56 protein-coding genes and 2 tRNA genes (1 of these 58 only partly in view) are annotated in these 54,428 nt (G+C 67.5%); 24 read left to right on the forward strand and 34 right to left on the reverse strand.

Annotation, left to right across the window (positions count from 1 at the left end; all coding sequences use genetic code 11):
* Positions 1 to 5: 5 nt before the first annotated feature.
* From FOZ76_RS19995 to FOZ76_RS20045, 11 genes are all read right to left on the reverse strand, one after another.
* Positions 6 to 281 (reverse strand): hypothetical protein, encoded by a 276-nt coding sequence (locus FOZ76_RS19995; protein WP_143950042.1) that lies wholly within the window; start codon positions 279 to 281, stop codon positions 6 to 8.
* A 168-nt stretch (positions 282 to 449) separates the two neighbouring features.
* Entirely contained in the window at positions 450 to 944 is a 495-nt protein-coding gene (locus FOZ76_RS20000; protein WP_143950043.1) for a YciE/YciF ferroxidase family protein, read from the reverse strand.
* Between the two features lie 459 nt (positions 945 to 1,403).
* Positions 1,404 to 1,479, reverse strand: a tRNA-Asn gene (locus FOZ76_RS20005).
* Between the two features lie 180 nt (positions 1,480 to 1,659).
* Positions 1,660 to 2,610: an HPr(Ser) kinase/phosphatase gene (gene hprK / locus FOZ76_RS20010; protein ID WP_143950044.1), complete on the reverse strand. Its 951-nt coding sequence runs from the start codon at positions 2,608 to 2,610 to the stop codon at positions 1,660 to 1,662.
* Entirely contained in the window at positions 2,607 to 3,080 is a 474-nt protein-coding gene (locus FOZ76_RS20015) for a PTS sugar transporter subunit IIA (protein WP_143950045.1), read from the reverse strand. The genes hprK and FOZ76_RS20015 overlap by 4 nt, the downstream gene beginning before the upstream one ends.
* A gap of 252 nt (positions 3,081 to 3,332) precedes the next feature.
* On the reverse strand, positions 3,333 to 3,674 hold the full coding sequence (gene hpf / locus FOZ76_RS20020; protein WP_143950046.1) for a ribosome hibernation-promoting factor, HPF/YfiA family: 342 nt from the start codon (positions 3,672 to 3,674) through the stop codon (positions 3,333 to 3,335).
* A 103-nt stretch (positions 3,675 to 3,777) separates the two neighbouring features.
* The gene (lptB, locus tag FOZ76_RS20025; protein WP_246129663.1) at positions 3,778 to 4,527 is read right to left on the reverse strand and encodes an LPS export ABC transporter ATP-binding protein; all 750 of its coding nucleotides are present in this window, start codon (positions 4,525 to 4,527) and stop codon (positions 3,778 to 3,780) included.
* Entirely contained in the window at positions 4,524 to 5,138 is a 615-nt protein-coding gene (lptA, locus tag FOZ76_RS20030) for a lipopolysaccharide transport periplasmic protein LptA (RefSeq protein ID WP_170235547.1), read from the reverse strand. The genes lptB and lptA overlap by 4 nt, the downstream gene beginning before the upstream one ends.
* Before the next feature lie 77 nt (positions 5,139 to 5,215).
* Complete coding sequence (lptC, locus tag FOZ76_RS20035; protein WP_143950049.1) at positions 5,216 to 5,809, reverse strand: LPS export ABC transporter periplasmic protein LptC; 594 nt, start codon at positions 5,807 to 5,809, stop codon at positions 5,216 to 5,218.
* Between the two features lie 3 nt (positions 5,810 to 5,812).
* On the reverse strand, positions 5,813 to 6,421 hold the full coding sequence (locus FOZ76_RS20040) for a KdsC family phosphatase (protein WP_143950050.1): 609 nt from the start codon (positions 6,419 to 6,421) through the stop codon (positions 5,813 to 5,815).
* 8 nt (positions 6,422 to 6,429) lie between these two features.
* Complete coding sequence (locus FOZ76_RS20045; RefSeq protein WP_143950051.1) at positions 6,430 to 7,425, reverse strand: KpsF/GutQ family sugar-phosphate isomerase; 996 nt, start codon at positions 7,423 to 7,425, stop codon at positions 6,430 to 6,432.
* A gap of 104 nt (positions 7,426 to 7,529) precedes the next feature.
* Between FOZ76_RS20045 and FOZ76_RS20050 the strand changes: the two genes are divergently transcribed.
* From FOZ76_RS20050 to FOZ76_RS20100, 11 genes are all read left to right on the forward strand, one after another.
* Entirely contained in the window at positions 7,530 to 8,162 is a 633-nt protein-coding gene (locus FOZ76_RS20050) for a TetR/AcrR family transcriptional regulator (protein WP_170235548.1), read from the forward strand.
* 142 nt (positions 8,163 to 8,304) lie between these two features.
* Positions 8,305 to 8,850: an adenine phosphoribosyltransferase gene (locus tag FOZ76_RS20055; protein ID WP_143950053.1), complete on the forward strand. Its 546-nt coding sequence runs from the start codon at positions 8,305 to 8,307 to the stop codon at positions 8,848 to 8,850.
* 503 nt (positions 8,851 to 9,353) lie between these two features.
* Positions 9,354 to 10,688, forward strand: a complete 1,335-nt coding sequence (locus FOZ76_RS20060) for an aromatic ring-hydroxylating dioxygenase subunit alpha (RefSeq protein WP_143950054.1) — start codon at positions 9,354 to 9,356, stop codon at positions 10,686 to 10,688.
* Entirely contained in the window at positions 10,682 to 11,611 is a 930-nt protein-coding gene (locus FOZ76_RS20065) for an SMP-30/gluconolactonase/LRE family protein (protein WP_143950055.1), read from the forward strand. Before FOZ76_RS20060 ends, FOZ76_RS20065 begins: the two co-directional genes overlap by 7 nt.
* Entirely contained in the window at positions 11,608 to 13,194 is a 1,587-nt protein-coding gene (locus FOZ76_RS20070; RefSeq protein ID WP_143950056.1) for an ABC transporter substrate-binding protein, read from the forward strand. The genes FOZ76_RS20065 and FOZ76_RS20070 overlap by 4 nt, the downstream gene beginning before the upstream one ends.
* Positions 13,195 to 13,224: 30 nt before the next feature.
* Positions 13,225 to 14,202 (forward strand): ABC transporter permease, encoded by a 978-nt coding sequence (locus tag FOZ76_RS20075; RefSeq protein WP_143950057.1) that lies wholly within the window; start codon positions 13,225 to 13,227, stop codon positions 14,200 to 14,202.
* The gene (locus tag FOZ76_RS20080) at positions 14,199 to 15,020 is read left to right on the forward strand and encodes an ABC transporter permease (RefSeq protein WP_143950058.1); all 822 of its coding nucleotides are present in this window, start codon (positions 14,199 to 14,201) and stop codon (positions 15,018 to 15,020) included. The genes FOZ76_RS20075 and FOZ76_RS20080 overlap by 4 nt, the downstream gene beginning before the upstream one ends.
* Positions 15,021 to 15,175: 155 nt before the next feature.
* Positions 15,176 to 16,147, forward strand: coding sequence for an ABC transporter ATP-binding protein (locus FOZ76_RS20085; protein ID WP_143950059.1), 972 nt, complete (start codon positions 15,176 to 15,178; stop codon positions 16,145 to 16,147).
* A 29-nt stretch (positions 16,148 to 16,176) separates the two neighbouring features.
* A complete protein-coding gene (locus FOZ76_RS20090) occupies positions 16,177 to 17,067 on the forward strand; it encodes an ATP-binding cassette domain-containing protein (RefSeq protein WP_170235549.1) in 891 nt (296 codons plus the stop codon).
* A gap of 10 nt (positions 17,068 to 17,077) precedes the next feature.
* Positions 17,078 to 18,049: an IclR family transcriptional regulator gene (locus tag FOZ76_RS20095; protein ID WP_170235550.1), complete on the forward strand. Its 972-nt coding sequence runs from the start codon at positions 17,078 to 17,080 to the stop codon at positions 18,047 to 18,049.
* Between the two features lie 32 nt (positions 18,050 to 18,081).
* On the forward strand, positions 18,082 to 18,693 hold the full coding sequence (locus FOZ76_RS20100; protein WP_143950062.1) for a DUF1989 domain-containing protein: 612 nt from the start codon (positions 18,082 to 18,084) through the stop codon (positions 18,691 to 18,693).
* Between the two features lie 69 nt (positions 18,694 to 18,762).
* Here FOZ76_RS20100 and uvrA read toward each other — a convergent pair whose 3' ends face one another.
* A complete protein-coding gene (gene uvrA, locus FOZ76_RS20105; protein WP_143950063.1) occupies positions 18,763 to 21,660 on the reverse strand; it encodes an excinuclease ABC subunit UvrA in 2,898 nt (965 codons plus the stop codon).
* Positions 21,661 to 21,940: 280 nt separating this feature from the next.
* On the opposite strand from uvrA, the gene FOZ76_RS20110 reads away from it, so the two are divergent.
* Positions 21,941 to 23,170 carry an MFS transporter gene (locus tag FOZ76_RS20110; protein ID WP_143950064.1) on the forward strand — a complete coding sequence of 410 codons (1,230 nt, stop codon included), beginning with the start codon at positions 21,941 to 21,943 and terminating at the stop codon, positions 23,168 to 23,170.
* Positions 23,171 to 23,281: 111 nt separating this feature from the next.
* Positions 23,282 to 23,824, forward strand: coding sequence for a single-stranded DNA-binding protein (gene ssb, locus FOZ76_RS20115; RefSeq protein ID WP_143950065.1), 543 nt, complete (start codon positions 23,282 to 23,284; stop codon positions 23,822 to 23,824).
* 60 nt (positions 23,825 to 23,884) lie between these two features.
* On the opposite strand, the gene FOZ76_RS20120 is transcribed toward ssb, so the two are convergent.
* The 6 genes from FOZ76_RS20120 to FOZ76_RS20145 all read right to left on the reverse strand — a co-directional run bounded on the left by FOZ76_RS20120 (position 23,885) and on the right by FOZ76_RS20145 (position 30,325).
* Positions 23,885 to 24,127, reverse strand: coding sequence for a hypothetical protein (locus FOZ76_RS20120; protein WP_342781881.1), 243 nt, complete (start codon positions 24,125 to 24,127; stop codon positions 23,885 to 23,887).
* Positions 24,128 to 24,216: 89 nt separating this feature from the next.
* Complete coding sequence (locus FOZ76_RS20125) at positions 24,217 to 25,191, reverse strand: Bug family tripartite tricarboxylate transporter substrate binding protein (RefSeq protein ID WP_143950674.1); 975 nt, start codon at positions 25,189 to 25,191, stop codon at positions 24,217 to 24,219.
* 70 nt (positions 25,192 to 25,261) lie between these two features.
* Positions 25,262 to 26,146, reverse strand: a complete 885-nt coding sequence (gene nadC / locus FOZ76_RS20130; RefSeq protein ID WP_143950066.1) for a carboxylating nicotinate-nucleotide diphosphorylase — start codon at positions 26,144 to 26,146, stop codon at positions 25,262 to 25,264.
* Positions 26,147 to 26,278: 132 nt separating this feature from the next.
* A complete protein-coding gene (locus FOZ76_RS20135; RefSeq protein ID WP_143950067.1) occupies positions 26,279 to 28,078 on the reverse strand; it encodes an acyclic terpene utilization AtuA family protein in 1,800 nt (599 codons plus the stop codon).
* 75 nt (positions 28,079 to 28,153) lie between these two features.
* A complete protein-coding gene (locus tag FOZ76_RS20140) occupies positions 28,154 to 29,131 on the reverse strand; it encodes a Bug family tripartite tricarboxylate transporter substrate binding protein (protein ID WP_425473322.1) in 978 nt (325 codons plus the stop codon).
* 39 nt (positions 29,132 to 29,170) lie between these two features.
* On the reverse strand, positions 29,171 to 30,325 hold the full coding sequence (locus FOZ76_RS20145) for a CaiB/BaiF CoA transferase family protein (RefSeq protein ID WP_143950068.1): 1,155 nt from the start codon (positions 30,323 to 30,325) through the stop codon (positions 29,171 to 29,173).
* Between the two features lie 154 nt (positions 30,326 to 30,479).
* On the opposite strand from FOZ76_RS20145, the gene FOZ76_RS20150 reads away from it, so the two are divergent.
* A complete protein-coding gene (locus FOZ76_RS20150; protein ID WP_170235551.1) occupies positions 30,480 to 31,403 on the forward strand; it encodes a LysR family transcriptional regulator in 924 nt (307 codons plus the stop codon).
* 48 nt (positions 31,404 to 31,451) lie between these two features.
* Here FOZ76_RS20150 and FOZ76_RS20155 read toward each other — a convergent pair whose 3' ends face one another.
* A complete protein-coding gene (locus tag FOZ76_RS20155) occupies positions 31,452 to 32,549 on the reverse strand; it encodes a TRAP transporter substrate-binding protein (RefSeq protein ID WP_143950070.1) in 1,098 nt (365 codons plus the stop codon).
* A gap of 173 nt (positions 32,550 to 32,722) precedes the next feature.
* Entirely contained in the window at positions 32,723 to 33,667 is a 945-nt protein-coding gene (locus tag FOZ76_RS20160) for an SAM-dependent methyltransferase (protein WP_170235552.1), read from the reverse strand.
* 207 nt (positions 33,668 to 33,874) lie between these two features.
* Between FOZ76_RS20160 and pap the strand changes: the two genes are divergently transcribed.
* Positions 33,875 to 35,356 (forward strand): polyphosphate:AMP phosphotransferase, encoded by a 1,482-nt coding sequence (pap, locus tag FOZ76_RS20165; RefSeq protein WP_143950072.1) that lies wholly within the window; start codon positions 33,875 to 33,877, stop codon positions 35,354 to 35,356.
* 26 nt (positions 35,357 to 35,382) lie between these two features.
* Here the strand turns inward: pap and FOZ76_RS20170 are convergent, their stop codons facing one another.
* The gene (locus FOZ76_RS20170; protein WP_143950073.1) at positions 35,383 to 35,808 is read right to left on the reverse strand and encodes an RcnB family protein; all 426 of its coding nucleotides are present in this window, start codon (positions 35,806 to 35,808) and stop codon (positions 35,383 to 35,385) included.
* A 188-nt stretch (positions 35,809 to 35,996) separates the two neighbouring features.
* Between FOZ76_RS20170 and FOZ76_RS20175 the strand changes: the two genes are divergently transcribed.
* Together FOZ76_RS20175 and FOZ76_RS20180 are read left to right on the forward strand one after the other, a co-directional pair.
* Positions 35,997 to 36,332 carry a DUF1488 family protein gene (locus tag FOZ76_RS20175; protein ID WP_170235553.1) on the forward strand — a complete coding sequence of 112 codons (336 nt, stop codon included), beginning with the start codon at positions 35,997 to 35,999 and terminating at the stop codon, positions 36,330 to 36,332.
* Positions 36,333 to 36,341: 9 nt separating this feature from the next.
* Positions 36,342 to 37,061: a hypothetical protein gene (locus tag FOZ76_RS20180; protein WP_143950075.1), complete on the forward strand. Its 720-nt coding sequence runs from the start codon at positions 36,342 to 36,344 to the stop codon at positions 37,059 to 37,061.
* 58 nt (positions 37,062 to 37,119) lie between these two features.
* Here the strand turns inward: FOZ76_RS20180 and FOZ76_RS20185 are convergent, their stop codons facing one another.
* Positions 37,120 to 37,539 (reverse strand): VOC family protein, encoded by a 420-nt coding sequence (locus FOZ76_RS20185; RefSeq protein ID WP_211366338.1) that lies wholly within the window; start codon positions 37,537 to 37,539, stop codon positions 37,120 to 37,122.
* 85 nt (positions 37,540 to 37,624) lie between these two features.
* On the opposite strand from FOZ76_RS20185, the gene FOZ76_RS20190 reads away from it, so the two are divergent.
* The gene (locus FOZ76_RS20190; protein WP_425473344.1) at positions 37,625 to 38,170 is read left to right on the forward strand and encodes a GNAT family N-acetyltransferase; all 546 of its coding nucleotides are present in this window, start codon (positions 37,625 to 37,627) and stop codon (positions 38,168 to 38,170) included.
* Between the two features lie 135 nt (positions 38,171 to 38,305).
* Here the strand turns inward: FOZ76_RS20190 and FOZ76_RS20195 are convergent, their stop codons facing one another.
* The gene (locus FOZ76_RS20195; protein WP_143950078.1) at positions 38,306 to 39,064 is read right to left on the reverse strand and encodes a TSUP family transporter; all 759 of its coding nucleotides are present in this window, start codon (positions 39,062 to 39,064) and stop codon (positions 38,306 to 38,308) included.
* A gap of 98 nt (positions 39,065 to 39,162) precedes the next feature.
* Positions 39,163 to 40,053 carry an alpha/beta fold hydrolase gene (locus FOZ76_RS20200; RefSeq protein WP_211366340.1) on the reverse strand — a complete coding sequence of 297 codons (891 nt, stop codon included), beginning with the start codon at positions 40,051 to 40,053 and terminating at the stop codon, positions 39,163 to 39,165.
* Between the two features lie 145 nt (positions 40,054 to 40,198).
* Here FOZ76_RS20200 and FOZ76_RS20205 point away from each other — a divergent pair, with 145 nt between their 5' ends.
* From FOZ76_RS20205 to FOZ76_RS20215, 3 genes are all read left to right on the forward strand, one after another.
* The gene (locus FOZ76_RS20205) at positions 40,199 to 41,704 is read left to right on the forward strand and encodes a flavin-containing monooxygenase (RefSeq protein WP_143950080.1); all 1,506 of its coding nucleotides are present in this window, start codon (positions 40,199 to 40,201) and stop codon (positions 41,702 to 41,704) included.
* Positions 41,701 to 41,976, forward strand: coding sequence for a putative hemolysin (locus FOZ76_RS20210; protein WP_143950081.1), 276 nt, complete (start codon positions 41,701 to 41,703; stop codon positions 41,974 to 41,976). Before FOZ76_RS20205 ends, FOZ76_RS20210 begins: the two co-directional genes overlap by 4 nt.
* A gap of 117 nt (positions 41,977 to 42,093) precedes the next feature.
* Positions 42,094 to 42,169: transfer RNA gene (locus FOZ76_RS20215), tRNA-Lys, on the forward strand.
* A 43-nt stretch (positions 42,170 to 42,212) separates the two neighbouring features.
* Here the strand turns inward: FOZ76_RS20215 and FOZ76_RS27735 are convergent.
* Positions 42,213 to 42,545 (reverse strand): hypothetical protein, encoded by a 333-nt coding sequence (locus FOZ76_RS27735; protein WP_211366343.1) that lies wholly within the window; start codon positions 42,543 to 42,545, stop codon positions 42,213 to 42,215.
* On the opposite strand from FOZ76_RS27735, the gene FOZ76_RS20225 reads away from it, so the two are divergent.
* Entirely contained in the window at positions 42,544 to 44,706 is a 2,163-nt protein-coding gene (locus FOZ76_RS20225; protein ID WP_143950082.1) for a putative bifunctional diguanylate cyclase/phosphodiesterase, read from the forward strand. The two genes, FOZ76_RS27735 and FOZ76_RS20225, sit on opposite strands and share 2 nt — an antisense overlap.
* A 141-nt stretch (positions 44,707 to 44,847) precedes the next feature.
* On the opposite strand, the gene FOZ76_RS20230 is transcribed toward FOZ76_RS20225, so the two are convergent.
* A complete protein-coding gene (locus tag FOZ76_RS20230) occupies positions 44,848 to 45,555 on the reverse strand; it encodes a YncE family protein (RefSeq protein WP_143950083.1) in 708 nt (235 codons plus the stop codon).
* A gap of 63 nt (positions 45,556 to 45,618) precedes the next feature.
* Here FOZ76_RS20230 and FOZ76_RS20235 point away from each other — a divergent pair, with 63 nt between their 5' ends.
* The gene (locus FOZ76_RS20235; protein WP_143950084.1) at positions 45,619 to 46,005 is read left to right on the forward strand and encodes a helix-turn-helix domain-containing protein; all 387 of its coding nucleotides are present in this window, start codon (positions 45,619 to 45,621) and stop codon (positions 46,003 to 46,005) included.
* 105 nt (positions 46,006 to 46,110) lie between these two features.
* Here FOZ76_RS20235 and FOZ76_RS20240 read toward each other — a convergent pair whose 3' ends face one another.
* The 8 genes from FOZ76_RS20240 to FOZ76_RS20275 all read right to left on the reverse strand — a co-directional run bounded on the left by FOZ76_RS20240 (position 46,111) and on the right by FOZ76_RS20275 (position 54,096).
* Positions 46,111 to 46,362 carry a ParD-like family protein gene (locus tag FOZ76_RS20240; RefSeq protein WP_143950085.1) on the reverse strand — a complete coding sequence of 84 codons (252 nt, stop codon included), beginning with the start codon at positions 46,360 to 46,362 and terminating at the stop codon, positions 46,111 to 46,113.
* Between the two features lie 79 nt (positions 46,363 to 46,441).
* On the reverse strand, positions 46,442 to 47,278 hold the full coding sequence (locus FOZ76_RS20245) for a metal ABC transporter permease (RefSeq protein WP_143950086.1): 837 nt from the start codon (positions 47,276 to 47,278) through the stop codon (positions 46,442 to 46,444).
* A 67-nt stretch (positions 47,279 to 47,345) separates the two neighbouring features.
* Positions 47,346 to 48,203, reverse strand: coding sequence for a metal ABC transporter permease (locus tag FOZ76_RS20250; protein WP_143950087.1), 858 nt, complete (start codon positions 48,201 to 48,203; stop codon positions 47,346 to 47,348).
* Positions 48,200 to 49,090, reverse strand: coding sequence for a manganese/iron ABC transporter ATP-binding protein (locus tag FOZ76_RS20255; protein ID WP_170235596.1), 891 nt, complete (start codon positions 49,088 to 49,090; stop codon positions 48,200 to 48,202). The genes FOZ76_RS20250 and FOZ76_RS20255 overlap by 4 nt, the downstream gene beginning before the upstream one ends.
* Positions 49,091 to 49,104: 14 nt before the next feature.
* Positions 49,105 to 50,034, reverse strand: a complete 930-nt coding sequence (locus FOZ76_RS20260) for a metal ABC transporter substrate-binding protein (RefSeq protein ID WP_143950089.1) — start codon at positions 50,032 to 50,034, stop codon at positions 49,105 to 49,107.
* 367 nt (positions 50,035 to 50,401) lie between these two features.
* A complete protein-coding gene (locus FOZ76_RS20265; RefSeq protein WP_143950090.1) occupies positions 50,402 to 52,333 on the reverse strand; it encodes an AMP-binding protein in 1,932 nt (643 codons plus the stop codon).
* Positions 52,330 to 53,226, reverse strand: a complete 897-nt coding sequence (locus tag FOZ76_RS20270) for an HpcH/HpaI aldolase/citrate lyase family protein (RefSeq protein WP_143950091.1) — start codon at positions 53,224 to 53,226, stop codon at positions 52,330 to 52,332. The genes FOZ76_RS20265 and FOZ76_RS20270 overlap by 4 nt, the downstream gene beginning before the upstream one ends.
* 78 nt (positions 53,227 to 53,304) lie before the next feature.
* A complete protein-coding gene (locus tag FOZ76_RS20275) occupies positions 53,305 to 54,096 on the reverse strand; it encodes an enoyl-CoA hydratase/isomerase family protein (RefSeq protein ID WP_170235554.1) in 792 nt (263 codons plus the stop codon).
* A gap of 246 nt (positions 54,097 to 54,342) precedes the next feature.
* Here FOZ76_RS20275 and FOZ76_RS20280 point away from each other — a divergent pair, with 246 nt between their 5' ends.
* Positions 54,343 to 54,428, forward strand: partial view of a TetR/AcrR family transcriptional regulator gene (locus FOZ76_RS20280; protein ID WP_143950093.1) — the 5' end (the start) only. Its footprint extends 565 nt past the window's final position; 86 of the gene's 651 nt are visible here — the first part of the coding sequence; it begins with the start codon at positions 54,343 to 54,345; the stop codon falls past the right edge of the window.

A 54,428-nucleotide genomic window follows, 5' to 3' on the forward strand; every position in this document is an offset into this window, starting at 1 on the left:
CTTGCTCAAGCGCGCGTTTCCCGCTCGGGTCGGGAAACGCCGTCGCGATGCCGTGGCAGCGGCACATGGCTGGGTTGGGGTGGCTGGATTTCCTCGCCGGGCCTCGGTGGGGTGGCTTCGTCGCGCCGGCGCAGCGCAGGGAACTCGTCGGGACGGTCTCCGAGATCGTCATCCGGCTTCACGCCGAAGCGCACCGCGGGCTCGGCCCGGCGCACTGCCGCCAGCCGGTGATGAAAGCGATTGAGCGTATGCGTGGCGAGGTGGGACGGCGAGCGGAACATGCGGTACTCCTGATGGGTCATGCCTGAGGCTTTGCGCGCTCTTGAGCAAGTACCGTGCCGGGTCGCGCAGGCCGATTTGCGCGTCGGAAGGAGCCGGGCGCCGACGCCAAAGACCGGCATCGCCAAGCGATGCCGCGCCCGCGCCAAGGCGGGCGCGAGCCAAACCGCTTATGCCGCCGCTGCCTGCGCGTTGGTCCCGCTTTCGGCGAGCATGGTGAGCTTCTGGTCGGTCGCCTTTTCCTCGGCGAGGGTTTCCTTGAGCAGCGTCACCGCCTGGTTATGGCCAAGCTGCTTGGCCATGACACACAACGTACCGTAGCTGGCGATTTCGTAGTGCTCGACCTTTTGGGCGCCACCGATCAGCGCAGCATCGCGCACCGGGCCCTTGTCGACTTCCTCGATCACTTCCTTGCCTTCCTCGACCAGGCCTTCCATCGCCGCGCACTTGATCCGCTTGAGCTTGATATCGAGCGCTTCGACGACCTGGTCGATGCGCTCGATCTGCCCTTGCGTTTCCTCGAGATGGGTCTCGAATGCCGCCTTGAGATCCGGGTTCTCCGCCGCCCGCGCCAGGCGGGGCAGCGCCTTGGTGAGTTGCTTTTCGGCGCTGTAGATATCGGAAAGCTCGTGGATGAATAGATCCTGCAGAGTCTTGACGGTCATGGCTACACCTCCGGGTGGGTTTGTCGGAGGCTGGATACGCAAGCGACGTACCGCATGTCGAACCGTTTGGGGCGAGGCAGAGAACTGATTTCCGGCGTGGGCACGGATGAGCCGTGGGCGCCCGCCGCCCCTGGGCGCGCGCTGGCGGGCGCTTCGCGGGCAGGGTGGAACATGCCGCGTTCCTGGGGTGGTGCGCCGCCAGCTTGGCCTTCCCGGTTGAGCAAAACGTGCAGAGGAGCTTCGCCGCTCGGTGCTGGCAGGACGAGGGCTCGACGTGTTTGAGAGGGGCGGGCTGCGGCGGTAGCGTCGATGCGCTTCGTTCGGGCATCGGGACAGCCAGAGGTATGGAGGTTTCAGCAGGGCCGGAGCGCCGAGCATGCCTGGCTGCATCCTGCCACATGCGGCGATATCGCGCGCACAGCAAAAAGGGCCGCACTTGCGTGCGGCCCTTCGAATTTTTGGCTCCCCGAGCAGGGCTCGAACCTGCGACCTGCGGATTAACAGTCCGTCGCTCTACCGACTGAGCTATCGGGGAAGAAAGAAAAAGATTATATCGGGGATTTTCAGACTTGGCAAATCACAACCAACGGTTTGCTGCTTGTCTGCTGAACGTCGCCGATCGGCTTGGCGGCGTCCTGCCCGCTTGGCTCAAGGATGGTCTCTGGTGTGCGCACATGGCGCGCGTTCAGGACCGGCCTCAAACAAAGAAGCGGGATTATACCTCATTGTTGCGGATCGCTTGTGCCTGGCGCTCCATGAAATCCGCCAGGGTGTCGATGCCGCGCAATTGCAGGATGGTGTTGCGCACGGCGGCCTCGACCAGCACGGCCAGGTTGCGCCCGGCGGCCACCTGCAGCACCACTTTGCGGATCGGCAGGCCCAGGATGTCCTGCGTGGTGTCCTGCAGGGGCAGGCGGTGGCGCTGGGCCTCCTCGGAGAGGGCGCGCACCAGTTGCACGACCAAGCGCAGGCGCATTTTGCGGCGGACCGAGCTCTCGCCGAAGATGGTGCGGATGTCCAGCAGACCCAGCCCGCGCACCTCCAGCATGTTCTGCAGCAAGGGCGGGCAGTGGCCGTCGATGATGCCCGGGGCCACCTGGGCGAACTCGACGGCGTCGTCGGCGACCAGCCCATGGCCGCGCGAGACGAGTTCGAGCGCAAGCTCGCTCTTGCCCAGCCCCGATTCCCCGGCGATCAGCACGCCCAATCCCAGCACGTCGATGAAGACGCCGTGCATGGTGACCTGCGGCGCGAGCGCGCGGCCAACGTACAGGCGAAGGATGTCGATCACTTCGGCGGCGTGCAGCGGCGAACCGAACAGAGGCAGGGCGTGTTCGTCGCAATAGGCGACGATGTCCGCGGGAGGCACGAGGCCATCGGCCATGACCAGGGCCGGCACGCCCCCGGCCAGCAGGTCGTCCAGGTGCTGGCGCCGCTTGTTTGCGTCGAACCGGGCGAAGTAATGGACTTCGCGCGGCCCGAAGATCTGGATGCGGCTGGGGTGGATGAGGTTCAGGTGGCCGACGCGATCGGACGGCGCGAGGTAGTCGTTGCCGATGGTGCGGCTTTCGCCTGCGCGTCCGGCCAGCCAGCACAGCGAGAGCTTGCCGGAATTGTCCTCGGCAACCGTGCGCAGCGTGAGGACGGGGAGTTCGGTCTTGCTCAAGGGGTGTCGGAGAAGGCCGGCTGCCAGCCGGCGAGCAGTTCGTGGACTTTTTCCGGCGTCTCGGCTTCGCACAGTGCCGTGCGCAGCTCCTTGCTGGAGAGCATGTGGGCCAACTCGGCCAGGATCTCCAGGTGCTGTTGCGTTGCAACTTCCGGCACCAGGAGGAACATCAGCATGCGTACCGGCTGCCCGTCGGGCGCGTCGAACGGCACCGGCTGCGCCAGGCGGACGAAGGTGGCGACCGCCTCGTTCAGGCCCTTGATGCGGCCATGCGGCACGGCGACGCCATGGCCCAGCGCCGTCGAGCCCAGGCGCTCGCGCGCGAAGAGGCTATCGAAGACGGCAAGGCGCGGCAGCCCATGATGGTTCTCGAAGAGGAGCGCAGCGTGTTCGAACGCGCGCTTCTTGCTCGTGGCAGGAAGATCGAGCACCACGTTGGACGCGGGCAGGATGCGTGAAATCAGGCTCATCTGGAGTGAATGCTTCACTGCAACAAAAAACCATTATAGGTGAAGCTGGAGCAGCGCAAGGGGGTTTGTAACGATATTTGCCGCGTCGCTGATTCCGCGAGTGTGGCTTGTTCACGCGCCCGTGTAAAGGGAGGGATGGGCAGGCGGATGCGGGGCCTGTGTTGCGCGCCCGCGCCCCGCGCAATCAGGATTGCGGCGGGGCGCGAAACCGTTTTACACGGTTCGCCGGCCTCCTAGCACGGCCACTGCGGCTCAGATGGCTTCAACCGTATCGGGAGCCAGAGGGTTGCGCTTGATCGTTTCGGGCGCGTGGGCTTGCACCTTGTTCTTGTACTTCACGACCTGGCGATCCAGCTTGTCGATCAACAGATCGATGGCCGCGTAGAGATTCTCGTCCGTGGCCTCGCAGTGGATGTCCTTGCCGGGCACCCGCACCGTCACGTCGGCGGTGTGGCGCAGCTTGGCGGCGGACAGAATCACCTGTGCGTCGATGATGTGATCGAAGTGCCGCAATACCCGATCCAGCTTGTTCGTCACGTATTCGCGAATGGCGGGTGTGACCTCGAGCTGATGACCGCTGATGCTCAGGTTCATAGGTTGGCCTCCTGTTCCTGTGCTGAGAATGGCGCGGATTGCCGCAAGAGGCGGCCGTCTGCGCCATTCCAGTGTAGCGGGATGGCCGCCGAATGCAAGCCGCCTACATGCGGAAATGTTCGCCGAGGTAAACGCGTCTTACCGCGGGGTCGTCCACGATCTCGTCCGGATGCCCTGCGGTCAGCACGGCGCCTTCGTTGATAATGTAGGCACGATCGCAGATACCCAAGGTTTCCCGCACGTTGTGGTCCGTGATGAGCACGCCGATGTTGCGGCTCTTGAGAAACCGCACGATCCGCTGGATCTCGATCACCGCGATCGGGTCCACGCCGGCGAAGGGTTCGTCCAGCAGGATGAAGCGCGGATCGGTGGCCAGGGCGCGCGCAATCTCCACGCGCCGGCGTTCGCCGCCCGACAGCGAGATGGCGGCGTTGCCGCGGATGTGCTGGATCTGCAGTTCGTCCAGGAGCGATTCGAGCGCAGCGTCGATCTCGGCGCGGGCCAGCGCGCGCCCGTCGGGCTTGCGGCGCAGTTCGAGCACCGCGCGGATGTTCTGTTCGACCGTCAGCCGACGGAACACCGAGGCGTCCTGCGGCAGATAGGACAGTCCGAGCCTGGCGCGCTTGTGGATCGGCAGGGCGGTGATGTCCCTGCCGTCGATCTCGATGCGCCCGGCGTCGGCCGCGACCAGCCCCACGATCATGTAGAAGCTGGTGGTCTTGCCCGCGCCGTTGGGGCCGAGCAGGCCGATCACTTCGCCGCTGCCCACTTCCATCGAGACATCGCGCACCACGGTGCGCGCGCCGTATGTCTTGCGCAGCCCGGTGGCGCGCAAGGTACCGGGTTGCGTCACTGCTTGCCCCCCGTGGGCGCGCACGACTTGACCGCGGCGTCGCTGGTCGTACGGGACTGGATCATGGTCCGCACGCGGCCCTTGGGCGCACCGGACATCTGGCCGCCGCTCGCCGAATACACATTGCGCTGCTGGTTGTAGCTGATGCGTTCGCCACGGATCTCGTCGAGCTTCTGGCTGCAGGCCATGCGGGTGACCACGGCACGGCCGATGAAGTCGAGCTGCTCGGCGCGGCTGTCCCACTCGGCGCGGTCGGCGTAGCCTTCGATCAGCTCGACGCTGTCGGGCTGGGTCTGGCGCACGTAGACCTGCTTGCCCGCGCCCGCGGTGGCCACGGCGAATTGCTCGCCGGCGTCGTTCTGGCGCAGCTCCAGGCGCTCGGCGCGCAGGCTGAGGTCGCCGCGCGTCAGCACCACGTTGCCGGTGAACACGCTGGTCTGCTTGGTGTCGTCGTAGTCGAGCTGGTCGGAGTCGATCAGGGTGGGCACGTCCTGCTGCAGCCGGGGCGATTCGCCGGCATGCGCGGGCAGGGCGGCCAGGCACAGCGCGGCCACGCCGCTTGCGAGCCACGCGGTGAGGCGCGACGCGGCAGTCGCATGAGGGACGGACATCTGGGCAGCCGGCGAGTGGGGCATGGTGGATGGCATGCGCATGGAAAGTGGAGTGGAGGGCCCGCGGGCCCTGCGGATCAGTCGTTCGCCTCGGGCGCACGCGGCGCTATTTTGACACGCGCATCGGAGCTGACCGTCAACTGGCGACTGGAATTGTCGTATTGCATCCCGGTGCCGGTGATGCGCGAGCCGTCGCCGCGGGTGACCGCGGCCGGCAGCTCGGTGAAGGCGACATCCTCGTTGGGAAGCAGGGTGATCTGCTCGCTCTCGATGAGCAGGCCGGGCTCGCCGTTGGCGGGAGGGCGCCGGAAGGCAACGTCGCCCTTGAGCACGATGCGTGCCCCGTCCTGATCCATGCGTCCGTTCTCGGCGGTGGCGACGGTGACGGAGCGATCGGGCCGCTGGCTGATCGCGCGCGGCTGGCGGACTTCGTACGAATCGTCGTCAGGGTAGTGCTCGGCGCGCGGGCCCTCGAGGCGGGCCGCCGGCAGCCCGGTCTCGTCGGTGCGGGTCATCACGAAATGGTCGATGAAGCTGTCCATCTCGTGCGTGACCCGGCGTGGCGGATCGACAGGGATCGAGCGGCGGGCGTAGTCAGCCGCCCACCAGGTGCTGCCCACGATGGCGAGCAGCACGAGGCCGGCGATGAGCGAAGTGGCGCGGTCCCGCATGGCCTACTGCGGGCTGGCGCCCGGCAGGATGGGTTGGGGAGTGCCGGTGAGCACGTTGCTCAGGCGGCCCTGGGCCGCGAGGATGAGGTCGCAGCACTCGCGCGCCGCGCCCGCGCCGCCGCCGCGCTGGGCACACCAGTGCGCTGCCTGCGCCACGTAGGACGGTGCGCCGGGCACCGTGGCGGCGAACGCGGCCTGCCGCATGGCGGGCAGGTCGTTGATGTCGTCGCCCATGTAGCCGGCCTCCTCGAAGGTGAGCCCGCAGCGCTGAGCCAGCGCGGCGAGCGCGCCGGCCTTGTCGTGCACGCCCTGCACCACGTGCGCGATGCCCAGGTCGGCCGCGCGCCGCGTGACGATCGGGCCATCGCGCGCGGTGAGGATGCCCACGGTGACGCCGCCGGCGGCCAGCATGCGCAGGCCCTGGCCGTCCAGCACGTGAAAGCGCTTCAGGGCTTCGCCGTGCTCGCCGTACCAGAGGGAGCCGTCGGTCAGGGTGCCGTCGACGTCGAACACCATCAGGCGCACGCGGGCGGCGCGCTCGCGCACGGGAGCGGGGATGCGGGCGAGGATCAGGGCCTCGGCCGGGTGGGGAACGGTCGGGTTGTTCGGCATGCGGGCTGTTATACCACCTTGGCGGCCATCAGATCGTGCATGTGCAGGGCGCCGACCAGGCGGGCTTGCGCATCGAGCACGACGAGGTGGTTCAGGCGGCCTTCGTCCATGATGGCGGCGGCTTGCGCGGCGAGCGCGTCCGGCCCGATGCTGCGCGGCTGCGGGCTCATGCCGTCGCGCACCGTGCATTGGCGGATGTCGCCCACGCGGGCGATCAGTCGGCGCACGTCGCCGTCGGTGAAAATGCCGACGGCGTGGTTCTCGTCGTCGACCACGACGGTCATGCCCATGCCCTTGGCAGACATCTCGGCGAGCGTCTCGTTCATGCCGGCGTCGGCGTGGACCTTGGGAATGCGCTCGCCCGCGCGCATGATGTCGCGCACGTGGGTGAGCAGGCGCCGGCCCAGCGCCCCGCCCGGGTGCGAGCGCGCGAAGTCCTCGGAGCCGAAGCCGCGCGCTTGCAGGCAGGCCACGGCCAGCGCGTCGCCGAGCGCGAGCGCGCTGGTGCTGCTCGCGGTGGGCGCAAGGTTGAGCGGGCAGGCCTCGCGCGCCACGCTGGTGTCCAGGTGGACGTCGGCCAGGCGGGCGAGCGGCGAGCCCGGGTTGCCGGTCATGGCGAGGATGCCCGCGCCCATGCGGCGCGCGAGCGGCAGGATGGTGAGCAGCTCCTCCGTGGTGCCCGAGTGCGACAGGGCGAGCACGAGATCCTGGGCCGTGATCATGCCCAGGTCGCCGTGCACGGCCTCGGCGGCGTGTACGAAGAAGGCCGGCGTGCCGGTGGAGGCCAGGGTGGCGGCGATCTTGCGCGCGATGTGGCCGGACTTGCCGATGCCGCTGACCACCACGCGGCCGCGGCATGCCAGCAGGCGTTCGACGGCCGCCACGAAGGGCGCACCCTGGCGCTGCGCGAGCGCGCGCACGGCGTCGGCCTCGATCTCGAGCGTGCGGCGGGCGCTGGCGAGAATGGCCTGCGCGTCGATGGCGATGGGAGAGGATGCGGACATGCGCGTATGTTACCCAATCCTCCGCGCTGCTATGCTTGGCGCCGGCACAGGGCGGCGCCTGCCGATGCGCGCCCTGGCCTTCACAGCGAGGACACTGCGTGCGGATGCGGACGCGAGAGCGCGCGCCTGAGCGCGCGGGCCCCTATCATCATGGCGACCTGCACCATGCGCTGGTGCAGGCCACGGAATCCATCCTGGCCGAGCGCGGGGTCGAGGGCTTCACGCTGCGCGAAGCGGCCCGCCGCGCCGGCGTGACCGCGGCGGCGCCGGCGCATCACTTCGGCAGCGCCGCGGGGCTGCTCACCGAGGTCGCGCTGCTCGGTTTCGCCGAGCTGCAGCGCTTTCTCGCCGAAAGCGGCGCCGACAGCGCCGCTTCCCCTGCGGAGCGGGTGCAGGCGCTCGGGCTGGCCTACGTGCGTTTCGCGCTGGCGTATCCGGCACGCTTTCAGCTCATGTTCCGCGAGGATCGCCTGATCGCGGGCGATGCGCGCCTGGCGGCCGCGGGCGATGCCGCCTACGCCGAGCTCGAGCGCGCGGGGCGTGCGTACTTCAGGCTGGCGCCGGATGCGCCGCTGGACGCCGGGACTTCGGCCGCGCTGCTCGGCGCGTGGTCGACCGTGCATGGCTTCGCGCACCTGGCCCTGGATCACCGCTTCGAACGCTTCATCCCCGACGCGCACGACGTGGCGGCGCTCGCGCGCACCTTGCGCATGATCCTGGCGCGCTTCTTTCCCTAGCGCGCCTCGGCACGCCTGCGCAGGCGCCGGGCCGGCGCGTCATGGTCCTCACCCGGCCCGCACCCGGCCGGCGCAGGGGCGTGCGCACTTGGGCTACAGTGTGTCTTTCGCGCCGGCCGGCGCGCATCCTGGCATCCGTCCCATGCTTTCCAACGCCGAATTCGTCCGCGACCGCATACGCACCGTGCCCGACTGGCCCAAGCCCGGGGTCATGTTCCGCGACATCACGCCCGTGCTGCAGGAGCCGCGCAGCTTCCGGGTGCTCGTGGACATCTTCGTGCACCGCTACATGAACCAGGGCCTGGACCTGATCGCCGGCATCGACGCGCGCGGCTTCATCGTGGGCAGTGTGCTCGCCTATGAGCTGAACCTGGGCTTCGTGCCGGTGCGCAAGCGCGGCAAGCTGCCATACACCACGGTGGCCGAGGAGTACCAGCTCGAGTACGGCAGCGCCGCCGTCGAGATGCACACCGACGCGGTCCAGGCCGGCCAGAAGGTATTGGTGATCGACGATCTCATCGCCACCGGCGGCACCATGGTGGCCGCGATCAAGCTGCTGCAGCGCCTGGGCGCCACCGTGACCGAGGCCGCCTCGATCATCGACCTCGTCTACCTGAAGGGCAGCGACGCGGTGCGAGCCACCGGCACGCCGGTGTATTCGGTCTGCACCTACGAGGCTGAAGCCTGAACGGCCTTTCCCCGGGGGCGAATCCGGGACGAAGACACACCGGGATGGTTGGCCTGGCTGCGCAACGACGACGATCAGGACGCGGCCTGGCTGCGCGCGCTGGGCGTCGATATCGCGAAGCCGTCCGTGGCGCGAGCCAACGAACTCAAGGGCACTTCGCCAGACCCGCGTGCTACTGCGCGGGTGGCAGGCAAGATTCAATATTGCCCCCAGCCACAAGCTGATCTATCGGATCGAGGACATCGTCGCACATGCGCAGACCGCCCTGGCGGGCCCTGCAACCGTGCGCCGGTCTGTTGCAGCGCTCTGCAACGGTGCCATTCGCGCATCGGGGTAGTGCCCGGCCGCACCACCGCTACCCATAGAAAAAATCAATATGTACAACTTATTGTGTATTCCGGAAATGTGTCTGACTATGCTCGTACAACGAGTTGCACATAACGATAGTCGGATGTGCAGGAGGCCGACTACGTCCGTCCGTCTTTTCGACACAAGGCTTCCGAATGACGACCACGCGCACCATCAAACCGTACTCGGGGTACTACAAGGACCTGGCCAAGCCGGCCAACGCCAATCTCACGCAGGTATCCAAGGGCACGCCTTGCGGCGAACTGCTGCGCCGCTTCTGGCATCCCGTCTTCATGTCCAGCGAGCTGGGCGATCTGCCCAAACGAATCCGCATTCTTGGCGAAGACCTGGTGCTCTTTCGCGATCTGAGCGGCCGGTTGGGCTGCCTGGACCTGCATTGCAGCCATCGGGGTGCATCGCTGGAGTTCGGCATCGTCACTGAGCAGGGCATCAGTTGCTGTTATCACGGCTGGTTGTATGGTGTGGATGGCTCGCTCATCGCCGCTCCCGGGGAGCCGCCCGCCAGTCGCATCACTGCGCACGTATGCCAGGGTGCGTATCCCGTGCGCGAGCACGCCGGCCTGATCTTCGCGTACTTCGGGCCTATTGAAGAGCAACCGCCGTTCGCGCTGCCCGATGCCGTCATGGCCGCAGGCAACCTGCTGCATCCCTATTACCTGCCGTTCCCATGCAATTGGCTGCAATCGCACGAGAATGCGATGGATCCCGCGCACTCGGTATTCCTGCACACGCGGGTGGCCGGCGTGCAGTTCTCCGAATCGTTCGGCATTCTTCCCAGCACCGGCTATCGCACCACCGACACGGGCGTCATTGCCACCACTGCTCGCCGCGTAGGCGATCTGGTATGGGTGCGCGTGATGGAGGACGTGCTGCCCAATATGGCGCAGTTCGGCGCTACATGGGAGGACGGATCGCGCCAGAAACTGATGGTGCCCCCGGCCATCACGCGCTGGGTGGTGCCGGTGGACGACACGCATTGCATCACCATCGGCTGGCGGCACTTCAACGATCAGGTGGACCCCGACGGTCGCGGACGTCCGCAGGAGATCGGCTTCAACAAAGTGGACTTTCTGGGCCAGACCGGCGAGCGGCCCTACGAGGAGCGCCAACGCGCGCCTGGCGACTACGACGCACAGGCGTCGCAGCGGCCGATCGCGGTGCATGCACTGGAGAACCTGGGTACCACCGACGTGGGCATTGCCATGCTGCGGCGCAATCTGCAGCGGCACATCGACGCCTTGCACAAGGGCGAACCCGTGAACCGCATGCCCGGCGCGCACACCGGCGTGTTGCCGACCCTGTCGCACGATACGGTGTTGAATATCCCGTCCACCGGTGACGACGACGATCGGATGCTCGCGCGGATCCGCGACGCCGTCACCGATGCAACGGTGGCCACCAGCGGCCAGCCCATCGACGCACGCCGCGCGGCCGTACTGCATACCCTGCGCGAGCGTGACCTATGCTAGCCGGCGTCTTGCACTGTCTGGTGGACCAGCGCGCCCAGGTGACCGAATGCCCGCTCTGGGACGCAGCCAGCGCCACCCTGTATTTCGTGGACATCCACGCCGGCCGCATCATGGCATACGACTGGGACAGTGGCGCGCTGCGTGCGATTGAAACGCGGCAGGCCGTTGGCTGCATCGGCCTGGCCGGGCCCGGGCGTTTGATAGCCGGGCTCGAGTCGAGCGTGGCACTGATCGATGTGCAAAGCGGGGTGCAACGCGAACTCGCCCGCATCGCGCACCGCCGGTCTGGCTCGCGCCTGAACGACGGCCGTTGCGATCCGGCCGGCCGGTTCTGGGTGGGGTCCATGAAAGAGACGCTGGACGAGGCTGCGGGTGCGCTCTACCGCATCGATGGCGATGGCGCCGTGTCCGTCCAGGAAGAAGACATCATCTGTTCCAACGGCCTGGCCTTCAGTCCGGACGGCCGCACCATGTACCACGCCGATTCGCGGCGGCGTACCGTGTGGCGCTATGCCTACGATCCGGCCACGGGCACGGCCGCCGAGCGCCGCGTATTCGCCGTGGCCCCCGAAGGCGAAGGGCGGCCGGACGGCGCGGCGGTCGATACCGAGGGGCACTACTGGATCGCCCGCTACGGCGGCGGACGCATCGTGCGCCATGCCCCTGACGGCAGCGAGGTTTTCGTGCTGCGATTGCCGGTGGAAAACCCGACGATGTGCGCTTTCGCGGGCCACGATCTTTCCACCCTCGTCATCACCTCCGCGCGCGGCAGCCTGAGCAGCGCGCAACTGGCAAGCCAGCCCCAGGCCGGCTCGGTGTTCGCCGTGAAAGTGAATGCCCAAGGCTCGAACGAACCTCATTTCCGGCCCACCGCCCAGGCGAGACAAGCCGAATCAACCGCATCAACAAGGAGTCCGTCATGAAACCGTGCGTTGTTCATAGACTCGTCCAGTCCTGTGTCGGCATGAGCCTGCTGGCCGTTGCGCTGCTTGCCGGCGCCGCCGAGCCCCACAAGGGCGGCAGGCTCACCCTTGTACAGCCGATCGAACCGCCGGCACTGGTGTCGGCCGTGAATACGTCGGCCTATCTGGCCACCATGTCCACCAAGATCATGGAAGGGCTGCTGCAATACGATGCCGATCTCAACCCGCAGCCCGCGTTGGCCACCAGTTGGGATGAGAGCCCGGACGGCAAGCGCTATGTGTTCCATCTTCGGCAAGGGGTGAAGTGGCACGACGGCCAACCCTTCACCGCGGCCGACGTACAGTTCTCCATGATGGAGATCTGGAAGAAGCTGCATGGCCGCGGACGTTCCACCTACGACAAGGTGACGTCGGTGGAGACACCCGACGATCACACGGTGCTCGTAACGCTGTCCGAGCCCAGCCCGGTCATCCTGAACGCCTTGAGCTCCTACGAAAGTCAGGTCGTGCCGAAGCACGTGTTCGAAGGGGCGGATATCGCCGGCAACCCGGCGCTCAACGCGCCGATCGGCACGGGGCCGTTCAAGTTCGCCGAATGGAAGAAGGGCCAGTACATCCGGCTGGTGCGCAACCCGGACTATTGGGATGCCCCCAAGCCGCACCTCGACGAAGTGGTGCTGCAGGTGATTCCCGACGGCGGCGCACGCGCGGCTTCGCTGGAGTCGGGCGAAACGCTGATGGGTGTGTTCAATCCGGTTGCGCTGGCCGACATTTCCCGCATCGAGAAGGCGCCCGGGCTGAGGGTAACCACCGGCGGCTACGGCCTGCTCGCGCCGATGTTCCTGATGGAGTTCAACCTCGACAAGAAGCCCTTCGATCAGGTCGAGGTACGCCAGGCGGTGGCGCACGCCATCGACAGGAACTTCATCGTCAAGAACATCTATTTCGGCTTCGGCGAACCGGCCACCGGCCCGATCGCATCCAGCTCGCGCCAGTACACCGGGGATGTGCCGCAGTACCCCTACGATGTACAGGCAGCCGCCAGACTGCTGGACGAGGCCGGCTACCCGGCAGGCAAGGACGGGATACGTTTCGGCATGACGCTGGATACGCTGCGCGACCCGGAAACCTTGCGTACGGCCGAATACATCCGCCAGGCGCTGCGCCGCGTGGGCATCCAGGTCGAGCTGCGCAATTCCGATCTCGGCACCTTCATCCGGAACGTCTATGCGGAGTATGCCTTCGATGCCACGCTCAACTTCAGCTATTCGCTGTCCGATCCCACCCTGGGTGTGGACCGCTTTTATCTCAGCTCGAACATCAGCAAGGGCACGCCGTTCGTCAACACGTCAGTGCGCATCGAGCGCGTCGACGAACTGCTGCGCCAGGCGCGGGTGGAGAACGATGTGGCCCGGCGTACGCAGATGTTCCATGAGTTCCAGCGCGTGGTGGCCGAGCAACTGCCCATCCTGAATCTGTTCGAGATGCGCTTCGTCACCGTGCTGAACGACAAGGTACAGGGCTACGATGTCAGCGGCGAAGGCCCGTATGCATCGTTCAAGGAAGTCTGGCTCACGCCCTAGCGGTAAAGCGGAACGCACGAGGAAACCGACATGGCCGGCCGATTCCTAGCGCGCCGCCTGTTGCAGGCGGCGCCCACGATCTTCCTGATAATCACCGCCTGCTTTTTTCTGCTGCGCCTGGCGCCGGGCGACCTGGCGCAGATCATGGCGGGGGAGGCCGGCGCGGCGCCGCCGGGCTACGTGGAGGAGCTGCGCGTGCGGTTCGGTCTGGACCTGCCACTGTACGTGCAGTATGGGCACTACCTCGCGCGGCTGGCGATGCTGGACATGGGGTATTCGTTCCGCCATGAGCAACCGGTGCTCGAACTCGTGCTCGAGCGATTGTGGCCCACCCTGTTGCTGGGCGGGACGAGTCTTTTCATCGCGATCGCGGGGGGCACGGCCCTGGGTACTCTCGCTGCGCTGCGCCACAACCGCCTGACCGACCGGCTGATCTCGTTCCTGTCGCTGGTGGCCTATGCCGCACCGACGTTCTGGCTGGGCCTGATGATGATCATCGTGTTCGGGGTGCAGCTCGGCTGGTTGCCCACGGGCGGCATGATGCCCTTGGGCCCGAGCCCCGGCGGCTGGGCCACGGTGCTGGCAGTGCTGCGGCACCTCTTGCTGCCGGCACTATCGCTGTCGCTGTTCTACATGGCACTGTATGTTCGCCTGAGCCGCACCGCGGTATTGGAGGTGCTCAAGCAGGATTATGTGCGCACGGCCGCGAGCAAGGGCATCTCGCGCGCGCAGACGCTGCGCCGCCATGTGCTGCCCAACGCCATAACGTCGGTGCTCTCGCTGGCGGGCGTGCATGTAGGCGGCCTGATCGGCGGTGCCGTGTTCGTGGAGACGGTGTTCGGCTGGCCCGGGCTGGGCCGGCTGGCGTTCGAGGCGATGCTGCAGCGCGACTACAACCTGCTGATGGCCGTGCTGCTTTTCAGCTCGCTGCTGGTCGTTGCCACCAACATCGTCGTAGACCTGCTTTACCGCGTGTTCAATCCGCGCATGTCCGGAGACCCGTCATGAACATCCGATCGATCGATCCTCGCCTGCTGGTGGGAGAAGGCATTCTGCTGGCGCTGGCCGCCGTTGCGCTGGGTGCGGGCATGCTCTTTCCCGGCGATCCGCAAAGCATGGTGGCCCAGCCCCTGCTCGCGCCTGGCGCGCAAGCCGCCCATCCGCTGGGCACCGATATGCTGGGCCGCGACGTGGCGGCCGGCTTGGCACACGGCGCACGCGCGACCCTGCTGATCGGCGTGGTGTCCACCGTTTTCGCCGTGGTCGTGGGGGGCCTGATCGGCGTGCTCTCGGGCTACTTCGGCGGCTGGGTGGACAATGTTCTGGGCAAGATCACGGAATTATTCCAGACGGTCCCCCCGATCATCCTGGTGATCGCGCTCACGGTGGTGCTGGGCCCCTCGATCCGCTCGATGATGATCGCCATCGCGGCGGTTTCCTGGCCGCCCATCGCTCGGTTGGCCCGCGGCGAAGTGTTGGCGCTGCGCGAGCGCGAGTTCATCGAGGCCTGTACGGCCGTGGGCATGACACATGGCCGGATCATCCTGCGCCATGTGTTGCCCAATATCGCGCCGCCCATTCTGATCACGATCTCCATCGTGGTGGCCACCAGCATTCTGATCGAATCGGGCCTGTCGTTCCTCGGGCTGGGCGACTCCAACGTGACCACCTGGGGCGGCATGATAGGCGCGGGCCGCGAGATGATCCGTACGGAATGGCAGCTCACCGCCATCCCCGGAACAGCCATCATGCTGACGGTGCTTGCCCTGAACTTCGTGGCGGAGGCGCTATCCGAAGGCCGGGATCCGCGATTGGCCTTGGGTTGAGGCGGACATGGAGCCCACCCCCTACGCGCTTCGCGCGCCCCCTCAAGGGAGCGGCGCTGGCGGACCGGCAAAGCCGGATCCGCGGCGCCCTGGATCGGGCCGTACCCGTTCCATGCGTCGTGGAAGACGCCGCGAAGCGTGCTGGAGAAACTGACATGGAACCTCTGCTGCAAGTCAACAATCTGTGCCTGTCCGTGGGCCCCATGGGGCGCCGCGGAGCCGTCGTGCGCGATCTCGAGCTCGCGCTGCAGCCCGGCGAGCGGCTCGGCCTGGTCGGCGAGTCCGGTTCGGGCAAGAGCCTGACGGCGCTGGCCATCATGGGCCTGCTGTCCGAAGCGGTGACCGTGGAGTCGGGAGAGATCCGTTTCATGGGGAACGACTTGCTGCGACTGGACGCGCGCGCCATGCGTCACGTGCGGGGCAAGGAGATCTCGATGATTTTCCAGGAGCCCTTGACCGCGCTGAATCCGGTCATGCGGGTGGGCGAGCAGATCGCCGAGGTGTTGCTCGAGCATCGCGAACTCTCCGTGCGGGACGCGCGCAGGAAAGCGGTCGAGCTGCTCGATCTGGTCGGCATCCGGCAGCCGGCCGAAAGCTATGCGCGCTATCCCCACCAGTTCTCTGGCGGCATGCGCCAGCGCGTGATGATTGCGATGGCCGTGGCCTGCCGGCCCCGGCTGCTGATCGCCGACGAACCGACCACGGCGCTGGACGTGACAGTGCAGGCACAGATCATCGATCTGCTCGACCGCCTGCAACAGGAAACCGGCGTGGCCATCCTGCTCATCTCGCACAATCTGGCGCTGGTGGGCAACTTCTGCAACCGCATCGCCGTCATGTATGCGGGCGATGTCGTCGAGACGGGGGAATGCCCGGACGTTCTGGTCCATCCGCACCATCCCTACACCCGGGCCTTGCTGGACTGCCTGCCGGCCGAACTGGACAGTGCCGCTGGCGGCGAACGGCTCAACGAAATCGGCGGTCAGGTTCCGGCGCCCGCCGATATGGCGCCCGGCTGCCGTTTCGCGCAGCGGTGTAGCCAGGCGCTTCCGAGCTGCGCCAGCGTCCTGCCGCCGCTGCGTCGGCACCCCGAGCGACCAGGAACCTCATGGCATTGCATCGAATAGACGCCGCGGTGCGCTCCGGCGAGACGCCCATGCTGGCCGTGGACGGCGTGAGCAAGCACTATCGCAACGGCCGCGGCATTGTGGCGGCCTTGTCCGGCGTCGGTTTCCGTCTGCCGGCAGGCAGCACGCTGGGCATCGTTGGCGAATCCGGCAGCGGGAAATCAACCATGGCGCGGATCGCGTGCGGGCTGCTTGCGCCCGACGCGGGCAGCGTGCGGCTGGCCGGCACCGAATTGGTCGGCCTTGCGGTGCGCGATATGCGTCGGCTGCGCCGTCGCGTGCAAATGATCTTTCAGGATCCGCTCTCCTCGCTTGATCCGCGCCAGCGCGTAAGTGCCGCGATAGAGGAAGTCCTTGCCGTGCATGGCCTGGGCGACCGCCGCAGCAGACGGGCCAGCGCGGGCCAGATGCTCGAACTGGTGGGCTTGCCCGCCGCGGCGGGCGAGCGCTACCCGCACCAGTTCTCGGGCGGACAGCGCCAACGCGTTGCCATCGCCCGCGCGCTGGTACTCAAGCCCGACCTGCTGATCTGCGACGAGCCCGTGTCGGCGCTGGACGTCTCGATCCAGGCGCAGGTGCTGAATCTGCTGGTGCGCCTGAAGCGCGAGTTGAATCTCACCATGCTCTTCATTTCGCACGACCTCTCGGTGGTGGCGCACGTTGCCGATCACATCGGCGTCATGCAGCGGGGCAGGATGGTGGAGATGGGCGCGGCCGAAGACGTCTTCAGGCGGCCGCAGCACGAGTACACGCAAACACTGCTGGCGTCGGTGCCGCGATTGCCGCGCGAGGCCGCGCGCGCGCAACACGCTGCTCCCGGTGTCGCAGGCAAGGCGGACGACCATTGCCATGGCTTACTCTATGCCTCGAGCGCGGCGGAGTGCATGCCGCGGCCGCTTCGCTTCCCTTCTTCGTCGTAACGGATTCTCCATGGTCACCAATCTGGGCGAGCCCTCCCCATCCACCAATCCCGTGTCGCGTCGCAATCGCGAAAAATCCTCGCCGCCCGGTATCCAGTCGCTCGAGATCGGCATGAAGGTGCTTACCACGCTGGCTTCGTTCAGTTCGGCGGCCACGCTCACCGAACTGGCCGAAGCCGCCGACATGGACCTGAGCACGTGCCGGCGGTATCTGGTGAGCCTGCTCAACACCGGCATGGTCCGTCAGGAGGAGCAGAGCGGCAAATACGATCTCGGCGAGCATCTGTATCTGCTTGGCCTGCGCACCCTGGCGCGCGGCCATATCGTGCGCGCCTCGATTGATCGCGCACTGGCACTGAATCGCGAACTGGATCTCACCGTGATCGTTTCTGTGTGGGGCGATTTGGGGCCCACGGTGGTGGCCTGGTTCGACCGCTCCTCCAAGCTCATCTGCAACAGCTACATCGGCAGCGTGTATCCCATGCTGAGTACCGCTACCGGCCGGGTCTTCCTGGCGTATCCGCCGGACGGACAGGCCATGGAGCGCGCTGCAGCCGAGCTTGGCGTCGTCGGGTCGGCCGCATTGTCGGCCTCGCAGCACAAGCGCATCGACGCCTTGGTGGGCAGCGTACGCGAGCAGGGCATGGGCAGCACGGACGGCGATGTGATCCCGGGCCTGAGCGCGCTTGCCGTGCCCGCCTTCGATTGCCAGGGCCGCCCGGGTACGGTGATCGGCATCATTGCCGAATCCGATGCGCTGAAGGGCGCCGCCGGCCAGCGGGTGAGCAAGGCGTTGCGCCAGGCAGGCTCGGACGTTTCCTCGTCCCATGGTTTCGTACCCGAGGAGCAAGGTGCCGGATCGTACGCCGAATGGCTGGAGCGGACCTGGGGCAACGCCGTTGCCCTGCGGCTGGCGGACGCACCCGCCGGCCGGCGCACGCCCGGCGCCAAGCGGGGCGGGCGGGCGGTTCCGCTGGGTTAGCACGGCGCTCACCCCAACCAGATCAGATCGCTATGTCAGACGAATCGTTGCAACTCATTCCCGCCCGCCAGGGCGTGGCCGTCGAACTGAATTCCGGCGACGTCGTGCGCGTGCTCAATACCCACGGCAGCCAGGTCATCGACGCCTGGGCGTTCAATGCCGCGCTGCCGGCCGAGTTCATGTCGATGGAGCACACGCGTGGTGTGCTGTACAGGCTGTCGCCGAGAGTCGGCGACAGCCTGTACAGCAACCGCCGCAGGCCGATTCTCACCCTTGTCGAAGATACCTCTCCGGGCGGGCACGACACGCTCATCGCCGCCTGCGACGCGAAGCGCTACCGGCTGCTGGGCTGCGACCATCATCATGACAATTGCGCGGAGAACCTGGCGCGGGCGCTGGCCGGGCTCGGTGTGCCAGTGCCGCACACGCCCGCGCCGCTGAACCTGTTCATGAACATACCGGTGGCCGCTGACGGCACGCTGAGTTCGCAGCCACCGCTGAGCAAGCCTGGCGATCATGTCGCTCTGCGAGCGGAGATGGCGTGCATCGTGGTGTTTTCGGCATGTCCGCAAGACATGGTGCCCATCAATGGCGTCGGCTGCGTGCCCACCGAAGCGCATTATCGCGTGCTGCGCGCCGGGTAGGGCTGGCTGACGCGCTTTCCTTTCCCGTTTCCATCGCCGCCAGTCACTTCCCTTCTGCCGTCCGGATGCCTAGCCGCCGGCCCTGGCCCCGCGCAACACGCGGCCCAGATAGGGGCCGGTATGGCTCTGCGGGCTCGCCGCCACGTCTTCGGGCGTGCCCTGCGCGACGATGTGTCCGCCGCCGCCCCCGCCTTCGGGCCCCATGTCCACCACCCAGTCCGCCGCCTTGATGACGTCCAGGTTGTGCTCGATCACCAGCACGGTGTTGCCTGCTTCGACCAGTTGATCGAGCACGCCCAGCAGCAGGGCGATGTCGTGAAAGTGCAGGCCGGTCGTGGGTTCGTCCAGGATGTACAGGGTGCGTCCGGTGCCGCGCTTGGACAGTTCCAGCGAGAGCTTGACACGCTGCGCCTCGCCGCCCGAGAGCGTGGTCGCGGCCTGGCCGAGCCGGATGTAGCCCAGGCCTACCGCGGTCAGCGTCTGCAGCTTGCGCGCGAGCGTGGGCACAGCGCTGAAGAATTCCTGCGCTTCGTCGACCGTCATGTCGAGCACTTCGCCGATGTTGCGTCCGCGATAGCGGATCTCCAGCGTCTCGCGGTTGTAGCGCCGGCCGTGGCACACGTCGCAGGGCACGTACATGTCGGGCAGGAAGTGCATCTCCACCTTGACCACGCCGTCGCCCTGGCAGGCCTCGCAGCGCCCGCCCTTGACGTTGAAGCTGAAGCGGCCCGGGTCGTAGCCGCGCGCGCGCGCTTCGGGCACCCCGGCGAAGAGTTCGCGGATCGGCGTGAACAGGCCGGTATAGGTGGCAGGGTTGCTGCGCGGTGTGCGCCCGATCGGGCTCTGGTCGACAATGATGATCTTGTCGAGATTGTCCAGCCCGTCGAGCGTGGCGTAGGGCGCGGGCTCGGTCTGGCTGTTGTGCAGGTGGCGCGAGACCGCCGCCGCCAGCGTGTCGTTCACCAGCGTGGATTTGCCGCTGCCCGAGACCCCGCTGACGCAGACGAAGCGGCCGGTGGGCAGGTGCAGATCGACCGACTTGAGGTTGTTGCCGGTGCAGCCGGTCAGGTTCAGCCACTGCGCCGGGGCGGGCTCGTCGCCTTCGGCGGCCGGGCCGGCCGGGTCGGCGCGGCGCACCGGCCGCCGCGCCGACAGCTCGATGCTGCGTTGCCCGCTCAGGTACTGGCCGGTGAGCGACTCCGGGTCGGCCAGGATCTCGGCCGGCGTGCCGTAGGCGACCACGCGTCCGCCGTGCTCGCCGGCGCCCGGCCCCATGTCCACCACGAAGTCGGCCGCGCGGATCATGTCTTCGTCGTGCTCGACCACGATCACGCTGTTGCCCAGGTCGCGCAGGTGGCGCAGGGTGGCGATCAGGCGGTCGTTGTCGCGCTGGTGCAGGCCGATCGAGGGCTCGTCCAGGACGTACATCACGCCCGTCAGGCCCGAGCCGATCTGGCTTGCGAGCCGGATGCGCTGCGCCTCGCCGCCCGAGATCGTGTCGGCGCTGCGGTCCAATGAGAGGTAGTTCAGGCCGACGTTGTTGAGGAAAGTGAGCCGCGCCAGGATCTCGCGCACGATGCGCTGGGCGATGTCGCGCTTGGCGCCGGCGAGTTCGAGCGCCTCGAACCAGTGCTGGCAGTCGGCGAGCGGCATCGCCTCGACCTGGTAGATCGCCAGGCCGCCCTCGTCGGGGCCGCCGGCGCCGACGAACACGTTGCGCGCCTCGGCGCGCAGGCGCGAGCCGCCGCAGTCGGGGCAGGTCTTGACGTTGCGGTATTTGCCGAGTTCCTCGCGCACGGCGGCGGAGTCGGTCTCCTTCCAGCGACGCTCCAGGTTGGGAATGATCCCTTCGAACGGATGCGAGCGGACCGTGGCGCGGCCCTTCTCGTTGAGGTAGGTGAAGGGAATGTCCTGTTCGCCCGAACCGTAGAGCACGATGTCGCGCACGTTCGCGGGCAGCGCCTCGAACGAGGTGGCGATCTCGAAATCGTAGAACGCCGCCAGGCTGGTCAGCATCTGGTGGTAGAACGAATTGCGCTGGTCCCAGCCGCGGATCGCCCCGGCCGCCAGGCTCAGTTCGGGAAACGCCACCACCCGCTTGGGGTCGAAGAACCCCACGGTGCCGATGCCGTCGCAGGTGGGGCAGGCACCCACCGGGTTGTTGAAGCTGAACAGGCGCGGCTCCAGCTCGGGCAGGCTGTAGCTGCACACCGGACAGGCGTAGCGGCTGGAATAGAGGTGTTCCGCGCCGGCGTCCATTTCCAGCGCGATCGCGCGGCCTTCGCCGATCTCGAGCGCGACCTCCAGGCTCTCGGCCAGGCGCTGCTCGATGCCGGGTCGCACCCGCAGGCGATCCACCACCACGTCGATGTCGTGCTTCTCGTTCTTTTTCAGCGCCGTGTCGTGGGCCAGTTCGGTGAACTCCCCGTCCACCCGCACGCGCACGAAGCCGCGCGCCTGCAACCCGGCGAATTCGCTCTCGAAGCTGCCCTTGCGTTCGCGCGCCATCGGCGCGAGCAGGGCGACCCGGGTGTCGGCGGGCAGGGCGAGCACGGCGTCGACCATCTGGCTCACGCTGTGCGCGACCAGCGGCAGGCGGTGCTCCGGACAATAGGGCGTGCCCACGCGCGCATAGAGCAGCCGCAGGTAGTCGTGGATCTCGGTGACGGTGCCCACCGTCGAGCGGGGATTGTGGCCGGCGGCCTTCTGCTCGATGGAAATGGCGGGCGAAAGGCCTTCGATGAGGTCGACCTCGGGCTTGTCCATCAACTGCAGGAACTGGCGCGCGTAGGCCGACAGGCTTTCCACGTAGCGGCGCTGCCCCTCGGCGTAGAGCGTGTCGAAGGCGAGCGAGGACTTGCCGGAGCCGGAGAGCCCGGTGATGACCGTCAGCCGCTCGCGCGGCAGGTCGATCGAGACGTTCTTGAGGTTGTGGGTGCGAGCGCCCCGGATGCGTATGACGTCCATCGCGGTTTCGAAAGCCCAAACCGCCAATTATAGAGGGGCGGGGCGATCAGAGTCCGGGTGTCTGCCGGGCGGGAACGTCAGGGCCTGTCATGGCGCTTCGCGCGTGGCCACGCGTCGCGCAATGGCAGGAAATTCCGCAGGGGCCGTGGCGGCAGGCGTCCGGACCAGCCTGCGCGTGCTCGACAAGGGGGATTTCCCGGGGGGCGGCCGCGGCGGCGAGTCGTTCCGTCGGCCGTACGGCTTGGTACTATAGCGGGCTGCGTTTGCCTTCCGACCCCCCATGTCCCGATCCCCTTCCGTGCGCATGACGCCAGCCGAGCGGCGCTCCAGTATTGCGCTGGCGAGCCTCTTCGCCTGTCGGATGCTGGGCCTTTTCCTGCTGTTGCCGGTGTTTTCGGCCGCGGCCGGCAGCCTGGCGGGGGGCGACGACGTCAAGCGCGTCGGTCTGGCGCTGGGCATGTACGGGCTCACCCAGGCCTGCCTGCAGATCCCGTTCGGCATGGCCTCGGATCGCTGGGGCCGCCGGCCGGTGGTGCTGGCGGGATTGCTGCTGTTCGTCGCCGGCAGCATCGTGTGCGCGCTGTCCGAGGACATCGGCTGGGTCACCGTCGGGCGTGCGATCCAGGGAGCCGGGGCGATCTCCGCTGCGGTCACCGCCTGGCTGGCCGACGCCACCCGGGACGAGGTGCGCACCCGGGCGATGGCCATGGTGGGCGGCTCGATCGGCCTGGCGTTCGCGGTGTCGCTCGTGCTCGCCCCGGTGGTGGTCGGCTGGGGCGGCCTGTCCGCGCTGTTCTGGGTCATCACCGCCCTGGGCGTGGGCGCGCTGGCGGTCGCGCTCTGGGCGGTGCCCGAGGCGGGTGCGCAGGCCCGCGCGGCCATGCCCCGCACGGCGCTGCGGCACGCGCTCGCGCAACCCGACCTGCTGCGCCTGAACGTCGGTGTCTTCGTGCTGCACATGGTGCAGGTCGCGCTGTTCATCGTCGTTCCGGCGCTGCTCGCCAGCACCGGCGGTTTTTCCGCCGGCGAACTGTGGAAGGTGTACCTGCCGGTCATCCTCGCCTCGTTCGTGCTGATGGTGCCCGTGGTGTTCGCCACCGAGACCCGGCGCATCCACCGCGGCGCGCTGCTGGCCAGCGTCGCCGGCCTGTTCGGCGTGTGCGCGGCCCTGCCCATGGCAAGCCAGGCCTTCCCGTCGCTGGTGGTTGCGCTGATCGGCTTCTTCCTGGTGTTCAACGTGCTGGAAGCGCTGCAGCCGTCGCTGGTCTCGCGGGTGGCGCCGGCCGCGCACAAGGGCTTTGCCCTGGGCCTGTACAACACGGCCCAGTCGGCCGGGCTGTTCCTGGGCGGGGCGTTCGGCGGCTGGCTCGTGGCCTATGGCGGGCCAGCCCGGGTGTTCGAGGCCGCCGCGGCTCTGGCTCTGGTGTGGCTGGCCCTGGCCTGGGGCATGAAGCCCGTCACGGACGTGCACCGGGCGAACGCCGCGGGCAGCGCCCGGCGCGCAGCCTGACGCGCGGCGAGGTGCCGCTTTTTCTACACTACGTGCATCACACAATTGCGGCACGCCGCCGAACTGGCGACGATGCGTGCCCGAACCCTCATCTGGATATGGAGTACTCGTATGGCTTCGGTCAATAAAGTGATTCTGGTCGGCAACCTGGGGCGCGATCCCGAAGTCCGCTACAGCCCCGACGGCGCCGCCATCTGCAACGTGTCGATCGCCACCACGTCCACCTGGAAGGACAAGAACTCCGGCGAGCGCCGCGAAGAAACCGAGTGGCACCGCGTGGTGTTCTACAACCGGCTGGCCGAGATCGCCGGCGAATACCTGAAGAAGGGCCGCTCGGTCTACGTCGAGGGCCGTCTGAAGACCCGCAAGTGGCAGGACAAGGAAACCGGCGCCGACCGCTATTCCACCGAGATCGTGGCCGACCAGATGCAGATGCTGGGCGGGCGCGAGAGCGGCGGCGGTGAAGGCGGCTTCGGCGGCGAGGGCGGTGGTTACGGCGGTGGCGGCAGTGGCGGCAGTGGCGGCGGCGGTGGCGGTCGTCCGGCCCAGCCGCGTGCCCAGCGCCCGGCCGCCCCGGCCAGCCAGCCGGCGGCCAAGCCGGCCGGTGGCGGCATGGGCAATTTCGCCGACATGGACGACGATATTCCGTTCTGAGTCAACTGGCGGCCGGGGTGGCGAAGCCGATCTCCCCGGCCGCCGGGGCCCTCTCAACGGTCAAGGCGTGTCCAGCTTGTCGGCAAAATTCTTGCCCACATGCCGGCTGATGTAGGTGGCCAGCCCGCGTCCGCGCTGTGCCAGTTGCTGCATGCGCGCGACGTGCGCGGCACCCGGTGCCGAGGCGTCGTAGCGATAGATGGCGCCGTCGACGAACTGCACGAGCAGGTGATCCTGCCCGACAGCGTAGGCGACGACGCCCGACTTGCCCGAGAGATTGCGATAGCGTTGCATGGCCGGCATGGTGCGCTCCTGGCGGTGCCATGCGCTGGCCTGCGCACGCGGCGTACCAACGCGTGAAGTCGTCGCCGCCTGGCTTCTCGTCCCGGGCTTCAGTCCACCCGCAGCCCCGCGGCCTGCGCCAACTGCGCGAAGCGCTCGATATCGTGCTTGACGATGCGCTCGAAGACGGCCGGCCCTTCGATCACCGTATTGAAGCCCAGCGCCCGCAGGTCGCGTTGCAGGTCGGGCTCGGCGGCCACGGCGGCGAGGTGCTCGTAGAGCGCCTGGACATGGGCGGGCGCGGTGTCGCGGCGCGCGAGCAGCCCATGCCACTGGTCCAGGGCATAGCCCGGGAATCCGCTCTCGGCCACGGTCGGCACCTCGGGCAGGCCGGGCGAGCGCTCGGGCGAGGTGACGGCGAGCGCCCGGATGTGTCCGGATTCGATGAAGGGCGCGGCGCTGGAGGCCGTGACCAGGGCCGCGCCGACCTGCCCGGCGGCGACGTCCTGCAGGGCGGGGCCGCAGCCGCGGTAGGGTACGTGCAGCAGCGGACGCTGCGCTGCCCGGGCAAGCATTTCGCCGGCCAGGTGCTGGGGTGTGCCGTTGCCGCACGAGGCATAGGGCGGCGCCAGGCCGTCGCGGCCGGCGAGCCATTCGGCCAGATTCCGGGCCGGCGCCGCGGCCGGCACCACGATGACCGTCGGTACGTAGGCCACGTTGATGACTGCCGTGAAATCCTGTTCCGGCGAGAAGGGCAGCTTGCTGAACACGGCGGGGCTGATCGCGTAGGAGCTGTTCACCATGAGCAGCGTCTGGCCGTCGGCGGGCGCGTCGGCGACCCAACGTGCGCCCACGTTGCCGCTCGCGCCGGGACGGTTCTCCACGATGACGGGCTGGCCCGTGCGCGTGGCCAGGCGTTCGCCCAGCTTGCGCGCGAGCAGGTCGGTGCCGCCGCCCGGCGGAAAGGTCACGACGATGGTGATCGGCTGGTTCGGCCAGGCCGCCGGCTGGCTGCTCGTGGCCAGCGCGCCGCCCCGGAATGCCAGGGTTGCGGCGGCGGTGGCGCAGATCGCGAGGGCGAACATGCCCAGCCCGCGCTTTGGAACAGGATGCATGGTGGGGCTCCGGATGTCGGCCGGCTTGCGCCGGCCCGGGTCAGCGTAGGTGGTCCAGCCCGATGTCGAGGACGGTCACGCTGTGCGTGAGCCAGCCGACGGAGATCAGGTCGACGCCGCTGGCGGCAATGGCCGGCGCGCTCTGCGGCGTGATGCGTCCTGAGGCTTCCGTGATCGCGCGCCCGGCGACGAAGGCGACCGCCTGGCGCAGCTCGTCCGGCTGCATGTTGTCCAGGAGGACGGCGTCCACGCCGCTCTCCATCGCCTCGCTCAGTTGCGCCAGCGTGTCGACTTCGACTTCGATCTTGACCAGGTGGCCGACCGCCTGGCGCGCCCGCTCGATGGCCGGGCGCACGCCGCCGGCGATGGCGATGTGGTTGTCCTTGATGAGAACGGCGTCGTCCAGGCCGAAGCGGTGGTTGCTGCCGCCGCCCACGCGCACCGCGTATTTCTGCAGCGAGCGCAGGCCGGGCAGGGTCTTGCGGGTGCACACGACCTCGGCACGGTGGGCGCGGATGCTGTCGACGATGGTGGCGGTGGCGCTGGCGATGCCGGACAGGTGGCACAGCAGGTTCAAGGCGACGCGCTCGCCGGTGAGGATGCCGCGCGCGGGTCCGCTCACCACGGCCAGCGTGTCGCCCGGCGCGAGGCGGTTGCCGTCAGGCAGGCGGGCCTCGAAGCGGATCTCGGGATCGATCAGTTGGAACGCCATGCGTGCCAGGTCCAGGCCGGCGACGACGCCGGGCTGGCGGGCGACCAGCGCGGTCTGCGTGTGCTGTACGGCGGGCACGATGGCATCCGTCGTGATGTCTCCAGCGCGGCCCAGGTCCTCCAGCAGCGCGGCGCGCACCACGGGCTCGACCATGATTGCCGGCAGGGGCGGCACGTTCGTCGCGGCGCGTCGCGCCTCGGGTTTTATGCTCATTTTGAGTATTTGTCGGACAAAAAAAAGCGCCTGTTCCGGTGCTTGGCTAGTTACTTATGCTAGGCCTGAGCATAAGTACTTGTCAATGTGCACTGCAACAGAGCTGCCGGGCGCGCCCGGCGGCTCTGTCGGTCAGCGGCCCAGGGCCAGCAGGCGTTCGGGTACGTTCACCATCATGGACAGCGCGATCTGCCCCATCGACTTGCCCAGCGGGTCGGTGCGCAGGCTCGCCATGCCGCCGCCGTCCAGCGCGTTCTGCAGGACGAAGTTGAAGCCGCCGATGCCGGGCACCTCGTAGCGCGTAACCTCGCCTTGCACCAGATGGGCCAGGTAGGCGCGCAGCCGCTCGGCCGTGACCTCGCGCGCGACATAGGGCAGCAGCTCGGGGTGGCGCGCGATGATGCCGATGTTGGAGATGTCTCCCTTGTCGCCGCTGCGCGCATAGGCCAGGCGGACCAGGGGCACGCTGACCTGGGCTTCCTCGCCGCTGTCCGCGGCCGCGGCGATCGCGGCGCCGCGCGCGGGCGCGTCGGTCGGTGCGGCGGCCGGCGCGGCCGGCACGGCGAGCGCGGCGCCGTCCAGCGTGACGCCGGGGCTGACCTGTTCCTTGGGAATCAGGAAGGTGAAGAGGCGGATCGCCGGCGACACGCCGGGCCGCCCGCCTGCCAGCGAGCCCGTGGTGCCGGGTGCCCACGACGTACCCGCCGGTGCGATCTCCCTGGCGAAGATCTCCAGCGCCGCCTTCTGCGGGTGGCGCACGGCCAGCCGCATGGTCGCTTCGCGCAGGGGCAGGGCCTGCGCATGTGGGCCGTACAGTTCCTCGGTACCGATGACGTTCAGGGCAACCGCGCTGTAGTCCTGCAGGCCCTGGGCGGCGAACATGGCGCGGGTGCGCTCCAGGATGGCCTCGCCAGTGCGGCGCGCCTTGGCGACCGCGTCGAAGCCCACGATAGAGAGGGTGCTCTGGCAGCGAAAGCCATCCGCATAGGTCGCCGAGACCTTGTAGTGCGCCGTGGGCGCGCGGCCGCGGGCCTGACTCACCCGCACGCGGTCTGCGCCCACGTCCTCGATGCGTACCTGGGTGAAGTCGCAGACCACGTCGGGCAGGACGTAGCTCGCCGGGTCGCCGATCTCGTAGAGCATCTGTTCGGCCACCGCCGGGGCGATGACCAGGCCGCCGGTGCCCTCGGGCTTGGTGACGACGAAGCTGCCGTCGGCATGGCATTCGATGATCGGGTAGCCCATGTCGGCCCAGCCCGGCACCCGGTCCCAATCGGTGTGCAGCCCGCCGGTGGCCTGGCAGCCGCACTCGATGATGTGGCCGGCGAGCGAGCCCGCCGCGAGCCGGTCGTAATCGTCGGCGCGCCAATCGAACTCGTGCATGAGCACGCCCAGCACCAGCGCGCTGTCGACGACGCGGCCGGTGATCACCACGTCGGCGCCGGCATCCAGTGCCGCGCGCAGCGGCAGCGCGCCCAGGTAGGCGTTGGCGCTGATGAGCCGGGCAGGCATCGGCGCGCCGCTGTAGAAGTCGGTCACGCCCTGCGCGCGCAGCGCCTCGGCCTGGGCCATCACGTCGTCGCCGTCGACCACCGCGATGCGCACTGTCACGCCCAGCTCCTCGGCCAGGGCGGCGAGCGCGGCGGCGCAGGCGTGCGGGTTGATGCCGCCCGCGTTGGAGACCAGCTTGACGCCGTTCTGCACGCAGGTCTTGAGAATCTGCCGGCACGCCACGTCCACGAAGTCGGTGGCATAGCCGCGTTCGGGATTGCGCGCCCGCGCGCCCGCCAGGATCGACATGGTCAGCTCGGCAAGATAGTCGAAGCTGATGTAGTCCAGGCCCTGCACGGCGGCCAGTTGGGTGGCGCCGGTGGCGCTGTCGCCCCAGAACCCGGAGGCGCCGCCGATGCGGACGATCTTGTCGCTGCTCATGTGTTCTTCCTCGTTGTGTGCGGTTTGCGCCCGGCCGGTTGCCGGCCGCCCGCGGCCGGCGCCGTCATGCCGCGCTCATTCGGGTTCGATACCGGCCGCGCGTATCACTTCGCCCCACTTGCGCGACTCCTCGGCCTGGAATTCAGCGAGACCTTGCGGCGTGGTGGTGAACACTTCGGAAGACGAGGCGGCGCGTATGCGCTGCATGGGCGCGGCCTCGTTGGCGGTCACGAACATCTCGTGCAGCTTGTCGACGACGGGCTGCGGTGCGCCCGGGGGCAGGTACATCGCGGTCCAGTAGGAGACCTCGTAGCCCGGCACGCCGGCCTCGGCCACCGTGGGCAGATCGGGCAGGATGGGCGTGCGCTTGGCGCCGGTGTAGCCTAGGGCGCGCAGCTTGCCGCTCTGCACGTGCGCGATGGTGCTCGAGACGTCCGAGAACACGACGTCGATCTGCCCGCCGATCAGGTCGATGTGCGCCTGCGGGTTGCTCTTGTAGGGCACGTGCAGCATCTTCACGCCGGTCAATTGCTGGAACATTTCGCCGCCCACGCGGCTGGACGAGCTGCCGCTGCCGAAGGTGAGCCCGCCCGGCTTTTCCTTGGCGAGCGCGATGAACTCGCCGACCGACTTCACGGGCGAGCCGGCGTTGACCACCATCAGCATGGCGCCCTTGGAAAGCGCCGTCACCGGGGTGAAGTCCTTGACCGGGTCGTAGGGCAGGTTTTTGTAGAGATGCTCGTTGGCCGCGTGGGTGGTGTTGGTGGTCATGAGCACCGTATAGCCGTCGGGCGCGGCGCGGGCCACGTCCTGCGCGGCGAGCGAGCCGCCCGCGCCGGGCTTGTTCTCGACCACCACGGTCACGCCATAGCGCTCGGTGAGCGCCTGGCCGAAGGCGCGCGCCTGCTGGTCGGTGCCGCTGCCGGCCGCGAAGGGCACCACCATGCGGATGGGGGCGCTGGGGAACTCGGCTGCGGCGGCCACGTTCGTGGCGAGCGCGAGGCCGGCGATGGTCAGGCCGAGGGCGGCCTTGCGCATCAGGTTGGGGATCATCGTCTTCTCCTGGCCTCTACCGGGCCGTCGTTGGTGGTATCAGGGCGCCGGATGCGCCGCGATGCCGTGGCAGGCATTGTGCTCGCCCAGCCGCGGCGCGGCGTGCGCCGGCAGCGGACGTTGCCCATCCAGGCTGAGCGGCAGCGCGGTGAGCGTGAAATCCTCGCCGGGCACCTGGGCGTGCAGCCCGAGCGCCTGCACGTGCGGTTCGGCCAGCGCCTCGGGCAGACTGTGCACCGGCGCGCAGGGAATGCCGGCGGCGCTCAGCCGTTCGAGCCAGACCTCCCGCGGCGCCTGTGCGAGCCGTTCGCGGATCTGCGCGAGCAGCGGCTCCTTGTGCTGCAGGCGGGCCCGGTTGGTGGCGTAGCGTTCGTCGGCGAGCCAGTCGTCGTGTTCCATCAGTTGGGCGAACTTGGCGAACAGGCGGTCGTTGCCGCAGCACACGAGCACGGGCAGGTCGGCGGTGTCGAAGGCTTCGTAGGGCACCATGCCGGGGTGGCCCGAGGCATGCCGCTCCGGCAGCTTGCCCTCGTTGACGTAGGCGTCCGCCTTTTGCGCGGCCCAACTGAGCGCGGTCTCGAGCAGGGAAGTCTGCACGATGCCGCCGCGGCCGGTGAGATGGCGGCGCTGCAGCAGCGCGAGGGCGCCGAGCACCGCCCACATTCCCGAGCCCTGGTCGCAGATCGAGGCGCCCACGCGTGTCGGCGGGTCGTCGGGGCCGCCGTTCGTGCTGGACAGCCCGCTGTAGGCCTGGATCAGCGGCTCGTAGCCAGGCTTGCCGGCGTGCTCGCCGGCGTGGCCGAAGGCGGAGATCTCGCAGTAGATCAGGCGGGGATGGCGGGCGCACAGCGCGGGCCCGTCGATGCCGAGCTTCTCGACCACGCCGGGGCGCAGGTTGTGCACCAGGATGTCGGCCTGCGCGGCGAGCGTCTCGAAGGCGGCAAGCCCGGGCTCGGCGGTCAGGTCCAGCGCGATCGACTGCTTGCCGCGGTTGAAGATGTGAAAGGTGAGGGCGTCGCCGTGGCGAAAGTCCCGGCCCATGCGGCGCGCGTCGTCGCCGCCTTCGACGCGCTCGATCTTCAGGACTTCGGCGCCGAGGTCGGCCAGGATGCTGCCGGCGAACGGGCCGGCCAGCACCTGGCCGAGCTCGAGAACGCGGATGCCGGCCAGCGGCTGCGCGGGGGCATGCGACATGGTCTCCTCCAGCCCGTGGTCGGGCATTGGTTCCGCGCCTCCGGATGCCGGGGCGCGATGCGAGCAGTATAGGCAGGCGGCATGATACGGAGAAGTGCGTATTGCTGATGCCTGTAATAACCTTGGCGCATCAATGTATCGCCCGGTCGCTGTCATGAGCACGTCTGTCCGCATTCCCCTGACGCCCCAGCAGCTCAAGGCCTTCGTCCATCTGGCCGAAGCCGCGAGCTTTCGGGTGGCCGCCGCCCGCGCGCACGTATCGCAGCCGGCGCTCAGCCGCACCATCCAGCACATCGAAGCCGTGGTCGGCGCACGCCTGTTCGACCGCGATACGCGCAGCGTGGCGCTCACCGCCGCGGGACGCGAACTGCTGCCCATGGCCAGGCGCATCGTGGCGGAATTCGACGACACCTTCGCCGACCTCGTGCAGTTCGTCGAAGGCCGGGGCGGGCGCGTCGTGATCGGCATGCTGCCCTCGATGGGCGTGCATGTGCTGCCGCGGGCGATCGCCGAATTCCGCGCCGCCTACCCCGGTGTGCTGTTCCGCCTGCGCGGCATGTCGGCCGCGCCGCTGTTGGCCGCGGTCGAGGCCGGTGAGGTGGATTTCGCCGTCGGCACCCAGCCGCCCGCCGGCCGTTACCTGACCTTCACTCGGCTCGGGCTCGACGAGTTCGTGCTGGTGTGCCGCGAGGACGATCCGCTCGCGCGGGAACGCTCGGCGGCCTGGGCGGTGTTGCGCACACGGCCGCTGATCGCCGTGTCGCCCTCGAGCAGCATCCGCCCGCTGACCGACACGGCCTTCGCGCAGGCCGGGCTGTCGATTACGCCGGCTTACGAATGCGAGGGTGAGCTGTCGATCTGCGGTGCGCTGGTGCGCGAAGGGCTGGGGGTGATGGTCGTGCCGCGGCTTGCCACGTGCCTGCTGGGCGGCGGGCCGATCGCGGCCGTACCGCTGCGCCGCCCCACCGTGCGCCGGGCGGTCGGTATCGTAGAGCGCAAGGGCCGCAGCCTGTCAGCGGCGGCGCAGCGCTTTCGCGACCAGTTGCTGCGCCTGCCGCCGCAATGGCTGGCCGGGTAGGGCGCGCCATTGCCCGCCCCGGCCACGGCCATACCCGTGCCGGCTCGATCAGCGGCGGCCCACGGCGCCGGACATGTACTGGTCGAAGTTGTTCTCGGCCACACGGAACCACGGGATCTGCGTGTCGCGGAACGCCATGTAGTGGTCGTAGATCTTCTTGAACTTGGCGTTGCTGCCGGCAAGTTCGGCGTACACGGCGTTGGACTCCTTGAAGCAGGCGTCCATCACATCCCTCGGGAAGGAGCGCAACTGGGCGCCGTTGGCGACCAGGCGGCGCAGCGCCTGCGGGTTTTCCACGTCGTAGGTGCCGATCATCATGTTGGTGGCGTGGGCGGCGGCATTGGCTAGCACCGCCTGGTAGTGCTTGGGCAGGCCGTCATAGGCCTTCTGGTTGACGTACAGGGAGACTTGCAGCGTGCCCTCCCACCAGCCGGGGGTGTAGTAGAACTTGGCCACCTTGTTGAAGCCGAGCTTTTCGTCGTCGTAGGGCCCGATCCATTCGGCCGCGTCGATCGTGCCCTTTTCCAGCGCCGGGTAGATGTCGCCGCCGGCGATCTGCTGGGGCACGACCCCCAGGCGGGAGAGCACCGCCCCTGCGAACGCACTGACGCGGAACTTCAGGCCCTTGAGATCGTCGACCGACTTGATTTCGTTGCGGAACCAGCCGCCCATCTGGGTGCCGGTGTAGCCGCAGGGGAAGTTGACCACGTTGTATTCGGCGAAGAATTCCCGCAGCAGTTCCATGCCGCCGCCGTGCATCACCCAGGCGTTCATCTGGCGCGTGTTCAGGCCGAAGGGCACGGCGGCATCGAAGCTGAACGTGGGATCCTTACCGTAGTAGTAGTACGACGCCGAGTGGCCGCATTCGACCGTGGCGTTCTGGACCGCATCGAGCACCTGCAGGGCGGGCACGATCTCGCCCGCGGGAAAGGCACGGATGTTGAACTTGCCACCGGTGGCCTCGGACACGTACTTGGCGAGGTCCTCGCCCCCGCTGTAGATCGCGTCCGCGCTGCGCGGAAAGCTCGAGGCCAGGCGCCAGTTGAGGGTGGGCGCATCCTGCGCGAAGGCCGGCGCGGCGACGGTGGCTGCGCCGGCGGCGACAGACCCGAGAGTGGCTTGCTTGAGGAACGAACGGCGTTGCATCGACTAGTCTCCAGTATCCCGTCGTCGACGGGGGCGATAGGCAGGCGGCCCCGCTTACCGGCCTCTTGTGGAGGCCCCTTCCGCCTGGCTGGGTCAGCCGTTCGAGCATGCCACAACTTGTTTCCGGGAACTATTGGTAATTCCTCGCTGTCGTGCAGTCGGCCCAGCCCCCCTCACCACTCGCCGAGCAGGGCCGCCGCGGCTTGCATCTCCTCGTTGCTGGCCGCGCCGCTGCCGCCGATGGCGGGCGCCTCACCCACGCGGCGGGCAATCAAGGCGCGCTCGCCTCGTGCGCTGCGCAGAACGCCGCGCAGCGTGTCCGCCTCGACGGCGGCATCGAGCTGCTGCAGCTCGCCGGCGGGGTCGGTATAGGCGAGCTGCAGCCGGTTGCCGCTCAGGCGGGGCTCGCGCAGGCTGGTCGCCAGGTCCGTCCAACGCGCCAGGCCCTGCACCCGCTGGAACGTTTGTTCCAGTTCGAGCGTGAGGGGTTGCGACGTCCCGTCCTCGGCGCGCCAGACGCCGCCGGCGTTGGCCGGCACGATCCAGAGGTGCCCGTCGCGCCCTTGCACCTCGGTGCGTTCGTCGGGTGTCCAGGCGCCCATGTCGAAGGCATGGGTGACGATGCGCGTGCCCGGGGCCATCGCGAGCAGTTGCGGGCGCAGCCGCAGGTTGAGCGTGGGCAGCAGGTACATCGCCACGATGCTGGCGTACGAGAAGTCGGTTTCGAAGACATCGCCTTGCGCGAACTTCACCTGGTCGGCCACGCCTTCGGCCTCGGCGAGGCCACGCGCGTACTCGACCATCTTGGCGTCGTACTCGACGCCCAGGCCAGGGGTGCCGAAGTCGCGCGCCGCGGCGATCACGAAACGGCCGTCGCCCGAACCCAGGTCCACGAGCTTGTCCTGCGGGCCGGCACCCGCCATGCGCAGCAGGCGCTCGATCATGCTGTCCGGCGTGGGCAGCCACATGACGTCCCTGCCGACGCGGCCGAGCTGGGGTTCGAAGGTCTCGGCCGCGGCGGCGGGGCCGAGCAGACCGGCCGCGGCGACGGCGGCGGTGCTGGCGAGAAAGCGACGGCGTGCGCCGGAGGAAAGCGGATTCGAGGGTGCTACGGGCAAAACGGAGTCTCCTGTGCGTGGGGGTGCCGCCGCGCTGCGGCGAGCTGCAACCTTAGCATTGCGTCGGGAACGCATGCTGCGTGCGCGCACCGCATCCGGGCTTGCCGAGAGCGCCGCGGCATGGCGAGAATGGCCGTCGCCGTCCTCCAGGCCCCGCCGGCCGGTGCCGGCGCCGAACGACCGCGCTCACGAGGGAGAGTCGCATCGATGAACGACATTCTGGCGTACGCAGAAACCGACCCGGTGCTTGCCGAGAACGACGATGGCGCGCGCGAAGCGGCCTTGCGCACCGAGTTGCTGGTGCAGCAGTACGAACTGCTCGCGCGCGAGGACCGCGCCATCCTGTTCGTGGTCGCGGGCCTGGATGGCGCCGGCAAAGGCTCTGCGGTGAACCTGCTCAACGAGTGGATGGACCCGCGCCACATCCGCACCCTCGCTTTCGGCACGCCCACGCCGGAGGAACTGGCGCGGCCCATGATGTGGCGCTACTGGCGGGAGCTGCCCGCGCGCGGACGCATCGGCATCGTGTTCGGGTCCTGGTACCAGGCACTGTTCGCGCAGGCCGCGCGCCGCGCACGGGACGAAGAGGCGCTGGAGTCCATGGCGGCGGCGGTGCGCCGCTTCGAGGCCATGCTGGTGGCGGACCATGTCCAGGTGGTCAAGCTCTGGTTCCACCTCTCGCGCGACGCCCAGCGCGCCCGCTGCGCGCGTCTGGCGGCGAACCCGGATACGGCCTGGCGCGTGTCGCCGGACGATCTCAAGGTGGCCAAGCGTTTTGCGCGGCTGCGCGAAGCGGGCGAGCGGGTGATCGCCTCGACCCATGCCGAGCCTTGTCCGTGGATCGTGGTTCCCTCGGCGGACGATCGCTTTCGCGCCATGCGCACGGGCGAGGTGGTGCTGGCGGCGTTGCGCACGCCGCCCCCGGCGCCGAGTTTCGCCAAGCCAGTCAAGGTGGCCGACGGACGCCTGGACAATCTGGACTATGGCGATGCCGCGATGAAGCGCGGCGCCTACGAGAAGGAACTCATGCACTGGCAGGCGCGCGTGGGCCGCGCCGTACGCCAGGCGCGCTTTGGCCGCCGTTCGCTGGTGCTCGTCTTCGAGGGCAAGGATGCCGCGGGCAAGGGCGGCGCGATCCGCCGTGTGGGGCACGCACTGGACGTGCGCCAGTACCGCATCGTCCCGATCTCGGCGCCGAACGACATCGAGCGCGCGCACCCCTACCTCTGGCGCTTCTGGCAGCATGCGCCCACGCCGGGCCGGGTCACCATCTTCGATCGCTCCTGGTATGGCCGCGTGCTCGCCGAACGCGTGGAGCGCTTCGCTTCGCGCCGGGACTGGATGCGGGCCTATGAGGAGATCGACGATTTCGAGGCGCAGTGGGTGGCGCACGGTGCGATCCTCGTGAAATTCTGGCTCAGCATCTCCGACGATGAGCAGCTCAAGCGCTTTCGCGAACGCGAGAAGACTGCCTTCAAGAACTTCAAGATCACGCCCGACGACTGGCGCAACCGTCGCAAGGGGTCGCAGTACCGGCGTGCGGCCGCCGACATGCTGGCGCACACCGACACGCCGCACGCGCCCTGGCACGTGATCGCGACCGACGACAAGCGAACTGCGCGGGTACAGGTGCTGCGCACCGTCGCCCAGGCCCTGGAGCGGGCGCTGTCGACGGGCGACGAGACATGAGTGTCGGCGCGGGTTCGCGCCGTGGTTCAGCGCCCGGCGATGGCCTGCAGGATCATGCCGGTGGCGATCCCGACCAGCAGGTATTCGCCGTTGACGTGCACCCACTGGTGGCCGCGCGGCGGGGGGCGGAAGTTGTAGGCGCGCCAGTCGCGCACCACGTAGCGCGGTTCGCGATAGCGTGCGGGCAGGCGGTCGCCGCGGCCCCAGCGTGGGCCGCGCGGCGGCGGCACCACGATGACTTGCGGCGGCGGGCCGCGGTGCCATGCCGGTGGCGGGCCGCCGCGCCAGCGGTCGTGCCGGTCTCCGCGACGGTCATGGCGGTCGTGCCGATCGTGGTCGCGCCAGGAGCGCTCGTGGCGAGGGCCACGGTCATCCCGGTCGCGGGCCAGGGCGTTGCCGGCGAGGCTCAACGCACAGAGCGCGGCGAGAGCGGCGGCGATGTAGCGTTTCATGATGCGTCTCCTGAGTTGATGGATCGCAGTGTAGCGACGCCGCCCGCGGCAACTGTGGAGGAATGTTGAACGAATGTAAGGTCTATGTTGGGCCGAGCCCCGACGGGGCATGCGGATTGCTGGATCGGCGCGCGGACACGGGCCCGGGTGCGGCCGACATGTGTTGCATTTTGCAGGATCTTGCTACTATGCGAAGAAAAATACCGACGGAGGCGTCGATGCCGGTGGGCGAATCCGACGACGCAGCGCCAGCAAGCACGCCGGTCGCGGACCATGACGGCGTGCGTTTCACGATCTTCTACGAAGTGCATGGCCCCAAGGTGTTCGTCATCGGCGCCGACGTGCTCATGCGGTGTTTCGGTGCCCCCAGCGCCCAGGCGGACGCCCTGTTGAACGCTTTTCGGCGGCACGAAGCACAGATCGTGGCGGCGGCCGGACGGCATCGCACCTCGGCGGGCGGCCTGACGGCCCTGTGCGAGGCGGACTTCGAACCAGGGGCGCCGCCGGCAGCATTCTCCTCGTAAGGAGCGAAGGTGAAGAACGAGATCGTACTGCGACTGTTGCCGCTACAGGCGCACGACGCCGTGGCCACGGAGCAGGCCCTGCCCCCGGGCACCCAGGTCTTTCTGGCGCCGGTTCCCGATTTCCCCGGGGTCGAGGATGCCGTGGTCGTGTCGCTCGATCCGGATGGCGCCCAGCCCGTCGGCCGCGTTCCCGGAAACGACAACAGCCGGCTGTTCACGCGCCTCACCCGGGGCTCCATTGCCTCGGCCCAGGTGCAGGGGGCGGCGCCGCGCGGTGGCGTCATGCTGCGGATCCGGGTGGAAGACTTCGGCAATTCGGGCCTGCCCGTGGATACGCGAGAGGTGCTGCCTTCTCGGCCGCCACGCCGTACGGCCGTCCTGAGCCTGGCCGAGGCGCCGACCACCTTCGAGCGCGACGACGTCAACGCGTGGGTCCGGCAGATCGCGGCGCGCATCGGCGAAGCCGAGAGCCGCGGCGAGGACATGCAGGCGTTCATGGATGATCAGTTCACCGAGATGCGCGCCTACGAGGCCCGGCTGCCGCCCGCCTCGCGGCAGCGGCTGCGCGAGTGGTATTACCAGGAAGTGTCCCGCCTGGACGAAGCCTATGGCCCGGCCAAGGCATGGCTTTCCGGGCAGGAGCAGCCGAAGCAGGGCGGCATACGCCGTTGGCTGTGGCTGGTCGTGATCCTGCTGCTGGTGATCGGGATGATCTACGAGGCGCGCTGAAGGTTCGTGCGCGAGCCAGGCCGCTCATGCGCCAGGCCTCCTTGCGCTCGCTCATTCTTTAATAGTTCGCCCAGATGCCCGGAGTGACGAGTTCGAGCAGATTGTCGTCCGGATCGCGGAAATACACGCTCACCGCGCCGCGCGGCCAGCGCACTTCGCCTTCGATGTCGATCTCGTGCGCGGCCAGACGGCTGCGCCAATCGTCCAGGCTGGCCGCCGCCACGGCGAAGGCGTAGTGCGCGCCACCCGCACCCCGGTGCGGCGGGATGCTGCCGCCCGGCAGCACTTCGGTCTGGTGCGTCGCGCCCTGCTGGAACAGCAGCAGGGCGCTGGGGCCCACCGGATAGGCCGTCATGCGATGATCGTCGAACATGGGCTCGAGCTGCAGCACGGTTTCGTAGAAGCGGCGTGCGCGCGCCATGTCGGCGACATACAGGCCGGTTTCGAGCACGGCGTCGAGTCTGGGCGTTGCTGGCATGGTGATCTCCATCGGGCATGGCACGAACCGCCGCAAGCCGCGGGCCTGCGCAGTATCATCGCTTCCTTTGCGACCTGACACCCCCATCATGAGCACCGTCCGCTCCGTTTCCTCGCCCACCGTGCGCGACGCGCGCGAAGACGACATGGCCCGCGTGCTGGAGATCTACACGCCCTATGTGCTGCACGGGCGCGCCACCTTCGAGGAGCAGCCGCCGACGCTGCAGGACATGCTGGCCCGTCGCGCTGCGGTGCTCGCCGCCGGCCTGCCCTACCTGGTTGCCGAGCTGGATGGCGCGATTCTGGGCTACGCCTATGCGGGCTCGTACCGGGCTCGTCCTGCCTATCGCTACACCATCGAGGACTCGGTCTACGTGGCCGACGGTTCGGGCGGGCTCGGCGTGGGCAGCGCGCTGCTGGCCGCCCTGGTCGCCCGCTGCGAGGCCGGCCCATGGCGGCAGATGGTGGCGGTGATCGGCGGCAGCGACAACCTGGGGTCGGTCGCGTTGCATCGCCGCATGGGTTTCGAGCCGATCGGCACCATGCCCGCCGTCGGCTACAAGCTGGGCGACTGGGTCGATACGGTCATCATGCAGCGCCCTTTGGGGCCAGGACGCAGCACCGCGCCGTAGATCCGCGCGGCGCGGGCACTTGTCGGCGTACATGGCCTGTTGCGCTGCGGCCGGCAGGCTCGACAGCCTGTCGTGCCGGGCCGTGTCGCAGGCGGCGAAGCCAGCGCGGGCGCGGTTGGCGCCCGCGCCACGGTCTCAGCCGTTCGGCACGAGCAGCACGATGCCCGACAGAATCAGCAGCAAAGTGACGGCCAAGCGCAGCGCGGCCGGGGAGGGGGCGTAGCCGATGCGGTGCTGTGCCCAGGTAATGCCCTGGACCACCGGCAGCGCACCCGCAGCGAGCCAGAACGACTGCATCGTGAAGCCCCCCACGCCGAGCACCATGACCAGCCGGGCGAGCGAGGTGAAGGCGAAGCTGGCGATCAGGGCCTGGCGTATCTGTTCGGCCGGCATGGGCTGGCGGAACATGTGAAAGACCAGCGGTGGCCCGCCGGTGGAGAACAGGCCGCCGAGCAGCCCGGAAAGCACGCCCGCGGCGGTGAAGCTGGGCGGCGGCGACATCGTGCTGCGGCCCTGCCGCTGGAGCAGGAGCAGGACGGCGCACACGATGATGCTCGCGCCCAGCAGGGCACGCAGCATCTGCACCGAATGGTTGCCCAGCCAGGTGAGTATGCCCACGCCGATCGCCACACCGACCAGGCTGCCCGTCAACGTCGGGCGCAGCCAGCGCCAGGGCGGGCTCGCGCCGCGCAGGCGAAAGTAGGCCCAGGCGTTGGCCAACGACAAGATCATGGCAGCGTTGGCGGCATCGTGGATGGTGGCCAGATCGAACACCGCGACCAGGCTCAGCAGGATCAGCGAGAATGCGAAACCGGTGAGGTTCTGGGCAATCGTTGCGAGCGCAACACTGACGAGAAAGATCAGGTAGGGGCCAAGAGCAGGCAGTGATGTCATGCGGGCAGCGGACGCGGCGCTGAAGGTGTGGAGGGGCAAGGAGGGCGGGCGCGGCCGGCGCGCCCGCCAGGGTGATTAGAGCATGCGTGGCGCCGCGCTCACGCGCGCGCGGCGAGCTCGGCGATGGCGTCGGCAATCTGCCGGTTCAGCGCGTGCGGAATGTTGTGCCCCATGCCGGCGATCTCCAGCAGGCGCGCGCCGGGCACGTGCGCGGCCGTGTCGCGCCCGCCTTCGGCCCGTACCAGCGGATCGTCGGCACCGTGGATCACCAGCGTCGGCACGCTGAGCCGCGCGAGCGCGGGCCGCCGGTCCGGCGCGGCCAGGATGGCGGCATACTGCCGGGCGAACCCGTCCGGCCGGAAGGCCCGGTCCAGGTCTTCCTCGGCACGCGCGCGCAGCTCGGCCGCGTCTTCCGCGTGCGCCGGGCTGCCGATCACCTGCGCACGCATCACGGCCTCGTCCAGGAAGGCGGCGCGATCGACCCGGGGGTCGGCCCTGCGTCCCGTCAGGGCCTGCGAAGCGGCATCGGTGGCTTTGGGAAGATCGGGGTTGCCGGTGCTCGACATGATGGAAGTCAGGCTGGCCGTGCGTTGCGGATGCCGGATCGCCACCAGTTGCGCGATCATGCCGCCCATGGAAGCGCCCGCGACGTGCGCGCGCTCGATTTGCAGATGATCGAGCAGGGCGGCGACGTCGTCGGCCATGTCGTCCAGCGTGTAGGGAACCGCCGGCGCCTCGCCGCGGGCCTTGGCCGCCAGCACGGCGCGAAAGTCGGGTACGCCGGCGTCTTCGTGGCCATCGGACAGGCCGATGTCGCGGTTGTCGAACCGGATCACGCGAAAGCCATGCGCGGCCAGGGTTTGCACGAAAGGTTCGGACCAGCGCGTGAGCTGCGTGCCCACACCCCCGATCAGAATAATCGGTTTGGAATTCTCAGGGGCACTGATCTCGTAATGGATGCCTACTCCGTTGCAGATGGCCTTGGGCACGTGTGTCTCCTTTTCATGGTTGTCGTCAGGCTGCGCCCTAGGATACCGCGTCGCTGCCGAGCGTGCCCCGGTATGCGGGAAAGCACGGGGTGGCTGCCAAATTCGTAAAGGTAGTATGGTGGTCGACGACCCACGGAGTTCGTCCATGTCCACTTTGCACTTCGATGTCATCGTCATCGGCGCCGGCCTGTCCGGGATCGGCGTCGCGCGCTATCTGCAGCAGCGCCTGCCCGGCAAGCGCTACGCCATTCTCGAGAGCAAGGCCCGCATGGGCGGCACCTGGGATCTGTTCCGCTATCCCGGCATCCGTTCCGACAGCGACATGCACACCATGGGGTACGCGTTCAAACCCTGGACGGAACCCAAGGCGATTGCGGACGGCCCTTCCATCCTGTCCTACATCCGGGAAACGGCCGCCGAGAACGGCATCGAGCAGCACATCCGCTACGGTCATCGCGTGCGCGTAGCGGCCTACAGTTCGACCACCCAGCGCTGGACGCTGCGAGTTGAGCACGAGGGCCGCACCCTGGCGTTCAGTTGCGGGTTCCTGCTGTCCTGCGCTGGGTACTACCGCCACGACGAGGGCTATCTGCCGCGTTGGGAAGGCTACGAGGACTATCGCGGCACGCTGGTGCATCCGCAGTTCTGGCCCGAGGATCTGGACTACACCGGCAAGACGGTCGCCATCATCGGCTCGGGCGCCACGGCGGTCACGCTCACGCCCTCGCTGGCGCAAAAGGCCGCCCACGTCTACCAGATCCAGCGCTCGCCCACCTACATCGTCAACCGGCCGGCGCAGGACCGCTTCGCCAACACGCTGCGTCGCTGCCTGCCGGAGCGCCTCGCCTACGGCATCACGCGCTGGAAGACCATCATGGCCGGTGCGCGCCGGCGCAAGCGGATGGCCCGCGACATCCAGCGCGCCAAGCGCATGCTGGTCGCCGACGTCGCCAGGCAGCTCGGCCCGGATCTCGACTGGCGCACACACTTCGTCCCGGACTACTGGCCCGGCCAGCAGCGCATCTGCGTGGTGCCGGACGGCGACATGTTCCGCGCCCTGCGCGCAGGCAGCGCGAGCATGGTCACCGGCCGGATCGAGCGCTTCACGGCCACCGGCCTGCGCATGGAAGGCGGCCGCGAGATCGACGCCGACATCGTCGTCACCGCCACCGGCCTGGTGCTGCAGTGCCTGGGCGGCATGCAGGTGAGCGTGGACGGCCAGCCGGTCGACCCGTCCCGCCTGCTCATCTACAAGGGCTTCATGTATTCCAACCTGCCCAACTTGATCTATTTCACCGGCTATACCAACGCTTCCTGGACCCTCAAGATCGACCTCGTCGCGGACTACGCCTGCCGCCTGCTCGCGCACATGGAGCGCGCCGGCCACACTCAGGTCGTCCCGCTGGCCGATGACGCCGCCTTCGCCCAGACCGGCAACGCCCTGGCCAAGTTCACCGCCGGATATGTTGTACGCGCGGCACACCGCATGCCCAAACACGGCGCAAAATACCCCTGGCTCCATGAGCAGGACTATTTCTGGGACCGCAAAGTATTGCGCAGGGGTAAGATCGACGACGGTACGCTGCGGTTCTCGCAAGGCGAGGCCGTCATCCTGCCGGAAGCGCAACAAGTGGAGGCGAGTGCGGCATGACCACGATCGTACGAGGGCTGGGCGCGGCGTTGACGGCAGGCGTGGTGTCGGCATGTTCGTCTCCCAGCGCCGTGCCGCCCGTGGCCGCCGGCCGGGACACGCAGCGCATCGGCATGGCCAACCCGGCGTCCGTGTACTGCCGCTCCCAGGGCGGCAGCAGCGTTCCCATGCTGGGCCCTCGGGGTGAGTACGCCCTGTGTCGCCTGCCCGACGGCACGCGCGAGGAAGAATGGTCGCTCTATCGCAGCGCCAATCCCGTGGCGTCGCGCTAGGCGCTGCGCCGGTAGCGCCTAGGCCCCGCTTTGCGCGACGCGCAGTTGCGCGCGGAAAAAAAGCCCTATATAATTTTGTTTCTTCGCAGCACGCACAGCAGTGCGCGTGACGCCGAAGGGCTGTTAGCTCAGTTGGTAGAGCAGCGGACTCTTAATCCGTAGGTCGAGTGTTCGAGCCACTCACAGCCCACCAGAATTCTCCAGTAGTACAAGCATCTATCTAGTAGTACAAGCACTTAGCCGCTACCCGCTCGGAGCGGCTTTTTGTTTTGGGCCGACTGTGCCGCAAACGTGACGTTGGTGACGTTGTTCACGCACGTGGGGCCGTACCAGGCGCCCAGGTGCGCATACGCCTTCACCATCTCCAGCGTCTCGCAGTCGCCCGACCCCTTCAGCGCGAACAACGACGTGCCCGACTGCACCGTACGGGCGCGGCCGAGGTTGGTTACTGCGTCGGTTCCTGCGGTAAGCGGTGTGGGCACGTCCGGTGTGGGCACGTCTTTAGCTAGCTTAATTGCACTCACGTTTCGGTTAGTGTCAACCGCGTGTTCAGCGAGCGATACAGTCATGCACACTCTGCAATATCCGGTGCCGGAGGATGAGGAGAGGCGCCTCAATGTCCTGGCCGAGTATCAGCTCCTGGATACTCCAGCGACGCAAGACTTTGATCGGCTCGTCAACCTGGCGGCCCGTCTATTCAGAGTCCCCATCGTCCTTATCTCGCTCGTCGACAGGGACAGACAGTTTTTCAAAGCTCGTGTCGGGCTTGACGTGTGCGAGACCAGCCGGGAAGTGTCGTTTTGCGCCCATGCGATCATGCAGGACGACATTCTGCTCGTGCCGGACGCGCTCGCGGATTTGCGCTTTTCGTCGAATCCGCTTGTGCTTGGTCCGCCATTCATCCGCTTTTACGCGGGCAAGCCGCTTGCGGCATCCACAGGTGAAAAGTTGGGTACGGTGTGCCTTATCGATAGCGAGGCTCACACCCACTTTAGCGAAGACGATCGCCAGAACCTGTCCGATCTGGCCGCTCTGATTGTGGATCGCATGGAGATGTACCGCCTCGAGCATCTCAGATCCGTCAGTCAATCGCGCTTCGAAAACATTGCTGTGACATCTCCGGACGCAATCATATGCTCTGATGTTGCCGGAAAGATAACCTTCTGGAATCGCTCAGCGGAACAACTCTTCGGTTATGCCGCTAAGGAGGTTCTGCACAAGCCCGGCTCTGTGATCGTGCCCGATAGCTGGCGGCGCATTTATGACGACGAACTCGAACGGCTTCAGCACGGCGACGAGATGAAGCTCGCCGATCGGACCATTGAGCTCTCCGGTTTGCGCAAAGACGGCACCGAGTTCCCTGCCGAACTATCGCTGTCGACGTGGGGCGAGGCGGACAATGTCAGTGTCGGCGCTATCGTACGGGACATCACTGAGCGCCGGAAAAACGAAGAGCGATTGTTCCGTCTGGCCTCGATCGACGCGCTGACGGATCTTCCTAACCGCGGGGCATGGCGTGCCTGCCTGGAGACCACGCTTGCGGGCGAAGTCGCGGTGACAGTCCTGCTTTTGGATCTCGATTGCTTCAAGGAAGTGAACGACACGCTCGGTCATTCAGCGGGCGATGCTGTCCTGAAAGAGGTTGCGCAACGTATGGCAACCGCCTGCGATGACGCAATCATGCTTGCCCGCTTGGGAGGCGACGAGTTCGTGGCGTTGTTGCCTGGCAACGACGAGGCGCGCGCACGCGCTGCCGCCGAACGACTGGTGGCTGCCATCTCGAAGCCCTATGAGTTTGGCGGGCAATCGATCGAGATCGTTGGCGTGAGCATCGGTATCGCCTTGGCCCCCCTGCATGGTGTTCTCGGTGAAGAGGTGTTGGGAGCGGCTGACCTCGCCCTTTACAAGGCCAAGGCAGCCGGCAAGGGCGGCTACGAGATGTTCACGCCAGCATTCCGGGAAGTAGCGATTGCGCGTAGAGCGTTCCAACGAGAACTCCGTCAAGCTTTCGAGAACGCAGAATTCGAACTCTTCTATCAGCCGGTGATGTTTGCCCACACTCGTAGGCTGGCCGGGGCGGAGGCTCTGATCCGCTGGCGTCATCCATTGCGTGGGCTGCTGACGCCTGCGTCATTCATCGATGTGCTGAGTGAGAAGCCTTCAGCTCCTGCGATCGGAGAGTGGATCATGCGCACCGCCTGCCGCCAGGCGGCGCAGTGGCGCAAGACAGTTGCTGACTTTACGATCAGCGTCAATCTGTTCGAGGCGCAACTGCGATCGGGGTACCTGCTGACCGCTGTCCAGGATGCGCTGGCGGATACGGGGCTGCCGGCAGATGCGCTCGAGCTTGAAATCGTCGAAAATATTCTGTTGCGTGACGACAAGTCCACCTCGAAGCTCCTGGAGGGGCTTCGCGAACTTGGGGTCAGCTTGGCCTTCGACGATTACGGCACTGGCTTTGCGTCTTTGAGTCTCTTGAAGCGCTACCCTGTGAGTCGCCTGAAGATCGACCGCTCGTTCATTCGCAACGTGACCAGTGACAAGGAAGATGCTGCCGTGGTGACAGCCATCATCTACCTTTGCAAGAGTTTTGGTCTCGAGGTCATCGCTGAAGGCGTGGAGACAGAATCGCAGTTGGCATTTCTGCGAGAAAGCGGGTGCCCCCAGGTGCAAGGTTTTCTGTTCGGAGAACCCATGCCGGCCCCTGACTTTGCTGCTCGCTTCCTCTGAAAAGCCACGGGTCGCTGGTGCGCGCGCCCTTGTCGGGTGAGCAAGGGACTTGCACCCGCTAGTGGGTGCGTCCTGCCGTCATACGAAAAAAAACCGCCCTGCTTGCGGCAGGGCGGTTCGGCTTGGTCGACTGACTATCGGTCAACGTGGCGGCAGATCGATGCGCACCAGCTTTTCCGGCAGTGCCGGCTGGCCGCCCGGGTGCTTGCGGGCTGCGCGGCCGTCGGGCATGGTGCCCATGCCGGGGTCGTTCTTGACGGTGACGAACAGCGCGTTGTCGGCTTCGTCGTAGGCCAGACTGTTGGGCATCGGCGGCACGTCGATGACTTGCAGCAGGTCCAGGCTGTCGCTGTCGTAGATCGACACCTTGCCGCCTTCGCGGTGGGTGACGAACAGGCGCTTCTTCTTGCTGTCGAGGAGCAGGTCGAGCGGGCCGTCGGCGGCGGCCACCTGGCGGGTTTCCCTGCCGGTGGTGCTGTCGATGGAGATGATCTGGTTACCCGGATTGACCGATTTGAAGTTGACGATGTCCTTCTCCTGGAAGTAGCGCATGCGCGCCGCGCCCTGGTCGACCGCGAGGATGCGTTTGCTGGAAGGCTCGTAGACCATCGTGATCGCCTGTTCGGTCTGCAGCCGCACGCGCGAGGTGATGGCCATGTTCTCGGTGTCGACGGTGAACAGTTCCGGCGTGAAGCTGGACACGAACAGGCGCTGCCCCTCGATGTCGATGGCCATGCCCGGCGCCTTCACCGTGCCGAAGCCGGGCAGGGTGTGCGTGACCTGCATGGTGCGGGTATCGACCACGTACAGCGTGTTTTCCTTGTACCAGCCCTGTCCGTTCAGGTACATCCGATGGCGGGTGGGGTCCAGCGTGATGTACGACGAGATCGATGCGGAGACCGTGGAAATGGAGTGAAGACGGATATCCGACCGATACGCAATGATGCTGACTACAAGGCCGCGCTCAAGGAGGTTGCCCGATTGATGGAGAACGATCCGGATCAGGGAACACAGGAAGGCGACCGTCTGGATGTGCTGGCGACGCTGGTACAGGCGTACGAAGCGAAGCACTATCCGATCGAATTGCCCGATCCGGTTGAGGCGATCAAGTTCCGGATGGAGCAGGGTGGACTGACGGCCAAGGACCTGGAGCCGATGATCGGCAAGCGCAACCGCGTCTATGAGGTGCTGAACCGCAAGCGGTCGCTGACGCTGCCGATGATCTGGAAACTGCACCGGGAGCTGGGTATTCCCGCCGAGAGTTTGATACGGCCCCCGGCGGAGCCGGCGCAGGTATGACCGATGAATCCGGCATGCCCGACGACTAGGGGCCGGAGGCACGCCGAACCAGCGGTACCGCTTGGCAAGCGGAGTACGCCCGATCTCTGCCCGAATGCCTTCATTTCAGGCAACGCGCGTTCCCTTCTCGGAGATCTTGGCATCCACGTGGGCGATCAGCGCGTGCAGATCGCCGTCGGCTTTCTCCGCTTCGAGCAGAAGGCGGCAAAGCTCGGTGTAGGTCAGCGATGGATAGAGCTCGGCAAGCATCCCGACGCGCAGCCAATGCTCGGCTTGCGCATTGATCGAACGGCTGAACGCTGCACTGGCGGTACGCAGACTCTCGTGCAGGGCTTCGGAAATCTTGACCAGTCCCATAACTTGCCTCGTCGATGGTTGGCATACGTTTCTCAGCCTACCTGGGCCGGCAGGCAGATGCCGGTTGCCAGCGGCCGTTCTAGCGCGGCGACTGGCGCCGGGCAGACCAGGATCTGCATGCAAATACGATGACGAACAGCCCGGACAACGTGACCACAATGGTGGGAGCAGGCGCGCTGTCCAGGAAGAAGCTAGCGTAGACACTGAACAGGCAGGCCGACACGGCAATCATCACCGCGCAGCACATCATGGCGCCAAAGGTGCGGGTCAACAACATGGAGATGGCGCCAGGTGCGATGAGCAGCGAAATGACCAGGATGATGCCGACGGCCTGGAGTGCGCCCACGATGGTCAGCGACAGCATGGCCAGCAGCCCGTAGTGCAACAGGCCGACTCTCAGGCCCACGGTGCGCGCCTGCACCGGATCGAAGGCATGCAGCAGGAAGTCGCGCCACTTCAGCCCGATGATGCCTGCCACGAGCAGCGCGATGGTGCCGCTTTCGGCCAGGTCTCTCCCGTTCACACCCAGCATGTCGCCAAAAAGAATGTGATCCAGGTGGACATCGGTATGGATGCTTGTGTAGAGCACGACACCCAGTCCGAACATACCCGAGAACACCACGCCCATGACCGTGTCCTGCTTGAGCCGGCTGTTCGCCTGCAGGTAGCCGGTACCGACCGCGCACACCATGCCGGCGGCCACGGCCCCCAGCCCCAGGGGCACGCCCGCCATGTAGGCCAGCACCACGCCGGGAAATACCGCGTGCGAGACCGCATCGCCCATCAGCGCCCAGCCCTTGAGCACCAGCAAGCAGGACAGCAGGGCCGTGGGTACGGCCACCAGCACGGAAATCAGAAGCGCCTGACGCATGAAGTCGTATTGCAGCGGCGCCAGCAGAGCGTCGGGCAGGGTCATGTAATCCTCTTGGCGTTGCGCGCCGCCCCCTCGGCGGGAGCATCGCCCCTGAGGGTGTCCGGCGGATTCATGGTGTCTCCTCTTGCGAAGCCGCTCGGCGGCGCGCCGCCAGCAGCCCATGCTTGGGGGCGAACACGAAGGCCGCCAGGAAGCACGAAGTCTGCAGCAGGACGATGATCCCGCCCGTGGCCCCGTCCAGAAAATAGCTGGCATAGGCGCCTACGAAGCTGCTGACCGCCCCGATGGCGACGCTGATCGCCAAAAGGCGTGGAAAGCGGTCCGTCAGCAGGTAGGCCGTGGCGCCCGGCGTGACCACCATGGCCACCACCAGAAAGGCCCCCACGGTCTGCATCGCCGCCACCGTGCACGCGGACAGCAGGCAGAAGAACAGCACCTTCATGCGAGTCGGATGGATGCCCACCGAACGAGCGTGGCTTTCGTCGAAGAACACCACCATCAGGTCTTTCCATTTGACCAGGAGCACGGCCAGCGAGAGGACGCCGATGATGGCCAACTGCAGCGTGTCCTCGGGTGTGATGGCCAGGATGTTGCCCAGGATGATGGTCCGGATGTTGACCGAGGTGGGCGCCAGCGAAGTCATGAACAACCCCAGGCCGAAGAAGGCCGAGAACACCAGGCCGATGACGACGTCTTCCTTCAGCCGGGTGCGCTGGTTCAGGAACAGCATGGCGCCTGCAGCCAGAAGGCCCGAGAGAAAAGCGCCCGCGGAGAACGACAGGCCCAGCATGTAGGCGCCGGCCACGCCGGGCACGATGGCGTGGGACAAGGCGTCGCCGATCAGCGACCAGCCCTTGAGCATCAGGTAGGCTGACAGGAACGCGCATACGGTGCCCACCAGGGCAGACACCCACATGGCGTTGAGCATGTAGTCGTAGCCGAACGGGGCGGCAAGCTGCGCCATCATGACGATTGCTGCCGCGAGTGTGTTCCGGGCTCGCGCGGCGTCGCGGTCTCGCCGTAGAACACCAGGGGCCGTTCGTCGTCGGAGAAGATGCCGACGCTCTGCGCGCGCCGTTCGTCGGTCTCACTGAGCATGAAGTGCCTGAGCACGCCGCCGAAAGCGGCCTGCAGGTTGGCGCGCGTGAACACCTGCGAGGTCGGCCCGTGGGCCAGCACCGTGCGGTTGAGCAACACCGCGCGGTCGCAGAACTCGGGTACGCTGCCCAGGTTGTGAGTGGACACCAGCATGACCCGGCCTTCGTTGCGCAACTGGCCCAGCAGTTCGATGATGGCGTCTTCGGTGGTCACGTCCACTCCCGTGAAGGGCTCGTCGAGCAGGATGACGCGCGCATCCTGCGCCAGGGCCCGCGCCAGGAACACGCGCTTTTTCTGCCCACCCGAAAGTTCGCCGATCTGCCGGGTGCGCAGCGCGTTCATGCCCACCCTGACCAGCGCCGTATCGACGGCCTGCCGGTCGGCCGCCTTGGGACGACGCAGCAGGTTCATGTGGCCGTAACGTCCCATCATGACCACGTCTTCCACCAGGACCGGAAAGTTCCAGTCCACGTCCTCGCTCTGGGGCACGTAGGCAACCAGCCTGCGGCGCAGTGCCTGGGGCGCCGGCATGCCCAGCACCTCGACGCGGCCGCGCGCCAGGCGCACAAAGCCCATGATGGCCTTGAACAGCGTGGACTTGCCGCTGCCATTGACCCCGACCAGCGCGGTGATGGTGCCCGCGGGAATCTCGAAGCTGGCGCTGCGCAACGCCGTATGACCGTTCCGATAGGTCACGGTGGCATCGTCCACCCTCAAGCCGCATGGCTGTCCGGCCGAAGCACCGTGCGCGCGCACGTTATCCTGCCCGGTCAAGGTTCCAGCCCTCGCGCGATCGTGTCGGCGGTGACGCGCAGCAAGTCGAGGTAGGTGGGCACCGGCCCATTCTGTTCGCTGAGCGAATCGACATAGAGCACGCCGCCATAGCGCGCGCCGGTTTCGCGGGCGACCTGACGCGCCGGATCGGCCGACACGGTGCTTTCGCTGAACACGGCGGGTATGCGGTTGGTGCGTATAGCGTCGATGACGCGCCGCACTTGCTGTGGTGTACCTTGCTGGTCGGCGTTGATGGGCCAGAGATACAGTTCCTCGAGGCCGAAGTCGCGGGCGAGGTAGCTGAACGCCCCTTCGCTGGAAACCAGCCAGCGGCGCTCGGGCGGGATGGACTGCAATCGCTTGCGTATCGGCTCGATGGCGTCACGGATACTCGCCTTGTAGGCTTGTGCGTTGGCTCGATAGGTGTCGGCATTGGCCGGGTCGTGCTCGGCCAGCGCATCGCGGATATTGTCCACGTAGACCAGCGCGTTGTCGGGCGACATCCAGGCATGTGGATTGGGCTTGCCGCGATACGGGCCGGATTCGATACCCATGGGTTCGATGCCCCTGGTGACGACCACGCTGGGTACCTCCTTGAGCCGCTGGAAGAAGCGTTCGAACCAGAGCTCCAGGTTCAGGCCGTTCCAGAGCACCAGTTGCGCGCCCTGCGCGCGAACCAGGTCGCCCGGGGTAGGCTGGTACTCGTGGATCTCGGCGCCGGGCCGCGTGATGGACTCGACCTCGGCCGCATCGCCTGCCACGTTGCGAGCCATGTCGGCAATGACGGTGAAGGTGGTGATGACCTTGAGTTTCTCGGCTGCGTGTGCGCCGGAGCAGACCAAGGCCAGCGCTGCACTCAAAGCCAAGCCGAAAGCGCAGGTCGAGAATGAACGGCGGGAACGGCCCAGCCAGCGATGCAGCAACATGGAGTGGCTCCTCGAGAAGGGGCGACTTTCGCGCTGCACGGCAAGTGTGCCATGCAGGCGTGCGTCAACAGGAGCGTCGAGTTTTCGAATGCATGTGAACGTGATGTCCGGAATGCCCCACGGCACCTTCGTCCCGGCGGCAGGGCCGAACGGTTGGATGCGCCGGCTGCGCGCAGGTTCGCGGGGAAAAAGCCGAAACTCAGGACGCCGCCGTCAACGACCAGCGTTATACGAAACATTTACGGTGCGTATACTATCACCGGCCATTCGCGCAAGAAAGACCCTGTGGGGCGAGTCCAACGAGAAGGGCTCGAGAGCCGCGCCGGCAGCCAAGGGGACGAGCGCAGTGGATGGCGTAGCGGTCCCGTCATGCCGGCCGTTCCTCGATGGCATAGGGTGTGGCATACGCCGAAAGAATCTCTTCAGCCCGCTGGCGCGCACCGGCGGCCCCGCCCTTGAGCGTCAGCGTCGTGGCAAGCCCGTTGCCGCCGGTATTGGTGACCTGCAGTTCCCATTCGCCGGGCACGTCGCGCAAGGCCTCGTTGAATACTCGCCTGGCGGCGTCAAGTTGCAACAGATGCTTGATGGGCTTTCCCACCGAGGTCAGCGGCAGCCTGTCCAGGAAGACGATTTCCTTGGGCACGGCCGGCCTTTCCGGTATGCGCTCGGCGGCGTAGCGCAGCAGCTCTTCGGCCGAGACCTGGGCGCCGGGATGCAGTTCGACATAGGCTATCGGCAGTTCGCCGGCGTGCGCATCGGGCTTGCCCACGGCGGCCGCCACCGCGACCCAGGGGGAGGACAGCAGGGCGTTCTCTATCAGCGCGGGTTCGATGTTGTGGCCGCCGCGGATGATGAGGTCCTTCTGGCGGCCGCTGACGCGCAGGTAGCCATCCTCGTCCAGGCTGCCCAGGTCGCCGGTCACGAAAAAGCCGTCGTGCAGGAAGGCGCCGCGATCCTGCGCGGGATCGAGGTAGCCGCCGGCCACGCCCGGCCCGCCGACCAGGATCATGCCTATCTCACCGGTCGCGCAGTCGCGCAGTACGCTGCCGTCCTCGGCCATCTTCACGATGCGCAGTTGCATGTACGGCACCCGGATGCCGGAGCATCCGCTGCGGATCTCGCCGTCGCGCGGGTCCAGCGTGGCGTGGCTGGTGTTCTCTGTCAGGCCGTAGCTTTGCAGCGTGCGGGCGCCCGTGATCTCGACGATGCGGTTCTGAATCGCCGGCGGGACGGGCGCCGAGCCGGTCGCGAAGTAGGCCCGCAGCGACGAAATGTCTTCCGTGGTCGGCGGATTCTTTGCCAGCACCGATAGCGTCGTGGGCACGCCCGAGATCTGCGTGATGCCGAAGCGCTCGACGTAGCGCCAGTAGTTGGCGAGGTAGGTCTTGTCGCGTGCCCCATGCATGCTGGGCAGCACCGCTGTGTTGCCGTTGGCGGTGCTCACCAGGCCGCGCACCAGCAGGCCGCCGATGTGGAACAGTGGTGTGTCGGACAGCACCACGTCCTCGGGCGTGAAGGCCAGACCATGGTTGGCCGCCCATTGCCGGTAGACCATGCCGCCGTGGAGAACGCGCACGATCTTCGGATGCCCGGTGGTGCCGCCGGAATGGACGTAGCAGGCCACGTCACGGCGCTGCGCGGCCTGGCGCGGGAAAGCCAGGTGCTCTCCTGAATACGCAGCGGCCGCGGTCAGCAGGTCGTCCTCGTGCCCTGCAGCGAAGGGGTCGTGCAGGGTGAAGAGCCGCGGCGGTGCGTCGAGCTGCGCGATCGCGGCACGTACGTTCGCGAATATGTGGAAGCCCGGCGTCGGGCCGAGGGCGATCACGACCTTCACCTCGGCCCGCTGCATCAGGTCGGCCAAGGCGTGGGCGTCCAGCATCCAGTTGATGGGGAAGGGCCGCGCGGCGAGCATGCCGCCGATCAGTGTCGCGAACAGCGCCGGTACGGTGGGGCTGACGATGGCGAACGCGTCTGTCGGCCCGACGCCGCTCGCGCGCAGCAGGTTGGCGATCTGGATGGCGCGGTGTTCCAGGTCGGTGAAGCTCCAGGTGAGGAGCGTGCCGTCGAGTTCGCCGTTGTTCGTCGCGTGCAGGGCGGCGCGCTCCGGGTCGTGACGGCATCCGTCAAGCAGGTTCAGTGCGAAATCCCAGCGCGTGATGCGCCGCTCCAGGGGAATGCGTTCGATGGCCTCGACGTCGGCCAGCGTGCGCAGCGGCGCATAACCGCCGCGCGGCACGCTGCCGTCGGAACTCATGTCCGGCACCACCTGCGCGGGAGAATCGTGGACTGTCGCCATCATTGAGCCTCCGCCAATGCCAGGGTGCGTTCGGCCAGTCTGACGTTGGCATAGTCCACCATCATGCCGCGGTACTTCACGGCGCCGATGCCCTGGGCCTCGCCTTTGCGGAACGCGTCCAGCAGGCCGCGGGCGAACTCGATCTCCTGAGCACTGGGTGAAAACACCTCGTGCATGGTAGCCACCTGCGAAGGGTGGATGGCCATCTTGCCGACGTAGCCCAGTTCGCGCGCGATCTCGCACTCGGCGCGCAGCGCCTGGTCGGACTGCAGGTTCATGAAGACGCCGTCGACGATCCAGTCGATGCCTGCGGCGCGGGCGTCCACCACGAGCTTGCTGCGCGGATAGGCCAGCGCGAGGCTCTGTGGTGACCAGCGTCCACCCAGGTCGACCATGAAGTCGCCCTGTTCGGCGCTGGCGAGCGCAAGCCCCCGAACGCGCGGCGAGGCCCTGGCCATGTCGTAGGCGTTACGCAGGCCGAGGCAGGTTTCGACGAGCGGAATCACGGCCAGCGTCCCCGCTGGCGCACCGAGCGTGGCTTCGAGGCCTGCCAGCGCGTGTGCGACCGTCCGTACATCCGCGACGTCCTCGGCCTTGGGCAGGACGATGCCCTCCACACCGGCGAGCGTGCCAGCCTTGGCGAGCGCGGCGAGGTCGCTCGCGAAGTCGCCCGCGCGCGGGTTGTTGATGCGCAGGAACATGGGCTTGCGCAGGCCGGCCCGAAGCGCCTCGGCGACGTGGCCGCGGGCCTCGTCCTTGGTCTGCGGCGGCACCGAGTCTTCCAGGTCGAAGATCAGGGCATCGGCCTCGCCCGTCTGCGCCTTGGCCAGCAGCTCCGGGCGGCTGCCCGGCGCAAACAGCAACGTACGGTACATCTTGACGGCAGTGGCATCCATCTTTGCGTGTCTTTGTAGAGGGGATTCAATGGCCGGCGCTGCGCTTGCTCGAGCGTCTGTGCAGCGGCACCGGGTGGATCAGCGGCCGCGCCAGACCGGCGTGCGCTTCTCGAGGAAGGCACGCGGCCCTTCTTTGGCGTCTTCGGTGGTGTAGAGGAAGGTGGCGAGGTCCTGTTCCAGCAGCAGCCCGTCCGCCAACGGCAATGCGGCGCCGCGCTGGATGGCCGCCTTGGCGGTGCGCACGGCGACCGGTGCATGGGCAGCCATCTGCGCTGCCAAAGCGACTGCGCGGGCGAGCAGCTCGGTGCGCGGCACCACGTACTCGACCAGGCCGATGGCCAGGGCTTCGGCCGCGTCCACCGTACGGGCGCTCAGGATCATGTCGAGCGCGCGTGCCTGGCCGACGCGTCGCGACAGCCGCTGGGTGCCGCCGTTGCCGGGAATCAGGCCGCGCTTGACTTCGCCGAAGGCAAAGCTCGCGGTATCCGCGGCAAAGCTCAGGTCGCACAGAAGCGCCAGCTCGACGCCGCCGCCCACCGCCAGACCGTTGACGGCGGCGATCAGCGGCTTGTCGAAGGCAGCGATGCCTTCGCCTCGTTCCCAGCGGTAGCGCTTCATCTCGGCGATCGGCGTGCCGCCGTTCATCCGATCGAACTCGCGCAGGTCCATGCCGGCGGAGAAACTCCTGTCGCCAGCGCCGGTGAGCACGGCGGCGCCCACCTCGGCGTCGCGCCGCAGCGCAGCCAGCGCCCGCCGCAGTTCCGTGCGCATCTGCATGTTGATGGCGTTCATGACGTCAGGGCGGTTCAGCGTGAGTATCGCCACGCTGCCCTGCCGGTCGAGGCCGATGGTTTCGAAGGCTGAAGTCATGTCGTCCTTTGCGAAAGGGAAGGAAGAAAGGTGGCGCATGCCTGTTCTTCAGGGCAGGTGCATACTTCCATTGCTTCATTCATTTGATTCAATCAATTGATTGAATTATGATGAGCGAGCTGCGCCGTGTCAACGGGAGGCTACGGGGAGCCGGCTCCAGGATGGAAATCGGATGCTTGAGGCACTTAGTTGAATCTGCCGACGCTCACTCTTAGAATTTGCGTCCGACATAACGAGAAGGCCAATATGGACAGGGATACCGGAGCCACCGCCGCGGCCGTGGGCGCGAACACTCCCGAACGCATTCTTCAGGCTGCAGAGCGGCTGTTCAG

Source organism: Verticiella sediminum (genome assembly GCF_007558815.1).
GTDB classification, from domain to species: Bacteria; Pseudomonadota; Gammaproteobacteria; order Burkholderiales; family Burkholderiaceae_B; genus Verticiella; species Verticiella sediminum.

Excerpts from the sequence above, each read along its gene's own strand:
- FOZ76_RS19995 (WP_143950042.1), bottom strand. The coding sequence starts at position 281 with ATGTTCCGCTCGCCGTCCCACCTCGCCACGCATACGCTCAATCGCTTT.
- FOZ76_RS20000 (WP_143950043.1), bottom strand. The coding sequence starts at position 944 with ATGACCGTCAAGACTCTGCAGGATCTATTCATCCACGAGCTTTCCGAT.
- FOZ76_RS20015 (WP_143950045.1), bottom strand. The coding sequence starts at position 3,080 with ATGAGCCTGATTTCACGCATCCTGCCCGCGTCCAACGTGGTGCTCGAT.
- hpf (WP_143950046.1), bottom strand. The coding sequence starts at position 3,674 with ATGAACCTGAGCATCAGCGGTCATCAGCTCGAGGTCACACCCGCCATT.
- lptA (WP_170235547.1), bottom strand. The coding sequence starts at position 5,138 with ATGTCCGTCCCTCATGCGACTGCCGCGTCGCGCCTCACCGCGTGGCTC.
- lptC (WP_143950049.1), bottom strand. The coding sequence starts at position 5,809 with ATGCGGGACCGCGCCACTTCGCTCATCGCCGGCCTCGTGCTGCTCGCC.
- FOZ76_RS20040 (WP_143950050.1), bottom strand. The coding sequence starts at position 6,421 with ATGCCGAACAACCCGACCGTTCCCCACCCGGCCGAGGCCCTGATCCTC.
- FOZ76_RS20045 (WP_143950051.1), bottom strand. The coding sequence starts at position 7,425 with ATGTCCGCATCCTCTCCCATCGCCATCGACGCGCAGGCCATTCTCGCC.
- FOZ76_RS20050 (WP_170235548.1), top strand. The coding sequence starts at position 7,530 with ATGCGGACGCGAGAGCGCGCGCCTGAGCGCGCGGGCCCCTATCATCAT.
- FOZ76_RS20055 (WP_143950053.1), top strand. The coding sequence starts at position 8,305 with ATGCTTTCCAACGCCGAATTCGTCCGCGACCGCATACGCACCGTGCCC.
- FOZ76_RS20060 (WP_143950054.1), top strand. The coding sequence starts at position 9,354 with ATGACGACCACGCGCACCATCAAACCGTACTCGGGGTACTACAAGGAC.
- FOZ76_RS20065 (WP_143950055.1), top strand. The coding sequence starts at position 10,682 with ATGCTAGCCGGCGTCTTGCACTGTCTGGTGGACCAGCGCGCCCAGGTG.
- FOZ76_RS20070 (WP_143950056.1), top strand. The coding sequence starts at position 11,608 with ATGAAACCGTGCGTTGTTCATAGACTCGTCCAGTCCTGTGTCGGCATG.
- FOZ76_RS20075 (WP_143950057.1), top strand. The coding sequence starts at position 13,225 with ATGGCCGGCCGATTCCTAGCGCGCCGCCTGTTGCAGGCGGCGCCCACG.
- FOZ76_RS20080 (WP_143950058.1), top strand. The coding sequence starts at position 14,199 with ATGAACATCCGATCGATCGATCCTCGCCTGCTGGTGGGAGAAGGCATT.
- FOZ76_RS20085 (WP_143950059.1), top strand. The coding sequence starts at position 15,176 with ATGGAACCTCTGCTGCAAGTCAACAATCTGTGCCTGTCCGTGGGCCCC.
- FOZ76_RS20090 (WP_170235549.1), top strand. The coding sequence starts at position 16,177 with ATGCTGGCCGTGGACGGCGTGAGCAAGCACTATCGCAACGGCCGCGGC.
- FOZ76_RS20095 (WP_170235550.1), top strand. The coding sequence starts at position 17,078 with ATGGTCACCAATCTGGGCGAGCCCTCCCCATCCACCAATCCCGTGTCG.
- FOZ76_RS20100 (WP_143950062.1), top strand. The coding sequence starts at position 18,082 with ATGTCAGACGAATCGTTGCAACTCATTCCCGCCCGCCAGGGCGTGGCC.
- uvrA (WP_143950063.1), bottom strand. The coding sequence starts at position 21,660 with ATGGACGTCATACGCATCCGGGGCGCTCGCACCCACAACCTCAAGAAC.
- FOZ76_RS20110 (WP_143950064.1), top strand. The coding sequence starts at position 21,941 with ATGTCCCGATCCCCTTCCGTGCGCATGACGCCAGCCGAGCGGCGCTCC.
- ssb (WP_143950065.1), top strand. The coding sequence starts at position 23,282 with ATGGCTTCGGTCAATAAAGTGATTCTGGTCGGCAACCTGGGGCGCGAT.
- FOZ76_RS20120 (WP_342781881.1), bottom strand. The coding sequence starts at position 24,127 with ATGCCGGCCATGCAACGCTATCGCAATCTCTCGGGCAAGTCGGGCGTC.
- FOZ76_RS20125 (WP_143950674.1), bottom strand. The coding sequence starts at position 25,191 with ATGTTCGCCCTCGCGATCTGCGCCACCGCCGCCGCAACCCTGGCATTC.
- nadC (WP_143950066.1), bottom strand. The coding sequence starts at position 26,146 with ATGAGCATAAAACCCGAGGCGCGACGCGCCGCGACGAACGTGCCGCCC.
- FOZ76_RS20135 (WP_143950067.1), bottom strand. The coding sequence starts at position 28,078 with ATGAGCAGCGACAAGATCGTCCGCATCGGCGGCGCCTCCGGGTTCTGG.
- FOZ76_RS20140 (WP_425473322.1), bottom strand. The coding sequence starts at position 29,131 with ATGATCCCCAACCTGATGCGCAAGGCCGCCCTCGGCCTGACCATCGCC.
- FOZ76_RS20145 (WP_143950068.1), bottom strand. The coding sequence starts at position 30,325 with ATGTCGCATGCCCCCGCGCAGCCGCTGGCCGGCATCCGCGTTCTCGAG.
- FOZ76_RS20150 (WP_170235551.1), top strand. The coding sequence starts at position 30,480 with ATGAGCACGTCTGTCCGCATTCCCCTGACGCCCCAGCAGCTCAAGGCC.
- FOZ76_RS20155 (WP_143950070.1), bottom strand. The coding sequence starts at position 32,549 with ATGCAACGCCGTTCGTTCCTCAAGCAAGCCACTCTCGGGTCTGTCGCC.
- pap (WP_143950072.1), top strand. The coding sequence starts at position 33,875 with ATGAACGACATTCTGGCGTACGCAGAAACCGACCCGGTGCTTGCCGAG.
- FOZ76_RS20170 (WP_143950073.1), bottom strand. The coding sequence starts at position 35,808 with ATGAAACGCTACATCGCCGCCGCTCTCGCCGCGCTCTGTGCGTTGAGC.
- FOZ76_RS20175 (WP_170235553.1), top strand. The coding sequence starts at position 35,997 with ATGCGAAGAAAAATACCGACGGAGGCGTCGATGCCGGTGGGCGAATCC.
- FOZ76_RS20185 (WP_211366338.1), bottom strand. The coding sequence starts at position 37,539 with ATGCCAGCAACGCCCAGACTCGACGCCGTGCTCGAAACCGGCCTGTAT.
- FOZ76_RS20195 (WP_143950078.1), bottom strand. The coding sequence starts at position 39,064 with ATGACATCACTGCCTGCTCTTGGCCCCTACCTGATCTTTCTCGTCAGT.
- FOZ76_RS20205 (WP_143950080.1), top strand. The coding sequence starts at position 40,199 with ATGTCCACTTTGCACTTCGATGTCATCGTCATCGGCGCCGGCCTGTCC.
- FOZ76_RS20210 (WP_143950081.1), top strand. The coding sequence starts at position 41,701 with ATGACCACGATCGTACGAGGGCTGGGCGCGGCGTTGACGGCAGGCGTG.
- FOZ76_RS20225 (WP_143950082.1), top strand. The coding sequence starts at position 42,544 with ATGCACACTCTGCAATATCCGGTGCCGGAGGATGAGGAGAGGCGCCTC.
- FOZ76_RS27735 (WP_211366343.1), bottom strand. The coding sequence starts at position 42,545 with ATGACTGTATCGCTCGCTGAACACGCGGTTGACACTAACCGAAACGTG.
- FOZ76_RS20230 (WP_143950083.1), bottom strand. The coding sequence starts at position 45,555 with ATGTACCTGAACGGACAGGGCTGGTACAAGGAAAACACGCTGTACGTG.
- FOZ76_RS20240 (WP_143950085.1), bottom strand. The coding sequence starts at position 46,362 with ATGGGACTGGTCAAGATTTCCGAAGCCCTGCACGAGAGTCTGCGTACC.
- FOZ76_RS20245 (WP_143950086.1), bottom strand. The coding sequence starts at position 47,278 with ATGACCCTGCCCGACGCTCTGCTGGCGCCGCTGCAATACGACTTCATG.
- FOZ76_RS20250 (WP_143950087.1), bottom strand. The coding sequence starts at position 48,203 with ATGATGGCGCAGCTTGCCGCCCCGTTCGGCTACGACTACATGCTCAAC.
- FOZ76_RS20260 (WP_143950089.1), bottom strand. The coding sequence starts at position 50,034 with ATGTTGCTGCATCGCTGGCTGGGCCGTTCCCGCCGTTCATTCTCGACC.
- FOZ76_RS20265 (WP_143950090.1), bottom strand. The coding sequence starts at position 52,333 with ATGATGGCGACAGTCCACGATTCTCCCGCGCAGGTGGTGCCGGACATG.
- FOZ76_RS20270 (WP_143950091.1), bottom strand. The coding sequence starts at position 53,226 with ATGGATGCCACTGCCGTCAAGATGTACCGTACGTTGCTGTTTGCGCCG.
- FOZ76_RS20275 (WP_170235554.1), bottom strand. The coding sequence starts at position 54,096 with ATGACTTCAGCCTTCGAAACCATCGGCCTCGACCGGCAGGGCAGCGTG.